This window comes from Escherichia sp. F1 (assembly GCF_046764225.1).
Classification (GTDB): Bacteria; Pseudomonadota; Gammaproteobacteria; order Enterobacterales; family Enterobacteriaceae; genus Escherichia; species Escherichia coli.
Window position 1 is genome coordinate 57672 of record NZ_CP177202.1, and the last position, 57671, is coordinate 115342.

The 57671-nt window shown below is 47.4% G+C and carries 52 protein-coding genes, 1 tRNA gene and 1 pseudogene (2 of these 54 cut by a window edge); 24 read left to right on the plus strand and 30 right to left on the minus strand.

Going from position 1 to position 57671, the window contains the following annotated elements; genetic code table 11:
• Window positions 1-1620: the 3' portion of an inverse autotransporter adhesin IatC gene (gene iatC / locus ACK8NJ_RS00235; RefSeq protein ID WP_411962023.1), read on the plus strand. It extends 9513 nt beyond the left edge of the window; only the last 1620 of its 11133 coding nucleotides appear in the window; its start codon lies off the left edge, out of view; the stop codon is at window positions 1618-1620.
• A 51-nt stretch (window positions 1621-1671) separates the two neighbouring features.
• Here iatC and eilA read toward each other — a convergent pair whose 3' ends face one another.
• The 7 genes from eilA to yicS form a co-directional block, all read right to left on the minus strand.
• A complete protein-coding gene (gene eilA, locus ACK8NJ_RS00240) occupies window positions 1672-3369 on the minus strand; it encodes a HilA family transcriptional regulator EilA (RefSeq protein WP_001176826.1) in 1698 nt (565 codons plus the stop codon).
• 202 nt (window positions 3370-3571) lie between these two features.
• On the minus strand, window positions 3572-4921 hold the full coding sequence (locus ACK8NJ_RS00245; RefSeq protein ID WP_411962024.1) for an IpaD/SipD/SspD family type III secretion system needle tip protein: 1350 nt from the start codon (window positions 4919-4921) through the stop codon (window positions 3572-3574).
• Window positions 4922-4964: 43 nt separating this feature from the next.
• Window positions 4965-6116 carry a hypothetical protein gene (locus tag ACK8NJ_RS00250; RefSeq protein WP_024044714.1) on the minus strand — a complete coding sequence of 384 codons (1152 nt, stop codon included), beginning with the start codon at window positions 6114-6116 and terminating at the stop codon, window positions 4965-4967.
• 12 nt (window positions 6117-6128) lie between these two features.
• Window positions 6129-7910: a type III cell invasion protein SipB gene (locus tag ACK8NJ_RS00255; RefSeq protein ID WP_411962025.1), complete on the minus strand. Its 1782-nt coding sequence runs from the start codon at window positions 7908-7910 to the stop codon at window positions 6129-6131.
• Window positions 7911-7965: 55 nt separating this feature from the next.
• Window positions 7966-8148, minus strand: coding sequence for a hypothetical protein (locus tag ACK8NJ_RS00260; RefSeq protein ID WP_001024517.1), 183 nt, complete (start codon window positions 8146-8148; stop codon window positions 7966-7968).
• Window positions 8149-8157: 9 nt separating this feature from the next.
• Window positions 8158-8655 carry a SycD/LcrH family type III secretion system chaperone gene (locus ACK8NJ_RS00265; protein WP_411962026.1) on the minus strand — a complete coding sequence of 166 codons (498 nt, stop codon included), beginning with the start codon at window positions 8653-8655 and terminating at the stop codon, window positions 8158-8160.
• Window positions 8656-8956: 301 nt separating this feature from the next.
• Window positions 8957-9250 carry a protein YicS gene (gene yicS, locus ACK8NJ_RS00270; RefSeq protein WP_411962027.1) on the minus strand — a complete coding sequence of 98 codons (294 nt, stop codon included), beginning with the start codon at window positions 9248-9250 and terminating at the stop codon, window positions 8957-8959.
• Window positions 9251-9459: 209 nt separating this feature from the next.
• Here yicS and nlpA point away from each other — a divergent pair, with 209 nt between their 5' ends.
• The gene (gene nlpA / locus ACK8NJ_RS00275) at window positions 9460-10278 is read left to right on the plus strand and encodes a lipoprotein NlpA (protein WP_411962028.1); all 819 of its coding nucleotides are present in this window, start codon (window positions 9460-9462) and stop codon (window positions 10276-10278) included.
• Window positions 10279-10281: 3 nt separating this feature from the next.
• On the opposite strand, the gene ACK8NJ_RS00280 is transcribed toward nlpA, so the two are convergent.
• The 4 genes and pseudogenes from ACK8NJ_RS00280 to ACK8NJ_RS00295 form a co-directional block, all read right to left on the minus strand.
• A complete protein-coding gene (locus ACK8NJ_RS00280) occupies window positions 10282-11205 on the minus strand; it encodes a carboxylate/amino acid/amine transporter (protein WP_411962029.1) in 924 nt (307 codons plus the stop codon).
• A gap of 110 nt (window positions 11206-11315) precedes the next feature.
• Window positions 11316-12500, minus strand: coding sequence for a sugar efflux transporter (locus ACK8NJ_RS00285; protein WP_411962030.1), 1185 nt, complete (start codon window positions 12498-12500; stop codon window positions 11316-11318).
• A gap of 441 nt (window positions 12501-12941) precedes the next feature.
• Window positions 12942-13058: pseudogene (gene rhuM / locus ACK8NJ_RS00290) on the minus strand (RhuM family protein); the annotation flags it as partial.
• Window positions 13059-13136: 78 nt separating this feature from the next.
• Window positions 13137-13231 (minus strand) — tRNA-Sec (locus ACK8NJ_RS00295).
• Between the two features lie 292 nt (window positions 13232-13523).
• Here ACK8NJ_RS00295 and ACK8NJ_RS00300 point away from each other — a divergent pair.
• Window positions 13524-14906: a glycoside-pentoside-hexuronide family transporter gene (locus ACK8NJ_RS00300; protein WP_000834439.1), complete on the plus strand. Its 1383-nt coding sequence runs from the start codon at window positions 13524-13526 to the stop codon at window positions 14904-14906.
• A gap of 9 nt (window positions 14907-14915) precedes the next feature.
• Window positions 14916-17234 (plus strand): alpha-xylosidase, encoded by a 2319-nt coding sequence (gene yicI, locus ACK8NJ_RS00305; protein WP_411962031.1) that lies wholly within the window; start codon window positions 14916-14918, stop codon window positions 17232-17234.
• 52 nt (window positions 17235-17286) lie between these two features.
• Here yicI and ACK8NJ_RS00310 read toward each other — a convergent pair whose 3' ends face one another.
• Complete coding sequence (locus tag ACK8NJ_RS00310) at window positions 17287-18996, minus strand: AsmA family protein (RefSeq protein WP_001309056.1); 1710 nt, start codon at window positions 18994-18996, stop codon at window positions 17287-17289.
• A gap of 120 nt (window positions 18997-19116) precedes the next feature.
• Complete coding sequence (gene xanP / locus ACK8NJ_RS00315; RefSeq protein ID WP_001295238.1) at window positions 19117-20508, minus strand: xanthine/proton symporter XanP; 1392 nt, start codon at window positions 20506-20508, stop codon at window positions 19117-19119.
• 278 nt (window positions 20509-20786) lie between these two features.
• On the opposite strand from xanP, the gene gltS reads away from it, so the two are divergent.
• Window positions 20787-21992: a sodium/glutamate symporter gene (gltS, locus tag ACK8NJ_RS00320; protein ID WP_000468836.1), complete on the plus strand. Its 1206-nt coding sequence runs from the start codon at window positions 20787-20789 to the stop codon at window positions 21990-21992.
• A 175-nt stretch (window positions 21993-22167) separates the two neighbouring features.
• Here gltS and recG read toward each other — a convergent pair whose 3' ends face one another.
• The 5 genes from recG to gmk are packed head-to-tail and all read right to left on the minus strand — an operon-like array spanning window position 22168 to window position 28031.
• Window positions 22168-24249, minus strand: a complete 2082-nt coding sequence (recG, locus tag ACK8NJ_RS00325) for an ATP-dependent DNA helicase RecG (RefSeq protein WP_411962032.1) — start codon at window positions 24247-24249, stop codon at window positions 22168-22170.
• A 5-nt stretch (window positions 24250-24254) separates the two neighbouring features.
• Window positions 24255-24944 carry a tRNA (guanosine(18)-2'-O)-methyltransferase TrmH gene (trmH, locus tag ACK8NJ_RS00330; RefSeq protein WP_001070187.1) on the minus strand — a complete coding sequence of 230 codons (690 nt, stop codon included), beginning with the start codon at window positions 24942-24944 and terminating at the stop codon, window positions 24255-24257.
• Window positions 24945-24950: 6 nt separating this feature from the next.
• Window positions 24951-27059, minus strand: coding sequence for a bifunctional GTP diphosphokinase/guanosine-3',5'-bis pyrophosphate 3'-pyrophosphohydrolase (spoT, locus tag ACK8NJ_RS00335; protein WP_000280488.1), 2109 nt, complete (start codon window positions 27057-27059; stop codon window positions 24951-24953).
• 18 nt (window positions 27060-27077) lie between these two features.
• Complete coding sequence (rpoZ, locus tag ACK8NJ_RS00340; protein ID WP_000135058.1) at window positions 27078-27353, minus strand: DNA-directed RNA polymerase subunit omega; 276 nt, start codon at window positions 27351-27353, stop codon at window positions 27078-27080.
• 54 nt (window positions 27354-27407) lie between these two features.
• Window positions 27408-28031 (minus strand): guanylate kinase, encoded by a 624-nt coding sequence (gene gmk / locus ACK8NJ_RS00345; protein ID WP_001295237.1) that lies wholly within the window; start codon window positions 28029-28031, stop codon window positions 27408-27410.
• A 257-nt stretch (window positions 28032-28288) separates the two neighbouring features.
• On the opposite strand from gmk, the gene ligB reads away from it, so the two are divergent.
• Window positions 28289-29971, plus strand: a complete 1683-nt coding sequence (ligB, locus tag ACK8NJ_RS00350) for an NAD-dependent DNA ligase LigB (RefSeq protein ID WP_411962566.1) — start codon at window positions 28289-28291, stop codon at window positions 29969-29971.
• Here ligB and ACK8NJ_RS00355 read toward each other — a convergent pair.
• The 3 genes from ACK8NJ_RS00355 to ACK8NJ_RS00365 all read right to left on the minus strand — a co-directional run bounded on the left by ACK8NJ_RS00355 (window position 29968) and on the right by ACK8NJ_RS00365 (window position 32787).
• Window positions 29968-30585 carry a trimeric intracellular cation channel family protein gene (locus ACK8NJ_RS00355; protein WP_000924289.1) on the minus strand — a complete coding sequence of 206 codons (618 nt, stop codon included), beginning with the start codon at window positions 30583-30585 and terminating at the stop codon, window positions 29968-29970. The genes ligB and ACK8NJ_RS00355 overlap by 4 nt on opposite strands.
• A gap of 292 nt (window positions 30586-30877) precedes the next feature.
• Window positions 30878-31702, minus strand: a complete 825-nt coding sequence (gene dinD, locus ACK8NJ_RS00360; RefSeq protein WP_001315077.1) for a DNA damage-inducible protein D — start codon at window positions 31700-31702, stop codon at window positions 30878-30880.
• 221 nt (window positions 31703-31923) lie between these two features.
• On the minus strand, window positions 31924-32787 hold the full coding sequence (locus tag ACK8NJ_RS00365; protein WP_000621336.1) for a YicC/YloC family endoribonuclease: 864 nt from the start codon (window positions 32785-32787) through the stop codon (window positions 31924-31926).
• Between the two features lie 126 nt (window positions 32788-32913).
• On the opposite strand from ACK8NJ_RS00365, the gene rph reads away from it, so the two are divergent.
• On the plus strand, window positions 32914-33630 hold the full coding sequence (rph, locus tag ACK8NJ_RS00370; protein ID WP_001247093.1) for a ribonuclease PH: 717 nt from the start codon (window positions 32914-32916) through the stop codon (window positions 33628-33630).
• Window positions 33631-33695: 65 nt separating this feature from the next.
• Window positions 33696-34337, plus strand: a complete 642-nt coding sequence (gene pyrE, locus ACK8NJ_RS00375) for an orotate phosphoribosyltransferase (RefSeq protein WP_000806177.1) — start codon at window positions 33696-33698, stop codon at window positions 34335-34337.
• A gap of 36 nt (window positions 34338-34373) precedes the next feature.
• Here pyrE and slmA read toward each other — a convergent pair whose 3' ends face one another.
• From slmA to coaBC, 3 genes are all read right to left on the minus strand, one after another.
• A complete protein-coding gene (gene slmA, locus ACK8NJ_RS00380; RefSeq protein WP_000818604.1) occupies window positions 34374-34970 on the minus strand; it encodes a nucleoid occlusion factor SlmA in 597 nt (198 codons plus the stop codon).
• Window positions 34971-35076: 106 nt separating this feature from the next.
• The gene (gene dut, locus ACK8NJ_RS00385) at window positions 35077-35535 is read right to left on the minus strand and encodes a dUTP diphosphatase (protein ID WP_000976070.1); all 459 of its coding nucleotides are present in this window, start codon (window positions 35533-35535) and stop codon (window positions 35077-35079) included.
• Window positions 35513-36733: a bifunctional phosphopantothenoylcysteine decarboxylase/phosphopantothenate--cysteine ligase CoaBC gene (coaBC, locus tag ACK8NJ_RS00390; protein WP_411962033.1), complete on the minus strand. Its 1221-nt coding sequence runs from the start codon at window positions 36731-36733 to the stop codon at window positions 35513-35515. The genes dut and coaBC overlap by 23 nt, the downstream gene beginning before the upstream one ends.
• A 171-nt stretch (window positions 36734-36904) precedes the next feature.
• On the opposite strand from coaBC, the gene radC reads away from it, so the two are divergent.
• From radC to mutM, 4 genes are all read left to right on the plus strand, one after another.
• A complete protein-coding gene (gene radC / locus ACK8NJ_RS00395; protein WP_001560123.1) occupies window positions 36905-37573 on the plus strand; it encodes a RadC family protein in 669 nt (222 codons plus the stop codon).
• Between the two features lie 216 nt (window positions 37574-37789).
• Window positions 37790-38026, plus strand: a complete 237-nt coding sequence (gene rpmB, locus ACK8NJ_RS00400; protein WP_000091955.1) for a 50S ribosomal protein L28 — start codon at window positions 37790-37792, stop codon at window positions 38024-38026.
• A 20-nt stretch (window positions 38027-38046) separates the two neighbouring features.
• Window positions 38047-38214 (plus strand): 50S ribosomal protein L33, encoded by a 168-nt coding sequence (rpmG, locus tag ACK8NJ_RS00405; RefSeq protein ID WP_001051798.1) that lies wholly within the window; start codon window positions 38047-38049, stop codon window positions 38212-38214.
• Between the two features lie 97 nt (window positions 38215-38311).
• Entirely contained in the window at window positions 38312-39121 is an 810-nt protein-coding gene (gene mutM / locus ACK8NJ_RS00410; protein ID WP_411962034.1) for a bifunctional DNA-formamidopyrimidine glycosylase/DNA-(apurinic or apyrimidinic site) lyase, read from the plus strand.
• Window positions 39122-39159: 38 nt separating this feature from the next.
• Here the strand turns inward: mutM and coaD are convergent, their stop codons facing one another.
• Together coaD and waaA are read right to left on the minus strand one after the other, a co-directional pair.
• The gene (gene coaD, locus ACK8NJ_RS00415) at window positions 39160-39639 is read right to left on the minus strand and encodes a pantetheine-phosphate adenylyltransferase (RefSeq protein ID WP_001171866.1); all 480 of its coding nucleotides are present in this window, start codon (window positions 39637-39639) and stop codon (window positions 39160-39162) included.
• A gap of 7 nt (window positions 39640-39646) precedes the next feature.
• Window positions 39647-40924 carry a lipid IV(A) 3-deoxy-D-manno-octulosonic acid transferase gene (gene waaA / locus ACK8NJ_RS00420; protein ID WP_000891564.1) on the minus strand — a complete coding sequence of 426 codons (1278 nt, stop codon included), beginning with the start codon at window positions 40922-40924 and terminating at the stop codon, window positions 39647-39649.
• Window positions 40925-41336: 412 nt separating this feature from the next.
• Here waaA and rfaQ point away from each other — a divergent pair, with 412 nt between their 5' ends.
• The 9 genes from rfaQ to ACK8NJ_RS00465 all read left to right on the plus strand — a co-directional run bounded on the left by rfaQ (window position 41337) and on the right by ACK8NJ_RS00465 (window position 50468).
• On the plus strand, window positions 41337-42395 hold the full coding sequence (gene rfaQ, locus ACK8NJ_RS00425) for a lipopolysaccharide core heptosyltransferase RfaQ (RefSeq protein WP_411962035.1): 1059 nt from the start codon (window positions 41337-41339) through the stop codon (window positions 42393-42395).
• Window positions 42392-43516, plus strand: a complete 1125-nt coding sequence (locus ACK8NJ_RS00430) for a glycosyltransferase family 4 protein (RefSeq protein WP_000634261.1) — start codon at window positions 42392-42394, stop codon at window positions 43514-43516. The genes rfaQ and ACK8NJ_RS00430 overlap by 4 nt, the downstream gene beginning before the upstream one ends.
• Window positions 43509-44306 (plus strand): lipopolysaccharide core heptose(I) kinase RfaP, encoded by a 798-nt coding sequence (gene rfaP, locus ACK8NJ_RS00435; RefSeq protein ID WP_001366774.1) that lies wholly within the window; start codon window positions 43509-43511, stop codon window positions 44304-44306. Before ACK8NJ_RS00430 ends, rfaP begins: the two co-directional genes overlap by 8 nt.
• Before the next feature lie 15 nt (window positions 44307-44321).
• Window positions 44322-45338: a lipopolysaccharide 3-alpha-galactosyltransferase gene (waaO, locus tag ACK8NJ_RS00440; protein WP_001272734.1), complete on the plus strand. Its 1017-nt coding sequence runs from the start codon at window positions 44322-44324 to the stop codon at window positions 45336-45338.
• A gap of 16 nt (window positions 45339-45354) precedes the next feature.
• Complete coding sequence (locus ACK8NJ_RS00445) at window positions 45355-46350, plus strand: glycosyltransferase family 8 protein (protein WP_001001722.1); 996 nt, start codon at window positions 45355-45357, stop codon at window positions 46348-46350.
• A gap of 9 nt (window positions 46351-46359) precedes the next feature.
• Window positions 46360-47052: a lipopolysaccharide core heptose(II) kinase RfaY gene (rfaY, locus tag ACK8NJ_RS00450; protein ID WP_000633083.1), complete on the plus strand. Its 693-nt coding sequence runs from the start codon at window positions 46360-46362 to the stop codon at window positions 47050-47052.
• A gap of 25 nt (window positions 47053-47077) precedes the next feature.
• Window positions 47078-48106, plus strand: coding sequence for a UDP-galactose--(galactosyl) LPS alpha1,2-galactosyltransferase (locus ACK8NJ_RS00455; protein ID WP_000364779.1), 1029 nt, complete (start codon window positions 47078-47080; stop codon window positions 48104-48106).
• Between the two features lie 79 nt (window positions 48107-48185).
• Window positions 48186-49169: a glycosyltransferase family 2 protein gene (locus ACK8NJ_RS00460; RefSeq protein WP_000063995.1), complete on the plus strand. Its 984-nt coding sequence runs from the start codon at window positions 48186-48188 to the stop codon at window positions 49167-49169.
• A gap of 45 nt (window positions 49170-49214) precedes the next feature.
• On the plus strand, window positions 49215-50468 hold the full coding sequence (locus ACK8NJ_RS00465; protein WP_001316727.1) for an O-antigen ligase family protein: 1254 nt from the start codon (window positions 49215-49217) through the stop codon (window positions 50466-50468).
• A 69-nt stretch (window positions 50469-50537) separates the two neighbouring features.
• Here the strand turns inward: ACK8NJ_RS00465 and rfaC are convergent, their stop codons facing one another.
• Genes rfaC through rfaD form a run of 3 tightly spaced genes read right to left on the minus strand, consistent with a single transcriptional unit; the run spans window position 50538 to window position 53501 of the window.
• The gene (rfaC, locus tag ACK8NJ_RS00470) at window positions 50538-51509 is read right to left on the minus strand and encodes a lipopolysaccharide heptosyltransferase RfaC (protein ID WP_001264580.1); all 972 of its coding nucleotides are present in this window, start codon (window positions 51507-51509) and stop codon (window positions 50538-50540) included.
• A gap of 3 nt (window positions 51510-51512) precedes the next feature.
• The gene (rfaF, locus tag ACK8NJ_RS00475) at window positions 51513-52559 is read right to left on the minus strand and encodes an ADP-heptose--LPS heptosyltransferase RfaF (RefSeq protein ID WP_000699243.1); all 1047 of its coding nucleotides are present in this window, start codon (window positions 52557-52559) and stop codon (window positions 51513-51515) included.
• Window positions 52560-52568: 9 nt separating this feature from the next.
• Window positions 52569-53501: an ADP-glyceromanno-heptose 6-epimerase gene (rfaD, locus tag ACK8NJ_RS00480; protein ID WP_000587750.1), complete on the minus strand. Its 933-nt coding sequence runs from the start codon at window positions 53499-53501 to the stop codon at window positions 52569-52571.
• A 213-nt stretch (window positions 53502-53714) separates the two neighbouring features.
• Between rfaD and kbl the strand changes: the two genes are divergently transcribed.
• The 3 genes from kbl to waaH all read left to right on the plus strand — a co-directional run bounded on the left by kbl (window position 53715) and on the right by waaH (window position 57219).
• On the plus strand, window positions 53715-54911 hold the full coding sequence (kbl, locus tag ACK8NJ_RS00485) for a glycine C-acetyltransferase (RefSeq protein WP_001213834.1): 1197 nt from the start codon (window positions 53715-53717) through the stop codon (window positions 54909-54911).
• Between the two features lie 9 nt (window positions 54912-54920).
• On the plus strand, window positions 54921-55946 hold the full coding sequence (tdh, locus tag ACK8NJ_RS00490; protein ID WP_000646014.1) for an L-threonine 3-dehydrogenase: 1026 nt from the start codon (window positions 54921-54923) through the stop codon (window positions 55944-55946).
• Window positions 55947-56184: 238 nt separating this feature from the next.
• A complete protein-coding gene (gene waaH, locus ACK8NJ_RS00495) occupies window positions 56185-57219 on the plus strand; it encodes a UDP-glucuronate:LPS(HepIII) glycosyltransferase (RefSeq protein WP_089705679.1) in 1035 nt (344 codons plus the stop codon).
• Here the strand turns inward: waaH and ACK8NJ_RS00500 are convergent.
• A protein-coding gene (locus tag ACK8NJ_RS00500; protein ID WP_032281840.1) for a divergent polysaccharide deacetylase family protein crosses the window boundary here: on the minus strand, window positions 57206-57671 show its 3' end. Its footprint extends 494 nt past the window's final position; 466 of the gene's 960 nt are visible here — the last part of the coding sequence; its start codon lies off the right edge, out of view; its stop codon occupies window positions 57206-57208. The two genes, waaH and ACK8NJ_RS00500, sit on opposite strands and share 14 nt — an antisense overlap.

The following is a 57671-nucleotide window of genomic DNA, read 5'->3' on the forward strand; positions in this document are numbered from 1 at the left end:
GCGCAAATGGCGGGAGACTCTCACCACGCGACGCTGAAGTTGTCTGAATGGGGCAGCAGTAAACAATCAGAGAGTTATTCCATCCACAGCGGTGCTCCGGTGCAGGCAAATTCTGCTATTAGGACAGATAAATCGGCATATATCGCCGGGGAGCCATTAACCGTCACAGTAACGTTACGGGATGAGTTTGGTAACCCTGCTTTCGGGCTGACATCAGAAGTCATCGAGTCTTATATCGATAATTTCGCGGTAGGCGGCGCAACTCCCGATTCTATGCAGTGGGTCGAGCAGAATAATGGTGAATATACCATTGTTTGGACAGCATGGGTTGCCGAGGAAAATCTGGTTGCCAGTCTGAAATTAAAAACATGGGCAGCGGAGATTAAGTCCTCTCTATACGGGATACAACCAGGTGCAGCGGCAAAAACTCAATCAACGATTGTCGCGGACAAAACTATATATATCGCTGGGGATAGCATAACGGTGACCGTTGTTCTTAAAGATGCCCAGGATAACTTTATTACTGATGGCGTTGTTCAGCTTAATGAGGAAAACGTACAAGTCAGGAATGCGGATCCTATCCAGGGCAATAATTGGGTTTACAATGGCAATGGTATATATCAAAGACAGTATATGGCGCATTTTGCGGAAGCGAACTTGAATGCGCAATTGAAGATGACTGGTTGGAGCGATGCCAATTATTCAAATAGCTACATGATTAAACCAGGTGAAGTAAGTATGCTTCGTTCACAGCTTCGTATACGCGAAGTTTTAGTGGTAGCTGGGGCGGATATACCTGTTAGTGTTCTATTATCTGATGAATTTGGTAATCCGGTTGATAACGGTCTGGAATTGCTGACAGAGGATGCGGTGTTCTTACAAAATGTGGAAAAGAAAGAGGGGACTAAATGGGTGTCAGTGGGTGAAGGCAGATATGAGCGTACCTATAGGGCCTACAAAGAAGGAGAAAACTTAAACTCATATCTACATATTAATGGTTGGTATGTAAACGGGCAACCGTCTTATACCATCCTACCTTTTGTCGAAGTCGAGTCGCTGAGTGTTAATGGTGTAAGATTCAGGGCGACAGATGGTTTTCCAGAAACAGGGTTTGATGGTGCAAAATTCACGCTGTTACTAACCCATAATATGAGAAATACGGATTATAATTGGACGGCTGGGATTTATGGAATTAATGTTGACAGTAATGGAGAAGTAACATTATCTCTGCTAATAAGAAGTGAAGTTACTATTACCGGGAAACCCAAGAATGGTAAAGGGAATGATGTTGTATTTAAATTCAAGATTAAAAAATGGTTTACTAGTTTAGGTGCTGCCAGTAGTAATACCTGGGATATCATAAATGCTTCATGCAGCTATGGTCAAATGCCGTCATCTTTAGAATTAGCGCAGCGGCCAAGCGGTGGGGTAGTACCGCGAAAAGTAGGTACGTTGTGGGGCGAATATGGTAATTTGAAAACTTATGGGAACGCTTTTAGCGGTACGGATTATTGGACAACCACTCAGCTCTTAGGGGTACACGAGAAATTTAATCCTGAAACTGGTATATCAGAGCTTGGGACAGGAAAGTCTTCTGGCTTGTGTGTAGAGTATTATTAACGAAGTAATCACTAAATTGCCCTGCATCAGCAGGGCAATTTATATTAGTTCTTACGCAGAAGTACGCATCACACCGATAGTATTAAATTCATTTTTTACACTGAGCAAACGGGGGTCATGAAGCAAAACATTTGACCATAAATCATTGTCTTTAATTAATTGTTGCCAGCGCTTTTCATATTCTTTTTTACCATACACAGTGTAAATCAACGGCAAAATAACACCATTGATTTTGTTGGTGTTAATATTTGCCAGTAACTTCATAATGTCATTTTTTATAGATGCGCCATAGATCAGAAATTTCGTATAAAGCGAGTTAACACAGGTGTAATCAAGACCATGTTCAGGCTCAAGTTTAAGCAATAAACTTTTGGCTTTGTCATTATGTCCTTTCAGTGCCATGAACATAGCCAGAATAGAGGTAATAATTGGATTATTACAGGTGTTTTGACTGTTAAGATTTAATGCAAAAGATATCGCGTTATCGAGGGGGGATGTGTAATAAAGTATAATTAATTTAAGAATGCTTATACCCATTTTATTGGGTTCAAGAGCAATACTTTTTTCTATTAGATTAAATGCTCTTGCAAGGTCACCGTTCAAAAAACATAGCAGAGACTGATAATAATAAACGTCTGGCGAATTAGGTTTGAGTAAATGTGCTTGCTTAAATAGCACATTAGACACTGAATGTTCATCTTTTAGCCCACTGATTAAACCCAGTAAACCCAATGCCTGAGAATTTGAAGGGTTAATTTCAAGAGCCTTTTCAATGGAGGTTACTGCCGTAGTTATTGCTTGTTTTTGTTCACTGAGTCCAAGGAGGGCTAATGATATATGGCATTCCGCCAGGCAACAGTAGGGCAAGGTATTTTGCGGTTGCGTACTCACACAATCTCTAAATATTACTAATGCTCGTTTCAAACTCTCTGGTGTATAACGATACATTTCCATTCTGCCATTCATATACATAACAGCAGAATCCAGAGATGGCATTTGTTGTGTATTAATAGATTTAAAATTAATGTTGGGTATTTTTTCAATAAGAATATTAATTACTTGTGATAATAATACGGAAAGAGGATTATCGGGGTGGAAATCAATACTTTGATGATCAATCAATTTATGTGTTCTGGCATGAATTAACTCAATAAATAAACGCCAGTTTTTACCATAGTGAACGACCTGACCCATAATATAATATTCTGGACCTGTTTTATTGATAAACTGATGGATAGTGGAAAAATCACTGGCCTCATTTGTTACCGAAGCGGGTAAAATATCTAAACCACAAAAAGCATATTTAGAAAGGCCTTGGACAAGTTCGTAATGGAGTTTTAGAACATTGATCGAACCTTCAGTACGAAAGGGAAAAACGGCAAGAGTGGTGGTCGACTTTACCGGTTCATTATCGGTCACAATCACAATAGGTACAGTAAAACGGTATCCACGACCATAGACCGTTTCGATATACTTACACTGTTTATTCTCATGCAAAAGTTTGCGCAATGCATAAATACATCGTGTTAGAGATTCATCACTGGCAACACTCGCGCTCCAGACCTTATCGATAATCTCTTCTTTGCTAACAATTTCACCGTCAGCATTAAGCAATAGAATAATAACGCCAAGTTCTTTAGGGGGAATATGATATTCTTTGTTTTTGAATAATAATATTCCATTGTTTTTTAATACAAAGTCGCCAAATATATATTGTTGTGTATTATTTTTTCCATGTTGCAGTTGCATAGAACGCTCCTTCCGTTTTCTCTATTCATAGTATTAATTTGATTAATATAAAATAAAGTATTGGCAGAATTGCTCTATCAAAAAACGCTCATTTTGTAAGATTGTGATGAAGAAATGAATGAAAGTTGATGCTTAATAATATGAAACGCTGGTCCCATTTTTCGGGACCAGATAGTGGGCGATAATTGTGGGTGTTACTTAATCAGAAACGTAAATAATCTTTCGCTGAATCAAACAACGCAGTAATGGTTGAAGATAATAATTTGATAATTGTATCGTAGGTGGAGTTGGCTGTACTGTATTTAGTCGTGATAACCTGCACGTCGGTTTTCATGTTTTCTGCCTGGCCGTTATAACCCGCCAGCCATGCCTGGTATTCAGCTGTGCTTATTTCGTAGCCGGTGAATTCTTTAGATATATTTTTTTCCTTCCCTTTATCGTCCCTATGCACCATTGAGTCTGAAGACTGACTCATACTGTCAATAATCTGGGGGTTGGGAATAATAACATACAGACCGCTACCTTGCGGTTCAACTTCGACAATCGGAGAAGGTGTGCGGTGTTTGGGATCGGGTGGAATTACCGGAAGTCCTAAAGCGGCGCACCATTTTTCTGCTTCTTCCAGTGGAACACCAATTTTGTCAGCAGGTGCCGGAGGGTATAAAACATAGTCTGGATTGTAGTGATAATGAAAGTCACCATTAGGATATTTATCGATATAATAAAAATGCATCAAGGCTTTTTGGAATGCATTGACGTCAAAAACTATCGCATCGCCTTTTTTATTAGAGTGAGTCCATTTTCCCATATTGCTTTGGATATGTTCACTGAAGTCCTGCCAGTATGCGCTCATTATCTCAACGCTATTCGCATAAATTTCGAGGTAGTCGCTACCGAGCACACTCATCAAATCAGCAATATCACTGCATATATATTTATCACTTTTAAATTCGTTTGAACTACTGGCCGTTAAAGTACTGCTGGTTGCTGAACTTCTTACTTCAGGTGCAGAACTATCTAAAGAAGCGATAGCGTGATTTAAGGTATCTTTGGTCGATGCCATTGCACTTGACCCGGTTGTGTTGTGAGCAACGTTAGCTAGGGTTTTTCTCACAGAGTTATGCAAGGTCAATATTTTAGCGGGATCCTTTAATTTTCCGTCAATAGTATTAACATTTTCTGTAAGCTGCAGAACTTTTTTTATCAGCGAATAACTTTCGTGTAAGAGCGCAGATCCTTTCTCTGACAGGTTTTCAGCAGGGAAATTTCTGAGCATGTTTTTAACGAAGTTAAGTTGTATATCATGCTGGCATTTCCAGTCTTCATTTCGCGGGCTACGTTCACTGACTAAAGTTGATAGTTTTTCAACATCTTTCTTGAGCATAGCGCCAATATTATTATCCTTACTGGCGCTGTTATACAAATTACCCTCGCTTTTGCTGTTTTCCAGTTGATGAGGCTCCTCACTTTGTGAGGATGCCTCTTTAAGAGGAATGTTTGCATTCTGCTGACGTAAAATATCTATATTTAAATTATTATCTTTATTAATCATGTGCCATTCCTCCTTAAATATAATTAACTATTATTGCAATAATTTATGAGCGAATGCCTTGAACGATAGCGCTATCAGTATCAATAATGGTTTGTATTATTTGCTGTAATAAATTAAGTGCCTGATCTCTTCCTTGAACATCACGATTAATTTGATCCAGATAGCTACTCATAACTGAATGCATAACATTTTTAGCTTGCTCAACAATGTCTTTTTCTGCATGAGTAGTACTTTCTAGAATTCTAAGTGATGCTTGAGTTGATTGATTAACAAGCTGTGAAAGTACATCTGCTTTACCTATAGTAAAATATTTATTATATCTTTTGTTATGTTTTATACTAATACGCTCGTTTTTATCTCTAATCTTTTCTTCCGTAGTTTCTTTTTCTTTATCGTAATATTTCAGGGTCTCTTCTTTTTGTTCTTCATCAAGTGTTGTATCTTTCGTTGTTGTTTTTATTTCTTCATCTATTTGCTTGAGATAAGCTTGTTGATCTTGAACTTCCCTTTTTAATCCTCGCTGTGTTTTATCATCAGTTCCACTGATAGTGTGCTTCTGATCAGGTGTAAGGGTTTGCATCTTTTCGGGAGGGCTTCTAAAATTTGCTACAACAGATGCTGCAGCTCCGGCTGCGCCAACTGTTGACCCGGCAAGAACACCAGCCGAACTTGCCATTGTAGCGTGTACGGTTTCTGTTTTCTGATACTGGACAAGTTGTTCAAAAACGTTGCTCATAATAGCCTCAGACATAGCAGAGGCTTTATACATTGATGTGAATACCCTTAAAAATTCCTCCATAACAGCCTGTTGTCGCATGGTCAAATTATCTAGCATATCAAGGATATTATATTTAGATATTTTAATAGAACTCTGTTCTGCAGAACTGCTTGATTGACTGGATGAAATTGTAGCTTGGTCAAGGTCACCCCTCAAATTATCTAGCGTACTCCTTGAGTAATTAAGATTATCCAATAGTTTTATTCTTAGTTCCGGACAGACTTCTCTGTCTGTATTTTTTAATATTATAAACTGAGAGCTTATGTCATGATTAATATCTTTAAGGTTATAGTATCGCACAATTTTATTATCATTTGGTATGTTGTTTTTTTTACTATAATCTCTATCAAAGATTGTTTTATCAAGACTGTTAATATTAGATGTGCTGGACGCATTTTTAATTTCATAGGTGGCCATGTTAAAACCCTCTTATACGATAGAATGGGAAGCAAATTTTAAGGCTTCAGTTCGGTGTTGTAATACTCGTACCATCTGGCTTACCTCTTGTTCGACGGTTTTATCCACCCTTTGCAATACTGAAAGCATTTGTTCACGCGTTTTTGATAGATTACTCATGTCCTGTTGTAAAATTGCCATGTCGGCAGAGTTACCAGCAACAAAACAATTCATCGTCGATGTTGCTATTGCACAGATAAGTAAGCCTATTTTCTCCAGGCCATTACTTATTTTGGCAATCAACTTCAACACTACGGCTGATGTTTGTAGCACGCTGCATACGCTGTCTAATACCTTTATAATATTTTTTGAAACTGAATTAATAATTGATTCAATGGTTGATTTTATAGTGCTTGTTATTTCTTTGGTGACTTCTTCGGCGGCTGTTTTTGATAATGCAGAAACAACGGCCCCTATTGCTACAGAACATATTACAGCTGCACCAATCATTACTGTCGCCATGACAATAGAAGCGGCTGCACTTGCGTAAATACTTTTAACCAGTTCAATCGTATCTTGATCGACACCAATAACGTCCAGAAGCGTGGTGATTGCGAGCAGAGTGGGATCAACTGTTTTAATCGCAGCCGAAAGACCTTCTACAACTTTCCCTAAAATCCAGCCGGTAGCCGTGGTGCCCAGAGCGATTTGACAAGTGATATCTACACCTAATACTACTGCGCCCGCTATTCCTCCAATAAGTGCCAATGCACCCGCAATACTTGAACCACCACTTGGAACTGCAGCAAGAAGACCAACAACAATTAAGATTGCGCTCATGGCAATGGTAGCTACTGTTACACAGTCATTAATGATTTTTAAAACTTTAGTCGTGGTAGTATATTTACGCGCTGTTTCATTGAGTTTATTTTCCCTGACATGGTTGATTTCTTTCATTACCTCAGATTGATTTTTGATCGATTCGCAATTGGTATCACCAATAACTTCCATTACTGAGGTAATCAAAAGGATAAATGTGGCTGTTGCGTTTCTGTTTTTCTGGTTTTCCTGGGTCAGGCAAATATTGGTGGTGAAGTTATTAATCTGTTCTTGCTGTTGAATTTCGTCAAAAATTTCCATACTTTGGCCGATCGCAGCATCAGCATCCATAATGGCTGTATTTAACGATTTCTCAGCTAACGATTTTTTTTGTAATGACAGCGTGAGTGTTTTTTCAGCCGCATTTTTTTGCGTCAGTACTTTATTATATTGCGGATCGCCAGGTTGCAGTTGCGACAGCTCTTGATTCAATGTGTTGACTTTTTTCTCCAGCGATTGCACCTTTTTATCGACCGCATTATAATTATTGTTGGCCTGATGCATGATATCGTCAGCTTTTTGCGCAGAATCTAATGAGGATGCATAGGCGTCGCTTAATTCACGAAACTTATTATGTACCATTTCGTGTCGAAGCAGGGTGCTGTCAAGGTTATTATGCAATCGTGTTGTAATATCCTGATCGGCAATGCCTGTTAAATTACCCAAAATCATTGTCAGGCGGGCATCGTTCGTCTTTGCTGTAGTGGCGTTGTCGGAATCTGAAACCTGCATTTCAGGCGGAGCAAGCATAGGTTTGTTTTCAAGACGAGCGCGAATATCGTTATCAAGGGACTTCGGGTTTTTATTAAGCCGCATGGGATCAACTTGCGTTTTGTTGCTGTCCTGCAGTCTTTTTTCCGCATCGCTATACTGTGTGCGCAATGTTTCGCTGATTTGTTCAAACGTGATCGTTTGTCCCGTAATCGGTGCCGACATAATTCACCTCCTTTTTAAGCTATCATCGGGTGTAATTAATTCTTTTTTATTTAACTCATGGCAGATGTTTATTCCCATCTAAAATGGCATCAACGGGAAAGTAAGTAATGTGTTTATTGTTATTCTTCTCATTTATTTTATCGCCATGGTTATTTTTTAAATCAACCGGGGCTTCCTCATGATATTTCCTGATTAACTCTTCAGGCGTAAAAGAAGACTTTTTTCCGTTTATGTTCATTTTGCCGACTCACTCTGTTTGAACTTCTTCTTCGGTATTGGCTGTCAAGAGTTCAAGATAAGCAGTAGCCATCTCTTTAACTTTTTCATTTTGGCTGTAGGTTACGACTGTATTAAATAACTCCGTGGCCATTTTAGTGTTTTTTAAGCCCATCTGGCATTGGCCCATATAATAAACTAAAGAGAAATCGTTATCGGGAGATAGCATTAAACAGATATGATACATGTCGAATGCCTTTTGATAATCTTTCTTCAACTGACAGACGGCGGCATATCCTTTTAAATAGTTATAATTTTGGAAATCATAAATACAGAGAAATTTAAAAAAGAGCTCAGCTTCGTCAAGTCTTCCTTTTTCATAAAAGTTATAAGCGTAAGCATAAACGCCTTCAAGGGTATCCGGAGTAATGCCATGCAGCTCTGCAAGTGTTGCTCCCATACCTAATGCACGTTCGAACTTACTGGCAATTTCTTTATTTTCTTCTAAATCCTGATTTGCGCTTTCCATCTCTACTCTCTCCTTTCGAACATTCTTTGTTCAGACTTCACCATTTTTTAGAGGGGGGTGATATCAAAATTCGCTCATTTTTATGCCCATCCGTTGGGCTTCCTTTTCTGCATTAAAAACAAGTATTGTTTCAATGAGATAAGATTTTCTATGTGATGAAATGAAAACAATGTAGAGGGAAATTTATCCACAATCCTGATGAACGGGTTCAATTTTGATTGGAATTTGAAAAAGCAGGTGATTTACTGATGTGCGAGCGTACGTCAGCGGCTGCTGGCCTGAGCGCGGAGGTGTGCGAAATTCACATATCCGGGCATTCCACCTTACCCAGCGCTTCCCAGTAGTTATTCTGATTATTACGCTCCATCGCCACAATAGCTTCGCGGATATGTTGTTTGTTACTCTCATCAGACAACATTAATTTTTCCCACGCGTCGTCTGATAATGACGCCTGTGGCGTGCAAATTTTACGTAAATCTTGCAATACCGTGGTTTTCTCTTTTGCCGACTGTAGCGAGCTGAATGGCGACTCGGCCTGAGAAATGGCTGGAAAAGTCAGGAATACGGTAATCATGAGTAGCATCGTTGGCTTCATAGCTGCAACCTTCTGCAAATGTGCATCGAATGAAGCATAAGTGTAGTTTGCTTTTACCGCTCTCATCATGCTGTACGAAAGGTGTTTGCGTGGTCAGTAAGAAGTGCCAGTTTTTTATACCTTTTTCTTCTATTCGATAGCTTTTCGTTTTTTAAATCGTAGTGATCTTGCCATTATAGTCAGTTAACGATTAAAAAAAGGATAAAAAAGTGAAACTGACAACACATCATCTACGGGCGGGGGCCGCATTATTACTGGCAGGAATTCTGCTGGCAGGTTGCGACCAGAGCAGCAGCGATGAAAAGCACATTAAAGTGGGCGTTATTAATGGCGCAGAACAAGATGTCGCGGAAGTCGCTAAAAAGGTGGCAAAAGAGAAATATGGCCTCGATGTTGAACTGGTAGGATTTAGCGGTTCGTTGCTACCGAACGATGCGACAAATCATGGCGAGCTTGATGCGAACGTCTTCCAGCATCGACCCTTTCTTGAACAAGATAATCAGGCGCATGGTTATAAACTGGTAGCGGTGGGAAATACGTTTGTCTTCCCTATGGCGGGTTATTCCAAAAAAATCAAAACCGTGGCGCAAATAAAAGAAGGCGCGACAGTGGCGATCCCCAACGACCCGACCAACCTTGGTCGCGCGCTTTTACTGTTGCAAAAAGAGAAGCTAATTACTCTGAAAGAGGGAAAAGGGTTATTACCTACCGCGCTGGATATAACCGATAATCCTCGTCATTTGCAGATTATGGAACTCGAGGGGGCGCAGCTCCCGCGCATACTGGATGATCCCAAAGTTGATGTGGCGATTATCAGCACCACTTACATTCAGCAGACCGGACTTTCTCCGGTGCACGACAGCGTATTTATTGAAGATAAAAATTCGCCGTATGTGAACATTCTGGTAGCAAGGGAAGATAATAAGAATGCAGAAAACGTGAAGGAATTTCTGCAATCTTATCAATCATCCGAAGTCGCTAAAGCGGCAGAAACCCTCTTTAACGGTGGCGCGGTGCCTGGCTGGTAATTCTCATTCATCCCGCGCCGGACGATTTATTTTTCTGGCGCGGCGACGGGAATCCATTGAAATCAAAATCACTGATGACAGAATCAGAAGCGTTCCCAGCCAGTCCGGTAATGTGAATGTGATCCCCAGCAACAGCAAAGAGAGCAGCGCGCTACTTAATGGTTCTGCACAGCTCAAAATGCTGGCTTTTGGACCGCCAATGAGCTGTGCGCCTTTCAGATATAGACTAAAGGTTAGCGAAGTTCCGATTACCACCAGATAGAAAAACGCCAGAATCAGGCTGCCATTAACCACGAAGTTTGTTCCTTGCCCGGCATAGAAGGGCAGCAGGATCAGACCGCCGATCAGCATACTCCAGCCGACGACAGGCAACGTGCCATAGCGGGCAATCAGCGTTGAGGGATAGGTGGTATAGAATGCCGCAGCAAATGCCAAGGCAATGCCCCAGAATAACGCGGCAGGAGAGATCGATAATGACGTCGGATTACCGTGTGTCACCAGTAAAAAAGTCCCGACCAGCGATGTCAAAATAGCGCAAAAAACCAGAATGCCCGGGCGGGATTTACGCACCAGTGAGAACCAGGCGACGATAATCGTCGGTGAGAGGAATTGCAGCACCGTTGCCGTGGCTGCGTTCGATTTTTCGATGGTTAGCAAAAAAGTGAGCTGTACGGTTAGCGCGCCAACCACGGAAAAAATCAGCAGACTAATGGCATCTTTGTGATTGTTAATAATAGAAAAGATTTTATCGCCATGAACAAATGACAGCGTCAGCAGAATCAAACCGGCGAATATCAAACGCGTCATAGTCAAAAACTGCGACGACATCTGGCTTTGCTCCATGATGTATTGCGCGCAGACCCCTGAACTTCCCCACAACACGGCGGCAATCAGAACGTTCAGCATCCCCTTTCTGGTGGAACCCATTTTTCCCTCTGCATACTGTTTTGTCGTTTATGTATGCAGGCATGATAGCAAAAATGGCGAGGATGGCTCTGTTTGCGCCACGCCGATTTTTCTTAGCCCAGACTGGTGAGCTAAATATCTTTAATAAACAGCAGGCAAATCATCGCAATACCCAACATCCCTATCGCCAGCCAGAACAACGCGTGGTAGCTCCAGATTTCAACCATAATTCCGTCAACAGAGCCGGCGATAATCCAGCCGACGCGTGAGGTATTTGCATATAACGTTGTCGCAGAGCCTATTTTTTCAGGCATCAGGTCCTGAAAATAAAGCATGCCGATACCACAGAGAATACCAAGGAAGATGGCATTTAGAATTTGCAATTCCAGCTCAACTGCCGGAGTCGTCGCCATGAGTACGCTGGCGTAAAAACACATTCCACTCACGATAGCAATGAGCATTAATAGTCGCTTGCCAATACGTTTCATGTAATAGCCTGCGATTAACATCATCGGAATTTCCAGACCGGCAGCGATACCAATCATTTCTCCAGCCAGTTTATCGGTTAAATGTAGTTCATCAATAATAAATAGCGGCATATTTATCATGTAGAGATTATTCGCCGCCCACATCATTGAACAGACCACAAAAAGTAGCCGCGTATCCCGCTTCCTATGGGTGGAGAGTAAAATTTCTACGGGTTGGGTAACGACAGGAATATTTCTTTGTATTGATGGCAAAAACAACCAGACTATCAGCCCGCAAACAACAAATGCGATGGCAGCGGTGAGATACATCACTTTAAAACTAAATCCCATTGCCAGTTCATAAGCGAGCGGTGGCCCGATAACCCAGGCAAGCGAGATCTGAGCACGTAAAAATGTACTGAACATTACCGTCTCACGGCCTGTTCTGTCGGCGTGTTCACGGGCGAGGGCGAACATTTGCGGGTTTGCGGTGGAAGCAAAACTACTCAGAAGTACGCCCGTTGAGAGCAGAATGAAGTAGTTGCGATTCCACGCAAAAAGCGTGCAGGCCAGCACTCCAAATAAGCAACATAGCAGAATCAGTAATTTACGGTCGCCTTGTTTATCGGAGTGCCTTGCCAGAAATTGACTGACCAGAATCCCCATAATAGCGCTACCGGTGAAGAAAAAACCTACCATTATAGGACGGGCTTTCAGTTCATCTGCAAGGAATATACTTAGGGTGGGAGTCTGGAGAGCGCCCGCAATACCAGTCAGAAAGGCGACAAGTAAAAATGCCGCGGCGGTGAGATCAAGTATTTTTGATGGAGTGGTAGCCGTTTTTTGCATTCTTCTGAATCACCGGGCGACAAAATATAACTGAGTTACAAATAAGTACCAGTCGAATGAGTATTGTATTAAGAATTTTTGAGTATCGCTGATACAACCAGAAAACAATGCTAGCGCAATATTATAGGGCCAGCAATTGAGATTATTAGCAAAAGCATGTTAAGAATTAATCACCGAATTTATATATTAATTATAGTAAGGCAATGAGCTTTTTTTGATAGTAAAAATAAAACAAGTTGATTTGATATATTAAATGAACAAATTAATCTTGATGGCAGTCTGATTATTGGTGAAGTTTATAGGTCAGTTTTTTTTGCCAGCGGTTAAAGGAATAGAATAGTCGTATAAAAAAGGGTGTTCTGGAGCGTGTAAAACAACATCTGCACCTTAATGGCGATACAGTTGGCTGAGAGTCAGCAGGGGGCAAATCACCTGCAATTAAACACGGCGCATGCTGGTGCGAATATCGCGGATGCGTTCGAGGACAGAAGAACCGACAGGCGGATTCTTCAGTCGCTCATCGTCCATCATAAAACCTTTGATCAGGTATTCCTGAAGCCGATTGAATATTGAGCAGTAGAAAATATCTGGATTGACAGTATTACAAGGGGTTGGAGAATGTCAGAAGAGGCATTTTGGCGGAAGATCACAGGAGTCGAACCTGCCCGGGACCGCTGGCGGCCCCAACTGGATTTGAAGTCCAGCCGCCTCACCGGAGACGACGATCTTCCGCGCCTCGATTGCTACATGGAGGCGGGGCGCATTATAGCTACTTCCTTGAGTTTCTACATCCCCCAGATCAGTTTTTTCCGCCTAATACACGCAGCGTATTATCACGAAAGCATTATAATTCATATAAAACCCATATTTTACAATGATATATGAGCGGAATTAACGCTACCACGATCACATAAAACAAGAATCATAAATTAATAACCAGATATCGGAATATTCGCTCTCACAGGGATGGTTTACAAAATGCGTTATCGGTCTCAGCACCCCTATAGCATCAAGGAAAAGCAGATGAAGAGTGAAGTGTTGTCCGTTAAAGAGAAAATTGGTTATGGCATGGGAGACGCCGCCAGCCACATTATTTTCGATAACGTAATGTTATATATGATGTTCTTTTATACCGATATTTTTGGCATACCTGCCGGATTTGTCGGAACCATGTTTTTGGTCGCTCGTGCACTGGATGCGATTTCCGATCCTTGCATGGGGTTGTTGGCCGATCGAACGCGCTCTCGCTGGGGTAAATTTCGTCCGTGGGTACTGTTTGGCGCACTGCCATTTGGGATCGTCTGTGTACTGGCCTATAGCACGCCAGATCTCAGTATGAACGGAAAAATGATTTATGCAGCAATTACTTACACCCTACTTACCTTACTTTATACCGTCGTCAATATCCCTTACTGCGCATTGGGTGGTGTAATCACCAATGACCCGACTCAGCGTATCTCGCTGCAATCCTGGCGTTTTGTGCTGGCGACCGCGGGAGGCATGCTCTCTACTGTTCTGATGATGCCACTGGTTAATTTAATTGGCGGTGATAATAAACCACTCGGTTTCCAGGGCGGTATCGCGGTCCTTTCCGTGGTGGCATTCATGATGCTGGCATTCTGTTTCTTCACCACTAAAGAACGCGTTGAAGCACCACCTACAACGACGTCTATGCGGGAAGATTTACGTGATATCTGGCAAAACGACCAGTGGCGGATTGTCGGTTTACTAACCATTTTCAATATCCTGGCGGTGTGCGTCCGCGGTGGAGCGATGATGTATTACGTCACATGGATTTTGGGCACGCCGGAAGTGTTTGTCGCTTTTCTCACCACTTATTGCGTAGGTAACCTGATTGGTTCCGCACTGGCGAAACCGCTGACCGACTGGAAATGTAAAGTCACTATCTTCTGGTGGACTAACGCCCTGCTGGCAGTGATTAGCCTCGCGATGTTCTTTGTTCCTATGCAGGCCAGCATCACCATGTTTGTCTTCATCTTCGTGATTGGTGTGTTGCATCAACTGGTGACACCTATCCAGTGGGTAATGATGTCCGATACCGTCGACTACGGCGAGTGGTGCAATGGTAAACGCCTGACCGGGATCAGTTTTGCTGGCACGTTGTTTGTGCTCAAACTGGGGTTGGCCTTCGGCGGCGCTCTTATCGGCTGGATGCTGGCTTATGGCGGATATGATGCGGCAGAAAAAGCGCAGAACAGCGCCACGATTAGCATCATTATCGCGCTATTCACGATTGTTCCGGCGATCTGTTACTTGCTGAGCGCGATTATCGCTAAACGCTACTACTCACTCACGACGCACAATCTGAAAACCGTTATGGAACAGCTGGCCCAGGGCAAACGCCGTTGCCAGCAACAATTCACCTCTCAAGAAGTGCAGAACTAAGGAACGGCAATGAAAATTAGCGATGGAAACTGGTTGATTCAACCTGGCCTCAATTTGATTCACCCGCTTCAGGTGTTCGAGGTTGAACAGCAGGGTAATGAAATGGTGGTCTATGCTGCCCCCCGTGATGTACGTGAACGTACCTGGCAGCTTGACACGCCTTTATTTACGCTGCGCTTTTTCTCCCCACAGGAAGGTATTGTCGGTGTACGGATTGAGCATTTTCAGGGGGCGCTGAATAACGGTCCTCATTACCCGCTCAATATTTTGCAGGACGTGAAGGTCACAATCGAAAACACAGAACGTTACGCTGAGTTTAAAAGTGGCAACTTAAGTGCGCGTGTCAGCAAAGGTGAGTTCTGGTCACTGGATTTTCTGCGTAACGGCGAACGTATTACCGGTAGTCAGGTGAAAAATAATGGCTACGTGCAGGACACGAATAATCAACGAAATTATATGTTTGAGCGGCTGGATCTTGGCGTTGGCGAAACAGTTTACGGTCTGGGAGAGCGCTTTACTGCGCTGGTGCGCAATGGCCAGACGGTAGAGACCTGGAACCGGGACGGCGGCACAAGTACTGAACAGGCGTATAAAAATATTCCGTTCTATATGACTAACCGTGGTTATGGGGTACTGGTCAATCATCCTCAATGCGTCTCTTTTGAAGTGGGATCGGAGAAAGTCTCCAAAGTGCAGTTCAGCGTTGAGAGTGAATATCTCGAATACTTTGTTATCGACGGCCCGACGCCGAAAGCGGTACTTGATCGTTATACCCGTTTTACTGGTCGTCCGGCGCTGCCGCCCGCGTGGTCCTTCGGCCTGTGGCTAACCACTTCATTTACCACCAACTACGACGAGGCGACGGTAAACAGCTTTATCGATGGTATGGCGGAACGCAATCTGCCACTGCATGTTTTCCACTTTGACTGTTTCTGGATGAAAGCCTTCCAGTGGTGCGATTTTGAGTGGGACCCGCTGACTTTCCCGGACCCGGAAGGGATGATCCGCCGCCTGAAAGCGAAAGGGCTAAAAATCTGTGTCTGGATTAACCCCTATATCGGGCAAAAATCCCCTGTCTTTAAAGAGTTACAAGAGAAAGGCTATTTACTCAAACGCCCGGACGGTTCGTTATGGCAGTGGGATAAATGGCAGCCAGGTCTGGCGATTTATGACTTTACCAATCCGGATGCCTGCAAATGGTACGCCGACAAACTGAAAGGTCTGGTCGCGATGGGCGTTGATTGCTTTAAGACCGACTTTGGCGAACGTATTCCAACCGATGTTCAGTGGTTTGACGGTTCCGATCCGCAGAAAATGCATAACCATTATGCGTACATCTACAACGAACTGGTGTGGAACGTGCTCAAGGAAACCGTTGGCGAGGAAGAAGCCGTCTTGTTTGCTCGCTCGGCCTCCGTTGGTGCGCAGAAATTCCCGGTACACTGGGGTGGTGACTGTTACGCTAACTACGAATCAATGGCGGAAAGCCTGCGCGGTGGTTTGTCTATTGGCCTTTCAGGTTTTGGCTTCTGGAGCCACGATATCGGCGGCTTTGAGAATACCGCTCCGGCGCACGTTTACAAACGCTGGTGCGCGTTTGGTTTGCTCTCCAGCCATAGCCGTTTACATGGCAGCAAATCTTATCGTGTGCCGTGGGCCTACGATGATGAGTCCTGTGATGTGGTGCGCTTCTTCACGCAACTGAAATGCCGCATGATGCCGTATCTGTATCGTGAAGCTGCTCGTGCGAACGCGCAGGGTACGCCGATGATGCGGGCCATGATGATGGAGTTCCCGGACGATCCGGCTTGTGATTACCTTGACCGTCAATACATGTTAGGCGACAACGTGATGGTTGCGCCGGTGTTCACTGAAGCGGGCGATGTGCAGTTCTACTTGCCGGAAGGTCGCTGGACACATCTGTGGCACAACGATGAACTCGATGGTAGTCGCTGGCATAAACAGCAGCACAGCTTCCTGAGTCTGCCCGTTTATGTGCGTGATAACACCCTACTGGCGCTGGGCAACAACGAGCAACGTCCCGATTACGCGTGGCACGAAGGCACGGCATTCCAGCTCTTTAATCTGCAAGACGGGCATGAAGCTCTTTGTGAAGTGCCCGCTGCTGACGGTTCGGTGATCTTTACTCTAAAAGCAACACGTACTGGTAACACGATTACTGTGACTGGTGCGGGCGAGGCGAAGAACTGGACACTGTGCTTGCGCAATGTTGTGAAAGTAAATGGTCTGCAAGGTGGTTCGCAGGCTGAAAGTGAGCAGGGGCTGGTGGTGACGCCTCAAGGGAATGCGCTGACAATTACGTTGTAATCAATTTAAGAAATGCCGGGTACGTCTCAATCGTACCCGGCGAGATTGATTTTTACTGCACCGGCTCCGTCGACGTAACTTCACCACTGGAAACGACGCCTGCATTCATGGTTTGAGTCACTTGCTGCTTTGTGGCGTTCACGGCATGCAATTGCCCGCTAACCGTAGGTTTCAGCGGGACATTGGCCTGAATATCGCCACTGGCAGTAAGTTGAATATTGCCGTCGCCAGTCAACGGTAATTCAGGCCATCCCCACTGTTGCAAAATATTCACCGGCACACCGCGTCCATTCAGGCTGATATGGGTCTGACGTTGTGGCGTTTGTGAAACACTGGCGGTGGCTTCCAGAATGCCTTTTTCAGTAAATGCACTCAGTTCGCTGATATTCACCGTGCTGCTGTTGGCGGTCAGCGCCAGCGATGGGCGACGAACATCAACACGATTGAATGTCGCGGCGGCGGCATTCAGATTCGCCGAACCACTCCAGACGCCCCATTTATGATCGGTAACCAGCGTCAGGTTGGCACCGTAACCATCGAGCGCGGTGAGCTGCCACGGGAAGTCAGGGTCGATATCAATGATCAGATTGCGGCTGGCGCTAAATCTCTTCAGTTGCAGGCTGTTTAACCAGCCGGGTGTCGTTTCCATCCACAACTGTTGCCAGTTTTTCGGCAAGGTATATTCCAGCCCGGCAATTGCCGCATCATCAAGGATCAACGTTTTCCCGTTGCGCAGCCAGTTCCCGGACGTTCTGACCATGCCCCCTTCCCAGCGGCTGGTGAACTGGCGCAGCGCTACGCCCTGCGGGGAAAATTCCGCGTTTATAATCGGGTCAAATAAATGCAGCGAACTATAAATGAACTCGCTGGCGTTCATCGACAGTTTGCCTTCCTGTGTCTGCCAGTCATCTTTACTGAAGGTCATGTTGCGCAAGCTGAGATCGAGGTCGGTCACCGCCCAGTCCGGACCTTGCAGGCGAGCGTCGATGACTTCCAGGCGACCAATCTGCAACGACGGGACAGGGCGTAATGGCGCAAAGAAGTCGGTTAGCGATTTTTCGCTTTGTAGACGGATATCCGCCATGCGCAGATTTTCCACTTGCCAGCTGCCGTCGGCGTTACGCTGCGCGTTTCCGGTTAATGTCCCGCGGGCGATGTCGGCACCCAGGTTAGTCAGCGTAACGCGATCGTTATCAATACTGCCTTCAATCAGTACATTGGTGGCAGGAACATCATTGAGCGAAAGCGATCCGGCACTAAACTGAATCTGCGCCTTCGTACCCAGCACTTTACCGGCTTCTGGTGACCACGGAACCACGCCGCCATTTACCCGCTGCGCGCTCAGTTTCCATTCGCTATTCGGGCTATTAAACGCCATATCACGCAGTTGCAGACGATCGGCTTTGAACGGTAGCGGCGCGGTCTGGTCGGTGAGATTCAGCGTCCCGTTTTCCAGCAGGATGGTATCGACATGGCGTGGTTCGGTCAGTTGGCGACTGCTTAGCGCAATGTCGACACTTTTGGCCACCAGGGTCGCGGGCTGACCATCACGACCAAACGTGACGTTCTCCAGCACGATATGAGATGGCGCGGAAAAACGGTGATCCATCGCCCCGAAGGCCAGATGATAGTCACTATTTTCGGAAACCCATGCGCTGATATGTTCTGCTCCCCAGCGGGTTTGCAGAAGAAAATAGAGGCCAGCGATCACCACTAACAGAGCGATGAGAATGTAGAGAAGCAGCTTCCCAATAAATTTCATGGTCTTCCATCCCGTGAAAAGCACATAAGGGAGTTATGCACGATTTACGCGCAATCCTCAAGGCGGGAATGGTGAAAGAGGTGAGACTGCGGCGGTAATTATCTTACCGCCGCCAGTGAATTACTGTTTTTCTGGTGGGAAAATCAGATTCAGCACGATGGCAGTAATACCGCCCGCGGCGATCCCGGAGGAGAGCAGGTTTTTCAGCCATTCAGGGGCAAACTGCAAAATCAGCGGCTGCTGAGACACGCCCAGACCGACCGCCAGCGACAGCGCGATAATCAGAATCGCCCGACGGTTCAGCGGCTCACGAGAAACGATACGCACACCGGAGGCGGCGATGGTGCCAAACATTACAAGCGTTGCGCCGCCCAGAACCGGTTCAGGAATGTGTTGTACAAAACCGCTCACTGCCGGGAACAGACCCAGCACGATCAACATCAGCGCGACGACAAAACCGACATAGCGGCTGGCAACACCGGTCAACTGGATCACACCGTTGTTCTGCCCGAAGCAGGAGTTCGGGAAAGTGTTAAACACCGCCGAAACAAACGAGTTCAGGCCGTTTGCCAGCACGCCGCCTTTCAGGCGTTTCATGTACAGCGGACCGGACACTGGCTGTTCGGAAACGTCAGAGGTCGCCGTGATATCGCCAATGGTTTCCAGTGAAGTGATCATAAAGACCAGCATCAGCGGTAGCAGCAGACTCCATTCAATGCCAAGACCGTAATAGAGCGGCGTTGGCACCATAATCAGTTCTTGCGTCATCGGTTCGTTGCTTTCTGGCAACATGCCCATAAACCACGCCAGCGCATATCCGGCCGCCATCGCAATCACCAGTGAGGCCACGCGCAAATATGGGTTACGCTGACGGTTAAGCAGGATAATTAAGGCTAAGACCACGCCCGCCAGCAGCAGATTTTTCGGTGCGCCGAAGGTGTTATCGCTCATGGCTGCGTAACCGCCGCCAATGGAGGTCAGCCCCACCTGAATTAGCGACAGGCCGATAATCATCACCACAACGCCAGAAACCAGCGGCGTAATAATGCGGCGCGCCAGATGCAGAACGCGGGAGATCACCATCTCGGTGCAACTTGCCAGCATCAACGTGCCGAACAAAGCCGCCATCATGGTAGGAACATCAGCACCACCGGTTTTCAGCGCGGTACCGCCCATAATCAGCGGGGCAACAAAGTTGAAGCTGGTGCCCTGAATAGACAACAACCCGGAGCCAACCGGACCCCAGGCCTTAATTTGAATAATCGACGCCACACCGGAGGCAAACAGCGACATACTAATAATGTGTTGCGTGTCTTGTGCCGGTAAACCCAGCGCCTGGCAGATTAATAGCGCTGGCGTGATCACCGCAACGAACATCGCCAGCAGATGCTGACAGGCGGCAAACAGGGTTTGAGGAAGCGGCGGACGATCTTCAAGACGGTAAATCAGTTCGCTGTTTTGAGTCTGCGCAACCGGTTGCGCATTTTCTGACTCGAGGGTGGAAACAGACATCGAAAACAATCCCGTGGTAGCAAAGCGGGCATTTTAGCTGACCGAAAGAGAAAAGCAAACGTTTGCCACATCCTCATCTAAATATTTAAATGAGATAAATGCACTTTTTTATATAACTTTTGGTATTTTTCTGCTTAAAATCCATGCCATTTGTTCATTAACAGCTGAGAATTTGACCCAGGAAAGCATAACTCGATACCCGTCATAGTTCATAAGTTGCCACTGCGCGATGAAGTATGACGAGTATGAAAGAGTGATGCGGATACAAAGGAGTAACTATGTTTCATCTCGATACTTTAGCAACGCTTGTTGCCGCAACGCTGACGTTGCTGCTCGGGCGTAAGTTGGTCCATTCCGTCTCCTTTTTGAAGAAATACACCATACCGGAACCTGTTGCGGGTGGTTTGTTGGTGGCGTTAGCGCTACTGGTACTGAAAAAAAGCATGGGCTGGGAAGTCAACTTTGATATGTCCCTGCGCGATCCGTTAATGCTGGCTTTCTTCGCCACCATTGGCCTGAACGCCAACATTGCCAGTTTGCGTGCTGGTGGGCGTGTGGTTGGCATCTTCTTGATTGTGGTTGTTGGTCTGTTGGTGATGCAAAATGCCATTGGCATTGGTATGGCTAGCCTGTTAGGGCTTGATCCGCTGATGGGGCTGTTGGCCGGTTCTATTACGCTTTCCGGCGGTCACGGTACGGGCGCTGCGTGGAGTAAATTGTTCATTGAACGCTATGGCTTCACCAATGCGACGGAAGTGGCGATGGCCTGTGCGACGTTTGGTCTGGTGCTGGGCGGCTTGATTGGCGGTCCGGTAGCGCGCTATCTGGTGAAACACTCCACCACGCCGAACGGTATTCCGGATGACCAGGAAGTCCCGACGGCGTTCGAAAAGCCGGATGTGGGCCGCATGATCACCTCGCTGGTGCTGATTGAAACTATCGCGCTGATTGCTATCTGCCTGACGGTGGGGAAAATTGTTGCGCAACTTTTGGCTGGCACTGCTTTTGAACTGCCGACCTTCGTCTGTGTACTGTTTGTTGGCGTGATTCTGAGCAACGGTCTGTCAATGATGGGCTTTTACCGCGTCTTTGAGCGTGCGGTATCCGTGCTGGGTAACGTAAGCCTGTCGTTGTTCCTGGCGATGGCGCTGATGGGGCTGAAACTATGGGAGCTGGCTTCGCTGGCGCTGCCGATGCTGGCGATTCTGGTGGTACAGACCATCTTCATGGCGTTGTATGCCATCTTCGTTACCTGGCGCATGATGGGCAAAAACTACGATGCGGCGGTGCTGGCTGCGGGTCATTGTGGTTTTGGCCTCGGTGCAACGCCAACGGCAATCGCCAACATGCAGGCGATCACTGAACGTTTTGGCCCGTCGCACATGGCCTTCCTGGTAGTGCCGATGGTCGGTGCGTTCTTTATTGATATCGTTAACGCGCTGGTGATTAAGCTGTATTTAATGTTGCCGATTTTTGCCGGTTAACCGATGAAGCGGCGGTAGAAGTGCCGCCGCAACAAAGACAAATGCCTGATACGCTTCGCTTATCAAGGCTGCGCATTGATTCACAATTTATTGAATTTATAAGTTTTTGTAGGACGAAGCACATCCGGCAGGAAGGTAGGGTAACCTGAAATGGCGGTCTTCTCACCGCCGCCTTTTACGCATTCGAGTAACGTTCCGTCTCCGGCATCCAGCGTTCTATCAGGGCTTTTGCTTGTTGTGGGTAACGTTCGTGAATATGTCGCGCCAGGCGCTGAACTTCCGGGATCATCGCCTGGTCGCGCAGTAAATCCGCCACTTTAAACTCAGCATTACCCGTCTGACGCGTACCTAACAGTTCACCCGGTCCGCGAATCTCTAAGTCTTTCTGTGCAATCACAAAACCGTCGTTGCTGTCGCGCAGCACTTGCAGCCGAATTTGCGCGGTTTTGGAGAGCGGCGTTTTGTAGAGCAGCACGCAGTGAGAAGCCACCGCACCACGACCTACACGCCCGCGAAGCTGGTGTAACTGCGCCAGACCCAGACGCTCCGGGTTTTCGATAATCATCAGGCTGGCGTTAGGCACATCAACGCCGACTTCAATAACGGTAGTGGCAACCAGCAGGTGTAACTCGCCTTGTTTAAATGATGCCATGACGGCCTGCTTCTCGGCTGGTTTCATCCGTCCGTGTACCAGACCAACATTCAACTCTGGTAGCGCCAGTTTCAACTCTTCCCAGGTAGCTTCCGCCGCCTGCGCTTCCAGTAACTCTGACTCTTCAATGAGTGTGCACACCCAGTACGCCTGACGACCTTCAGTCATGCAGGCGTGGCGCACGCGGTCAATGATGTCGGTACGGCGAGTATCAGGAATAGCGACCGTAGTCACTGGCGTGCGGCCTGGCGGCAGTTCATCAATGACCGAGGTGTCGAGATCAGCATACGCGGTCATCGCCAGCGTGCGGGGGATCGGCGTCGCGGTCATGATCAACTGATGCGGATGGAAGCCCTGCTGCTGGCCTTTCTCCCATAACGCCAGACGCTGATGCACGCCAAAACGATGCTGTTCGTCGATAATCACCAGCGCCAGACCGTTAAACTGCACCTGTTCCTGGAAGATGGCGTGTGTTCCGACAATCATCTGCACCTGACCGCTGGCGATGGCTTCCTGCTGTGCCAGCCGCGCTTTACCTTTCTGCTTACCGGCGAGCCAGCCCACTTCGATACCGAGCGGTGCAAACCAGTTACGGAAGTTATTGGCGTGCTGTTCGGCGAGTAATTCGGTTGGTGCCATCAATGCCACCTGTTTGCCGTGGGCAATCGCACGCAGCGCGGCGAGGGCGGCGACCAGCGTTTTACCGGAACCTACATCGCCCTGTACCAGGCGCATCATCGGCACATCCAGCGCCATATCGCGCTCGATCTCCGCCGCTACGCGTGCCTGTGCGCCCGTTGGCTTGAACGGTAAGGCTGCGAGGAGTTTATTTTTCAGCGCGTCATTGGCGCTCAGTGGCTGGGCATGAAAACGCTGTGCTCCGGCACGTAAGGCTAACATGCTGAGGTTGTGCGCCAGCAGTTCTTCCAGAATCAGACGGCGTTGTGCTGGATGCTGCCCGGTTTCGAGATCGCTAAGCTGTAGCGTCGGCGGCGGGCGGTGCAAAGTGCGCAACGCTTCCGGTAGCGTCATCATTCCTTGTGACAGTTCCGGCGGCAGGAGTTCTTCAATGGCGCAGGTGTCGAGCAGATCCAGCGCCTGGTCGGTTAATTTACGCAGCGTGGCCTGCTTTACGCCTTCCGTTGTTGGGTAAACCGGCGTTAGCGTTTCCTGCAACTCTGGCGTACTGAGATCGCCCTGCACGCGGTATTCCGGGTGGATCATCTCCGCGCCATATTTACCGCGCTTTGCTTCTCCATAGGCCAGCACGCGGCGGCCCGTCGTCAGGCTATTTTTCATTGCCGCGTTGAAGTTGAAAAAGCGCATGGTGAGAATGCCGGAACCGTCGCTGATCTGGCAGGTCATCATCCGCCGACCGCCGAAGGAGATATTGCAATTCAGTACTTCGCCTTCTACCGTGGCATAAACGCCCGGTAGTAGTTCTCCGATGGGGTAGAGATGGGTGCGATCTTCGTAGCGCAGGGGAAGGTGTAAGAGTAGATCCTGCACGGTATGCAGGTTGATTTTCGCCAGCTTGTTACTAAGCGCTGCACCAACGCCCGTTAGGGAACTGAGCGGGACAGCATCTAACAGGCGACCTTTCATGGTACTTACCCTGCAGCTTGCATAGTGGCCCACCAGTCGGCATCGGCTTCAATTTCGCCCTGCTGATTGACGTGGGGGTAAGGCAGGCCTTTGCGTTTTGCGACTTTCGCCAGCACCGGATAGCCGCCTTCAAACAGCAGGCGTTGTTGCTCTGCTTCCGGCAACATGCTGTTTTCACGCAGGTACATGCCCGCATTTTGCCGCTGGCGCTGGGCTTCGTAAAGAATGAGGGCTGAGGCAACGGAAACATTCAGCGATTGCACCATGCCAATCATCGGAATGATGATGTCCCGATCCGCCAGGGCCAACGCTTCCTGCGTGATGCCTGTTTTCTCCTGTCCCATCAAAATACAGGTTGGGCGAGTGTAATCAATTTCGCGGAAATCGACAGCGTTATCAGAAAGATGGGTTGCCAGAATCTGCATGCCCTGGCCTTTCAGATGAGCGACGGCATCGCCAATGGTGCGGTGCGTTTTCACCTGTACCCAGCTGTTACTACCCGCAGCTGCCGAAGCCATGGTGCGCATCCGGCTACCAGGCCAGACGGCATGAACTTCATGTACACCAACGGCATCTGCGGTACGAATAATCGCAGAAACGTTATGAGGTTTGTGGACCTGCTCCATGCAGACGGTCAGATCAGGCTGCCGCCTGGCGAGCATTTCGCAGATACGTGCATAACGTGTTGGGTTCATAAAACATTAATTTCGGTTTCGGGTGACTTTAATCACGTCTGGCATCACGCGGATTTTGCGCATGATATTCGCCAGATGCACACGGTCACGGGCGGTCAGACGAATAAAGGCGCTGTAGACGCGACCATCTTTCTCTTCCGTATTCAAACTTTGAATATTCGAGGTGGTGGTGTTAATTGCCGCTGTCAGGTTTGCCAGCGCGCCCTGATGATTGAACATCTCCACCTTGATTTCGGTGATGAACTCCTGCGCCGTCTCTTTATCCCATTCCACAGCCATAAACTTCTCTGGCTCTTTCTGGTAGCCACGGATGTTACGGCAGGATTCATGGTGGATCACCAGACCTTTACCGGGGCTGACGTGAGCGATAATCGGGTCGCCAGGAATAGGGCGGCAGCATTTCGCAAAGGTGATCAGCACGCCATCGGCACCTTTAATGGGCAGATGTCCGTGACTTTGGGTTGCCGGTGGAATGGAGGCGTCCCCATGTTGCAGATTTTTCGCGACCACCACGCTCATTGCGTTACCAAGGCCGATTTCAGCCAGCAGATCGTCAAGCGTTGCCAGCTTCATGCGATCCAGCTCGCGCTGAATATTTTCCTGCGGGATTTCATTGAGCTTACGGCTACCACCCAACGCATGGTTGAGCAGACGACGTCCCAGGCTTACAGAATCATCACGCTTGAGGTTTTTCAGCAATTGACGAATTTTGGCGCGCGCTTTCGAGCTAACGACAAAGTTCAGCCACGCGGCATTCGGGCGAGCGCCCGGTGCGGTAATAATTTCAACGGTTTGACCGCTGGTAAGCGGCTGCGACAGCGGGTAAGGCTGGCGGTCGACGCGTGCGCCCACGCAGGCATGACCGATATCGGTATGCACCGCATAAGCGAAGTCGACGGGCGTTGCACCGGCAGGCAGCTCTACAATGCGCCCTTCCGGTGTGAAAACGTAAATTTCATCCGGGAAGAGATCGGATTTAACGCTCTCGATAAATTCAAACGAGCTACCGGCACTCTGTTGCAGCTCCAGCAGGCTTTGCATCCAGCGCTGGGCGCGGATTTGTGCGGTAGTACTGGTTTCGCCGTGCTCTTTATAAGCCCAGTGCGCGGCAACACCCATCTCTGCCATCTGATCCATATCTTCGGTACGGATCTGGACCTCAACCGGCACGCCGTGCGGGCCAATCATCGAGGTGTGCAAAGACTGATAGCCGTTCGCTTTTGGAATGGCGATGTAGTCTTTCACGCGACCCGGACGCGGCTTGTACAGGCTATGCATTTGCCCGAGCACGCGATAACAGGTGTCGGAATCATTGACGATCACGCGGAAGGCGTAGATGTCCATGATTGAGTGAAAACGCTGCTCTTTGAGCACCATTTTGCAGTAGATCGAATAAAGATGCTTTTCGCGACCACTGACGCGGCACGGTATTCCCGCTTCCTGCAAACGCCCTTCGATTTCAGAAAGAATCTTCTGGATCATCTCTTTACGGTTGCCGCGCGCGGCTTTCACCACTTCTTTGATTACGCGATAACGGTTGGGATACAGCGCCTCAAAACCCAGCTCTTCGAGTTCGGTTTTAATGTGGTGGATACCTAAACGGTGCGCCAGCGGGCTGTAAATTTCGAGTGTTTCACGGGCGATGCGGCGACGTTTGTCCGGGCGAAGTGAGCCCAGCGTGCGCATGTTGTGGGTACGGTCGGCAAGTTTGATGAGAATGACGCGGATATCCTGCACCATCGCCATAATCATCTTGCGAAAGTTTTCGGCCTGCGCCTCTTTCTTATCGCGGAACTTGAGCTTATCAAGTTTCGACACCCCCTCTACCAGCTCGGCGACGCTTTTACCAAAAAGCTGTTCCATGTCCTGGTAGGTGGCGGGAGTATCTTCAATCACGTCATGCAGCAGTGCCGCCATTAGCGTTTCATAGTCGAGTTTCATCTCGGCCAGAATGCAGGCAACCGCCACCGGGTGCGTGATATAGGGTTCACCGCTTGAACGTGTTTGCCCCTCGTGAGCATCACGTGCAACGAGATACGCCTGCCGCAGACGCTTGATTTGGTCTTCCGGCAGGTAGGTTTGAATCAGTTGATTCAGGCTTTCAAACAGATACAAGGGCGACCCGCTTTGTGATTAACGACGACCTTCAGCAATAGCGGTAACGGCTTGTAATTCAGCGGCTTCCTGCTCTTGCTGTTCCTGGCGTTCGCGAACGTCGAGGATCTGGTTGTTGATCAGACCTTCTTCGATTTCGCGCAGCGCGATTACAGTGGTTTTATCGTTTTCTTCCGGTACCAGCGGATCCTTTCCGCCTACCTGCATCTGACGAGCGCGACGCGCGGCGACCAGTACCAGGTCAAAACGGTTACCAATTTTCTCTACAGCGTCCTGAACAGTTACGCGTGCCATACTTAAAAAGCTCCACAGGTGAAGAAATGACTGGGCATGATACTGAAATCAGGTTCAGTCTGCCAACAATTTGCTGATTAAAGCGTCATGACGCTGCTTTTGGCGGCTCATGCGCAGACGTTCGGCGCGAATAATGGTCTTCAAATCGGTCAACGCGGTATCGAAGTCATCATTCACAATCAGGTAATCATATTCGGCGTAATGGCTCATTTCTGCAACAGCTTGCGCCATACGCTTTGCAATGACCTCTTCGCTGTCCTGACCGCGACCGCGTAGACGGCGGTCCAGTTCAATTTTGGACGGCGGTAAAATAAAGATACTCCGCGCGTGCGGCATCTTCTGGCGAATTTGCTGCGCACCCTGCCAGTCGATATCGAGAAAAACATCGACACCGGTCGCCAGGACTTGCTCAATGGCCTCACGCGAAGTGCCATAGTAATTACCAAAAACTTCTGCGTGTTCGAGGAACGCATCTCTGCTAATCATTTCTTTAAATTCATCATGATTAACAAAGAAATAATGTTCACCGTGGACTTCACCAGGACGCGGTTGGCGTGTGGTGTGTGAAACAGAAACCTGGGTGTCATACAACGGTTGGGTTTTTAATAAAGCCTGAATCAGGCTGGATTTACCCGCGCCACTGGGGGCAGAAACAATATAAAGCGTGCCTTGAGCCATGAGTATCTTTCGTATGTGATTAGCGAAATAAAGCCTACATACGAGCTTATTATACACGGCGCGGCCATGTGACGTAGCCCTTGCTCACACTTTTTGCGCAAAGTTGTTGCGTTTTGCGTAGCTGCTTCCGCATTTGCCTGTGATTCACTGCAATAAAGACGATTCTCAGGAAGCGTCCTCGCAGACTCCGTTTTTGCCACTCGGCTTTGCTTTCATCACGTTGTATATCTGACTGACTATCTACAGCGGAGGTGATGATGAAAGTATGGATGGCGATATTAATAAGTATCTTGTGCTGGCAATCATCTGTGTGGGCGGTCTGTCCGGCCTGGTTGCCAGCCAGAGCACAGGAAGAAATTTCCCGCCTGCAACAGCAAATAAAACAGTGGGACGATGACTACTGGAAAGAAGGGAAAAGTGAGGTGGAAGACGGTATTTACGATCAGTTAAGCGCCCGTCTTACGCAGTGGCAACGCTGTTTTGGGAACGAGACCCGCGATGTGATGATGCCGCCTTTAAACGGTGCGGTTATACATCCGGTTGCCCATACGGGTGTACGCAAAATGGCGGATAAAAACGCATTAAGTCTGTGGATGCGCGAACGTAGCGATCTTTGGGTGCAGCCAAAAGTTGATGGCGTTGCGGTAACCCTGGTTTATCGGGACGGGAAACTGAATAAAGCAATCAGTCGCGGCAATGGCCTGAAAGGCGAGGACTGGACGCAGAAAGTTCGCTTAATTTCCGCTGTGCCGCAAACCGTTAGCGGGCCTTTAGCCAACAGTACGCTTCAGGGGGAAATATTTCTCAAACGCGAGGTGCATATCCAACAACAAATGGGGGGAATAAATGCCCGCGCAAAAGTTGCTGGTCTGATGATGCGCCAGGACGATAGCGACACGCTGAATTCTCTGGGCGTTTTTGTCTGGGCATGGCCGGATGGACCGCAGTTAATGACCGATCGTTTAAAGGAGCTGGCTACCGCAGGTTTTACTCTAACGCAGACGTATACCCGTGCGGTGAAAAATGCTGATGAGGTTGCGCGCGTACGCAATGAGTGGTGGAAAGCGAAATTACCCTTCGTCACCGATGGCGTGGTTGTGCGAGCGGCTAAGGAACCCGAATCCCGTCATTGGCTACCGGGCCAGGCGGAGTGGCTGGTGGGCTGGAAATATCAACCGGTAGCTCAGGTTGTCGAAGTGAAGGCGATTCAGTTTGCGGTGGGTAAGAGCGGTAAAATATCGGTGGTTGCGTCACTCGCACCTGTCATGCTGGATGATAAAAAAGTCCAGCGGGTGAATATTGGTTCCGTCAGGCGCTGGCAGGAGTGGGATATTGCGCCTGGTGATCAGATCCTCGTCAGCCTTGCCGGTCAGGGTATTCCTCGCATTGATGATGTGGTGTGGCGCGGTGCAGAACGTACAAAACCGACACCACCAGAAAACCGCTTTAACTCGTTGACCTGCTACTTTGCTTCTGATGTTTGTCAGGAACAGTTCATTTCACGCTTAGTCTGGCTGGGGTCAAAACAGGTTTTTGGGCTGGATGGCATTGGTGAGGCCGGCTGGCGCGCGCTGCATCAGACTCATCGCTTTGAGCATATCTTTTCCTGGCTTTTATTAACGCCAGAGCAATTACAGAACACGCCGGGGATCGCGAAAAGTAAAAGTGCGCAGTTATGGCATCAGTTTAATCTGGCTCGTAAGCAGCCTTTTACTCGCTGGGTGATGGCAATGGGAATACCGCTAACCCGGGCGGCGCTTAATGCCAGTGATGAACGGTCCTGGTCGCAACTTTTATTTAGCACGGAACAGTTCTGGCAGCAGCTGCCGGGGACTGGATCGGGGCGAGCCAGACAGGTTATTGAATGGAAGGAAAATGCGCAAATCAAGAAGCTGGGCAGTTGGCTGGCTGCCCAGCAGATCACAGGTTTTGAACCTTAGTGACCTTCGTGGCTGTAGTAAAAGACCGGTAATCCCAGCTTAAGACGTAGCGCCAGTAAACGGGCAAAAAAGCCGAAAACCAGGGTGGAGATAATCACCACATCATGGTTAGAAACATAGTGTTGCAGCGCGATGTACAGCACGGCGGAGGCAAATGAGACACCGGCATACAACTCTTTCTGGAATACCAGTGGGATGCGTTTACAGAACATATCGCGCAAAACGCCGCCAAATACGCCGGTCGTCACAGCTGCGACAACGGCAATGATCGGGCCGTGTCCCATATCCAGCGCAACCTGTGCGCCAATGATAGAAAAGACTACCAGTCCGAGCGCATCGAGCACCAGAAACACTTTGCGCAGGTAAGGCATTACAGGAGCAACAATAGTGGTGAGTACTGCGGCGGTAGCGACGATAATCACATATTCCGGGTGTTTGACCCAGCCGAGCGGATAGTGGCCCAGCAGAATATCGCGCACTGACCCTCCGCCAATTGCGGTGGCGGTCGCAATAATAATTACGCCAAATGTATCCATGCGCCGTCGTCCGGCCGCCAGCGCCCCCGTCATGGCTTCGGCAGTAATGCCAACCAAATACAAAATGTGTAACAGCATGGTTCTCTCCCTAAAAAATCTGTCTGGCAGGGTAGCGATTTGTGCGTATTGTCACGATTGAGATTTTTTAAGGTGAGAGGAAATTGATAACTTGTAGTTATGTGAAATCGCTATTTTCTGTAGCGTAGATGCATTCTTCTGACTTCTTGTCTGAGAAAATGCATAAGAAAAAATAGGTTAAAATTGAGGGGTGGAAAAGAAAGGTGCAATGTTTAGCCATTGTGTTCACCGCACCTGGACTTTGGCTTACGCATCGGGTATCTCAATCAACAAAAAGAGTTTTTAGTTTCTGCTATTTCTTCTCTGTAATTTTTACACTGTTTTCCAACTGCTTGATGCTGACCTGCGGGGTCGGCAACTCCTCAGGCATGGTTCCGCCAAGTTCCTGAATGGTTTGCCTCACCTTGCTACCCACGTCAAAGTGTGTGGTATTAGCTTGCTGTTTTGAATTCACGCCATCCCGCTTGAGTTTTTCTTCTGTTTGGGTAGCTCGAAAGAGATTAGCCGCCAGTTCTGTTGAACCCATATGATCCAGGATCTTCTGACTCTTTTTCAGCCCCTTCCGCTGATGGATAGCTTTCTGATCTAATCCACCATACAGTCCCCGGTAACCATGATTCTGAAATATGGCGAAATCGATAGCTGTCGCTACCCCAGCTTGCTGCGCTGCCTCAACTAATTGTTTGTTATGTTCTTTCAACTCATTTCTCAGAAAAAGACGCTTTTCGTCTTCACGAAGTTGCCTGAAAGCTTCATCGTCAGCCAGCTCCTGCCGTCGGGTCTGGATAGCAAAATAAGTTTGCCCTGCCGCAATAACCGGTTTCGCAGGGTCGCCGTTTTGTACTACCAGGTAACAGGCATAGCGGGAGAGTACGATGTCTTTTAATGCTCTTTTGGCATTTGAGCCAATTTTGACCATATCGAGGATCTCCTCGAAATGGTCATCAATTGTGTGACCACTATTCAGACAAGCTTCTTTGGCGCGCGTTAATACAGGTATAAAGTGACGATACTCTGAATAACCCAGTAGTTTTCCAAGTTGTCTTGCTGACCATTGTTCTGCTCCGTTTGCATTAATCAGCTTTATCTCTTCAAAAGGTTGATGATGTTCGTTCATTGCCCACTCCATGTGATATCGATTGCAAGGAAAGTAAGTCTACAACTGTGTTTATATACAGTTGTAAGTATCTCACGTTCTCACTGCGCTGGGCAAAAAAACATCGCAAAATCTGGAGCAGGCACGCAAAACAGAATTGAATGTTGCGGGGAGGAAAAATGCCGCTCTGTTTGAGTGGGCGGCATTTGTGAAGGCTGAAAAGGAAGAATTGGCGTTACGAGTTATTCAATGTTCTGGATCTGCTCGCGCATCTGCTCAATCAACACTTTCAGCTCGATGGCAGAATTCGTCACTTCGGCATTGATAGATTTCGACGCAAGAGTGTTCGACTCGCGGTTGAACTCCTGCATCATAAAGTCCAGACGACGACCAACCGCTTCTTTTTTCTTCAGAATGTTGTAGGTCTCTTTGACATGCGCTTCGAGGCGGTCCAGTTCTTCGGCAACGTCAATTCGTTGTGCCAGCAGAACCAACTCCTGCTCCAGACGGTTGTTTTCCAGTTGCACCTGAGCATCTTCCAGCTTCGCGACCAGACGCTCACGTTGCCATTGCAGGATTTCCGGCATATGGGCGCGGACTTTGACCACTTCGGCGGTGACGCCTTCCAGACGCTGCTCGATCAATGCTTTCAGCGCCTGACCTTCGGTTTCGCGTGCGACGATAAAGTCGTCCAGCGTACCATCCAGCGCCGCGAGAATTTCAGCGGCAATCGCGTCGAGATCCTGCTCCTGGGCTGCCATTACGCCCGGCCAGCGCAGAATATCAACCGGGTTTATTTCCCCTTCGTCGCTCTGCATTTTTACCCAGTTCGCGGCGGTTACCAGCTGTTTAGCCAGTTTTTCGTTGAGGATCAGCTCACCTTGTGCGCTAACATCTGGTTCATAGCGCAGGGTACATTCCACTTTACCGCGCGTCAGGCGAGAACGAATACGCTCGCGAACGACAGGTTCAAGGCTACGGAACTGCTCCGGCAGACGAAAGTAAGTTTCCAGATAACGCTGGTTTACCGAGCGCATTTCCCAGGTTGCGCTCCCCCATTCACCCTTGATTTCACGCCGGGCGTAGGCGGTCATACTGCGGATCATAGACGTTCCTGTTTATAAAAGGAGAGGTGGAAGGATTATAGCCATCGATGCCTTGTCAGGATAGGAATAACCGCCGGAAGTCCGTATAATGCGCAGCCACATTTGTTTCAAGCCGGAGATTTCAATATGCGTCCAGCAGGCCGTAGCAATAATCAGGTGCGTCCCGTTACCCTGACTCGTAACTATACAAAACATGCAGAAGGCTCGGTGCTGGTCGAATTTGGCGATACCAAAGTATTGTGTACCGCCTCTATTGAAGAAGGCGTGCCGCGCTTCCTGAAAGGTCAGGGCCAGGGCTGGATCACCGCAGAGTACGGCATGCTGCCACGTTCTACCCACACCCGTAACGCGCGTGAAGCGGCGAAAGGTAAGCAGGGTGGACGCACCATGGAAATCCAGCGTCTGATCGCCCGTGCTCTTCGTGCGGCAGTAGATTTGAAAGCGCTGGGTGAGTTCACTATTACGCTGGACTGCGACGTGCTTCAGGCTGATGGTGGCACGCGTACCGCGTCGATTACGGGTGCCTGCGTGGCGCTGGCAGATGCGCTACAGAAGCTGGTGGAAAACGGCAAGCTGAAAACCAACCCGATGAAAGGGATGGTAGCCGCAGTTTCTGTCGGGATTGTGAACGGCGAAGCGGTTTGCGATCTGGAATACGTTGAAGACTCTGCCGCTGAAACGGACATGAACGTGGTGATGACCGAAGACGGGCGCATCATTGAAGTGCAGGGGACGGCAGAAGGCGAGCCGTTCACCCATGAAGAGTTACTCACCTTGTTGGCGCTGGCCCGAGGGGGAATCGAATCCATTGTAGCGACGCAGAAGGCGGCGCTGGCAAACTGATTTTTAAGGCGACTGATGAGTCGCCTTTTTTTTGTCTGTAGAAAAGTAAGATGAGGAGCGAAGGCATGAAACCATATCAGCGCCAGTTTATTGAATTTGCGCTTAGCAAGCAGGTGTTAAAGTTTGGCGAGTTTACGCTGAAATCCGGGCGCAAAAGCCCCTATTTCTTCAACGCCGGGCTGTTTAATACCGGGCGCGATCTGGCACTGTTAGGCCGTTTTTACGCTGAAGCATTGGTGGATTCCGGCATTGAGTTCGATCTGCTGTTTGGCCCTGCTTACAAAGGGATCCCGATTGCCACCACAACTGCCGTGGCGCTGGCGGAGCATCATGACCTGGACCTGCCGTACTGCTTTAACCGCAAAGAAGCAAAAGACCACGGTGAAGGCGGCAATCTGGTCGGTAGCGCGTTACAAGGACGCGTAATGCTGGTGGATGATGTGATCACCGCCGGAACGGCGATTCGCGAGTCGATGGAAATTATTCAGGCCAATGGCGCGACGCTTGCTGGCGTATTGATTTCGCTCGATCGTCAGGAACGGGGGCGCGGCGAGATTTCGGCAATTCAGGAAGTTGAGCGTGATTACAACTGCAAAGTGATCTCTATCATCACCCTGAAAGACCTGATTGCTTACCTGGAAGAGAAGCCGGAAATGGCGGAACATCTGGCGGCGGTTAAGGCCTATCGCGAAGAGTTCGGCGTTTAAAGAAACTCGCCGGATGAAAAGTCATCCGGCGTCATATTACTGCAACTGTGCGGCAATTAGCGGCCAGCGGGCGTCAAAATCATCCGTCGGGCGGTATTTAAACTCGCTGCGGACAAAGCGTGACAGCATACCTTCACAGAAGGCCAGAATCTGGCTTGCCAGCAGGGTTTCATCAGTGGTGTAACCTTCACCCTCACGCATTCTCTTTTCGCGCAATACCTGACGCAACTGCACTTCAATACGCTCGAACAGCTGGTTGATGCGCCCTTGCAGGCGATCCTGTTCAAACATTAGTGCATGACCAGTGAGGATGCGGGTCAGGCCAGGATTACGCTCACCAAAACCGAGAAGCAGCAACACAATCAGACGCAGGCGCGCTGTGGTGTCCTTCTCATCTTTCAGAATCAGATTGATGCGAGTAATCAGGCTATCTTCGATAAACTCAATCAGGCTATCGAACATGCGGGTCTTACTGGGGAAGTGGCGATACAGTGCCGCTTCGGAAACGCCGACAGAGGCGGCCAGTTTTGCCGTCGTGATACGTTGGCTTCCATCGCTGGATTCCAGCATCAGCGCCAGAGACTGAAGTATTTCCTCGCGACGGTTCCTTTTCGCAGTTTGTTTTTCTGCCATGTTACAAAATACCCCTGAAAATAAGCACTTGCCAGGCGGCACCCACGCTATGACCGCAAACGAAATGTTTGCGGCTATGTTATGACGTTATTCGGATGCGTATGTGTTACTGACGACCAGAGTGACCAAAGCCGCCTTCACCGCGGTCGGTGGCGTCGAAATCTTCCACCAGATTAAATTCAGCCTGTACTACCGGAACAAAAATCATCTGGGCGATGCGTTCGCCAGGTTGAATGGTGAAGCTGTCCTGACCACGGTTCCACACGGAAATCATCAACTGGCCCTGATAGTCAGAATCGATCAATCCTACCAGGTTACCAAGCACGATACCGTGCTTATGTCCCAATCCGGAGCGCGGCAGCATCATTGCCGCCAGTGAAGGATCGGCAATATGAATCGCCAGCCCGGTCGGAACCAGCGTAGTGTCACCCGGAGCCAGTTCTACGGCGTCGTCGAGACAGGCACGCAGGTCAAGTCCGGCAGAGCCAGAGGTGGCATAAGTCGGGAGCGGAAATTCCTTCCCAACGCGCGGGTCCAGAATCTTAACGTCGATTTTTTTCATCATAACGGGTCACGATCTCGTCGAGTAATAATTGGCCAAGGAGCTCTTTGCGCTCAAGCGGTAAGACTTTATCTCCGTCCTGCCAGAAAAGGTGTAATGCGTTGTTGTCGCTGTTAAATCCTTGAGTTGGCTGGGAAACATCGTTCGCGCAGATCAGATCAAGGTTTTTACGGATACGTTTTTGCCGGGCGTATTCTTCCACATTATTTGTTTCGGCGGCAAATCCAACGACGTAGGGTCGATGGTCTTTTAGTGCGGCAACGCCTGCGACGATATCGGGGTTTTTAACCATTTTTATTGTTAATTCATCACCCTGCGTGGCCTGCTTTTTGATTTTTTCTGGGGCCACGGTAGCTGCGCGATAATCCGCCACGGCGGCACAGCCGATAAAAATATTTTGCTGCTGTACAGATGCATTCACGGCGGCTTCCATTTCCAGCGCGGTCATCACATCAACACGTTTAACAAACGGTGGCGTCGGTAGTGAAACCGGACCTGATACCAGCGTGACGTTCGCGCCACGACGGGCAGCGGCGGCGGCGATAGCAAAACCCATCTTGCCTGAGCTGTGATTAGAGATATAACGCACTGGATCGAGCGGTTCACGCGTCGGGCCGGCGGTAATCATAATGTTCAGATGTTTCAGGTCGTTGACGGGCGAAAAATGCGCTACCGCCATATCAACAATGGTTAACGGATCGAGCATTCGCCCAGGGCCGATATCACCACAAGCCTGACTGCCACTGTCTGGCCCCCAGATGAGCAAACCACGGGAAGCAAGCACCTCTAAATTATGCTGCGTGGCAGCGGCACGGTACATCTGCTGGTTCATGGCGGGGAGCACGGCTACAGGCGCAGGTGTGGCCAGACAAATCGTCGATACCAGATCATTCGCCATTCCGGCAGCAACACGGGCAATCAAATCTGCCGTGGCAGGGGCGAGAATCACTAAATCAGCCCATTTACCCAGCTCAATATGGCCCATAGCGGCTTCGGCTGCCGGGTCCAGCAGACTGTCGGAAACGGGATAACCAGAAACCGCCTGCAAGCTAAGTGGGGTGATAAAGGCTTTTGCCGCTTCGGTCATGGCTACGCGGACGTCGGCCCCGCGATCGCGCAAACGACGCACCAGTTCAGGGGCTTTATAGGCAGCAATACCGCCGCTGACGCCGAGAACGATTTTTTTACCGGCCAGGCTCATGATGATTTTTCCTGTTGGGTGACACCAGAAGTTGGCGATTTTATCACAATACTTTTGTTGTCGTGCCTTCACCTGAGAATCACTTTGCGAGGCGCTTTCCAGGATTGAAAACTGGCCGTCGATTTAACGGAACGGCTATGACAGGATGCGAGCACCACAAAGGAGGTGAAGGTGAAAAACAATTCACAGCTGTTGATGCCGCGCGAAAAAATGCTGAAGTTTGGTATTAGCGCCTTAACGGATGTCGAGCTGCTGGCGCTATTTCTGCGTACCGGAACGCGCGGTAAAGATGTATTAACCCTGGCAAAAGAGATGCTGGAGAATTTCGGCTCTCTTTATGGCTTGTTAACCTCTGAATATGAACAATTTAATGGTGTTCATGGAATTGGCGTGGCGAAATTTGCCCAGCTAAAGGGGATTGCTGAACTGGCGCGGCGTTACTACAACGTGCGGATGCGTGAAGAAAGCCCTTTACTCAGCCCGGAGATGACGCGGGAATTTTTACAAAGCCAGCTCACGGGTGAGGAGCGGGAGATCTTTATGGTGATCTTTCTCGACTCACAACACCGGGTTATAACGCATAGCCGTCTTTTTTCCGGCACGCTAAACCATGTTGAAGTCCATCCTCGGGAAATTATCCGCGAAGCGATAAAAATAAATGCCTCGGCGCTGATCCTTGCACATAATCACCCTTCGGGTTGTGCTGAACCCAGTAAAGCGGATAAACTCATTACTGAACGGATAATAAAGAGTTGTCAGTTCATGGATTTACGCGTGCTCGACCATATCGTGATTGGGCGTGGAGAGTATGTTTCTTTTGCCGAACGCGGCTGGATTTAACCCGCTATGCGCGATCCTTCGGGATCTTTGTCTGTTCGGGACTTGAGCACATCGCTGAGTCAGCGTATACTACGCCACCTTTGAGAATCTCGGGTTTGGCATTTGGGCCTGGCAATCGAGAGTTCACATAGAACTGCGATGACCGGGCTGTAAAGCCTGACGAGGCGCCAATACCCCATACGAAGCTCGAGCTAATTTGATTTTTGGAGAATAGACATGTCCCGAGTCTGCCAAGTTACTGGCAAGCGTCCGGTGACCGGTAACAACCGTTCCCACGCACTGAACGCGACTAAACGCCGTTTCCTGCCGAACCTGCACTCTCACCGTTTCTGGGTTGAGAGCGAGAAGCGTTTTGTCACCCTGCGCGTATCTGCTAAAGGTATGCGTGTAATCGATAAAAAAGGCATCGATACAGTTCTGGCTGAACTGCGTGCCCGTGGCGAAAAGTACTAAGTACTTAGAGGAAATAAATCATGGCTAAAGGTATTCGTGAGAAAATCAAGCTGGTTTCTTCTGCTGGTACTGGTCACTTCTATACCACTACGAAGAACAAACGTACTAAGCCGGAAAAACTGGAACTGAAAAAATTCGATCCAGTTGTTCGCCAGCACGTGATCTACAAAGAAGCGAAAATCAAATAATTTTTGCTTTGATGTAACGAAAAACCTCGCCCCGGCGGGGTTTTTTGTTATCTGCCTGCCCCCATATTGACTGCATCTGTTCATTCCTGGAGATGCTATGCCTGAATTACCCGAAGTTGAAACCAGCCGTCGCGGCATAGAACCGCATCTCGTTGGTGCAACCATTCTTCATGCGGTGGTGCGCAACGGACGCTTGCGCTGGCCGGTTTCAGAAGAGATCTACCGTTTAAGCGACCAACCAGTGCTTAGCGTGCAGCGGCGGGCTAAATATCTGCTGCTGGAGCTGCCGGAGGGCTGGATTATCATTCATTTGGGGATGTCTGGCAGCCTGCGCATCCTTCCAGAAGAATTTCCCCCTGAAAAGCATGACCATGTTGATTTGGTGATGAGCAACGGTAAAGTGCTGCGCTACACCGATCCGCGCCGCTTTGGTGCCTGGCTGTGGACCAAAGAGCTGGAAGGGCATAATGTGCTGGCCCATCTTGGACCGGAGCCGCTTAGCGACGATTTCAACGGTGAGTACCTGCATCAGAAGTGCGCGAAGAAAAAAACGGCGATTAAACCGTGGCTGATGGATAATAAGCTGGTGGTAGGCGTAGGGAATATCTATGCCAGCGAATCTCTGTTTGCGGCGGGGATCCATCCGGATCGGCTGGCGTCATCACTGTCGCTGGCAGAGTGTGAATTGTTAGCTCAGGTGATTAAAGCGGTGTTGCTGCGTTCGATTGAGCAGGGTGGTACAACGCTGAAAGATTTTCTGCAAAGTGATGGTAAACCGGGCTATTTCGCGCAGGAATTGCAGGTTTACGGGCGAAAAGGCGAGCCCTGTCGGGTGTGCGGTACGCCGATTGTGGCGACTAAACATGCGCAGCGGGCAACGTTTTATTGTCGGCAGTGCCAGAAGTAATTGATGCGCGCCGGATGGCATACCATCCGGCATAAACGCTACGCTAACTTCGCCATCAGCGCCTGATGGACATTCTCCGGCAGGAAATGGGTGACATCGCCCTGATGGCGCGCCACCTCTTTCACCAGGGATGAAGAGATAAACGACCACTCTTTCGACGGCATCAGAAACACACTTTCCAGTTCCGGCATTAAGTGGCGATTCATATGCGCCAGCTGCATTTCATATTCAAAATCCGCCACCGCACGCAGGCCACGAATCAGCACCGTAGCGTGTTGATTACGGGCGAAGTTCGCCATCAAATCACTAAACCCGACCACTTCCACGTTCCCCAGATGCGCGGTTGCCTGCTGTGCCAGCGCCACACGCTCTTCCAGAGTAAACATCGGTTTTTTACTGGGGCTGGCGGCAATCGCCAGAATAACGTGATCGAACATTTGCGTGGCGCGCGTCACGATATCGATATGACCATTGGTAATGGGATCGAAAGTACCCGGATAAATCGCCCGTTTTTGCATAACAACCTCAATGCGTTTTCGGTGGCAGGTAAGGTTCCAGCAGTTGAAGCAGACGCTGTAGCGCGCCCTGGTTTTGATACAGTACTTCAACGGCATGACGGCCATAGAAACTACGGTAATCGGCGTCGGTGAGTAAAGAGGAAACCTCTTTTGCAAGCGTAGTGGCATCGGTAACGGTAATCAGCCCGCTTGCCTGTTCCAGCCGCGCGCAAATGTCTTTAAAGTTAAAAGTATGCGGCCCCATCAATACCGGAATAGCGTGTGCGGCAGCTTCCAGCGGATTATGCCCACCACGTTCAACCAGTGAACCGCCAACAAAGGCGAGATCGGCAATACCGTACAGTAACATCAGCTCGCCCATCGTATCGCCAACCACAACCTGCGTGCTGGTGGAAGGGACTTCCCCTGAAGAGCGTGTGATATAGCTTAGTCCAGCCTGGCGGACAAGGTTAATCGCATCCGGGAAGCGTTCTGGATGACGGGGTACCAGGATGAGCAATAAATTCGGGAATTGCTGTAACAATGCCTGATGTGCGGCGATCACCACACTCTCTTCGCCTTCGTGAGTGCTGGTGGCAATCCATACCGGGCGATGAGGTGCCCACTGGCGGCGCAGCGTCACGGCTTTAGCAGCCAACTGCGGCGTTACAGAAATATCGAATTTAAGGCTACCGGTAACGGTCACCTGATTATTTTTTGCGCCCAGCGCCACAAAACGCGCACCATCTTCTTCATTTTGGGCGGCAATCAGCGTAATACGACGCAGCAAGCGACGGACGAATTTACCCAGTTTGGCGTAACCTGCGGCCGAGCGGGCAGAGAGTCGCGCGTTAGCGATCACCAGCGGAATTTTACGTTTATGTAGCGCCGCAATCAGGTTAGGCCATAGTTCGGTTTCCATAATCAACACCAGTTTGGGGTCGACTTTATTCAGGAAACGGTTGAGCGCATCGGGCAGGTCATACGGCAGATAAACGTGCTGAACATCCTTCCCAAAAGCCGATTGTACGCGCTCCGAACCGGTTGGCGTCATGGTTGTAACGGTGATCGGTAAATCAGGATAACGATGACGCAGCGCGCGCACCAACGGGATCGCCGCCAGAGTTTCACCGACGGAGACGGAGTGCAGCATGATGCCGCCTGGTTTTAGCGGATGGCGGTAAAAACCGTAACGTTCACCCCAGCGTTTTCGATAGGCCGGAGCCTTACGTCCGCGCACCCAGAGCCGTATCCAGATCAGCGGCTGAATAAGGTAGAGAAGGGCGGTGTAAAGCAATTCGAGCATAGTAAATAGCTGACTTATGGATGTGCTGGGGATTCTATGTATTTAGCTGTGGCTTTACCATTACTTTTCCCGTTTTTGACTTAAATAGCAATTTACCCGCCAATTCTTGCTGAACATCTATACTTTTTTTGTATTTTTATGCGATTCATTGATTTCTGCTGTACGTGCAGGAAGGAATCGCAGAGCAACAGTGAAAGAATATGGTTGCTAATGATTTTATTTGATTGATTTCTTTATTGAAAATTAACAATGTGCTTAAAAATCATTCGGGTCGGATTGCCGCGAAAGAAGTGATACACTAGCGCGTCAATATCAGTGCGGTATCAGTATTCAGGTAGCTGTTGAGCCTGGGGCGGTAGCGTGCTTTTTCTGCTTCACCTTAATCGGATAATCTCAACAAAAAGAGTTACTTGTGGATAAGCCATTTCGAAGAATTTTGCTCATTAAGATGCGTTTTCATGGGGATATGTTATTAACTACTCCCGTCATTAGTTCGCTGAAAAAAAATTACCCTGACGCAAAAATCGATGTGCTGCTTTATCAGGACACCATCCCGATCCTGTCTGAAAATCCAGAGATTAACGCGCTCTACGGCATAAAAAATAAAAAAGCAAAAGCCGCAGAAAAAATTGCCAACTTTTTTCATCTCATCAAGGTATTACGTGCCAATAAGTATGACCTTATCGTCAATCTTACCGATCAATGGATGGTTGCTATACTGGTTCGCTTATTAAATGCCCGTGTGAAAATTTCCCAGGATTATCATCATCGGCAGTCTGCTTTTTGGCGTAAAAGTTTCACTCATTTGGTGCCGTTGCAGGGTGGAAATGTGGTGGAAAGTAACTTATCCGTGCTGTCGCCATTGGGACTTGAATCGTTGGTGAAGCAGACAACCATGAGTTACCCGCCTGCAAGCTGGAAACGTATACGTCGCGAACTTGATCATGCAGGTGTTGGACAAAATTATGTGGTTATCCAACCTACGGCGCGGCAAATCTTCAAATGTTGGGACAACGCCAAGTTTTCCGCTGTGATTGATGCCTTACATGCTCGTGGTTATGAAGTCGTTCTGACGTCCGGCCCAGATAAAGACGATCTGGCCTGCGTCAATGAAATTGCGCAGGGATGCCAGACGCCACCAGTAACGGCGCTGGCTGGAAAGGTGACCTTCCCGGAACTTGGTGCGTTAATCGATCATGCCCAGCTGTTTATTGGCGTTGATTCCGCACCGGCGCATATTGCCGCTGCAGTTAATACGCCGCTGATATCGCTGTTTGGTGCGACAGACCATATTTTCTGGCGTCCCTGGTCAAATAACATGATTCAATTCTGGGCGGGAGATTACCGGGAAATGCCAACGCGCGATCAGCGTGACCGAAATGAGATGTATCTTTCGGTTATTCCGGCGGCAGATGTCATTGCTGCTGTCGATAAATTACTGCCCTCCTCCACGACAGGTACGTCGTTATGATCGTTGCTTTTTGTTTATATAAATATTTTCCCTTTGGCGGTTTGCAGCGCGATTTCATGCGTATTGCTCAGACAGTCGCCGCTCGAGGTCATCATGTTCGGGTTTATACCCAGTCGTGGGAAGGCGAATGCCCTGATGTATTTGAACTGATCAAAGTGCCGGTTAAATCGCATACCAATCACGGGCGCAATGCGGAGTATTTTGCCTGGGTGCAAAAACATTTACGCGAACATCCCGTCGATAGAGTCGTTGGATTCAACAAAATGCCGGGGCTGGACGTTTATTATGCCGCTGATGTTTGTTATGCCGAGAAAGTAGCGCAGGAGAAAGGCTTTTTCTATCGCCTGACGTCACGTTATCGCCATTATGCCGCCTTTGAGCGGGCAACCTTCGAACAGGGTAAGCCGACACAGCTGCTGATGCTGACAGATAAGCAAATCGCCGATTTCCAGAAACATTATCAGACTGAAGCGGAGCGTTTTCATATTCTGCCACCGGGGATTTACCCTGATCGTAAATATAGCCAGCAGCCAGCCAATAGCCGTGAAATCTTCCGTAAGAAGAATGGAATAACCGAACAGCAATATTTATTGTTGCAGGTCGGTTCAGACTTCACGCGTAAAGGTGTCGATCGCTCCATTGAAGCACTTGCTTCGTTACCGGATTCGCTGCGCCACAACACATTGCTATATGTTGTTGGGCAGGATAAACCGCGAAAATTTGAGGCGCTGGCAGAAAAACGCGGCGTGCGCAGTAATGTTCACTTCTTCTCGGGGCGCAACGATGTCTCGGAATTAATGGCGGCGGCGGATTTATTACTGCATCCTGCCTACCAGGAAGCGGCGGGAATTGTGCTGCTGGAAGCGATTACTGCAGGATTACCGGTACTAACAACAGCCGTTTGTGGCTATGCGCCTTATATTGTCGAGGCCAATTGTGGCGAGGCTATTGCTGAGCCATTCCGCCAGGAAACATTGAATGAGATTTTACGCAAAGCGTTAACGCAATTTTCATTGCGCCAGGCCTGGGCGGAAAATGCGCGACATTATGCTGATACACAAGATTTATACAGTCTGCCAGAGAAAGCGGCGGATATCATAACGGGTGGTCTGGATGGTTGAACTTAAAGAGCCGTTTGCCACGTTATGGCGCGGAAAAGATCCTTTTGAGGAAGTTAAAACTTTGCAGGGTGAGGTATTTCGTGAACTGGAAACTCGCCGTACTCTGCGCTTTGAAATGGCGGGCAAAAGCTATTTTCTCAAATGGCATCGCGGCACGACCCTGAAAGAGATAATCAAAAATTTACTCTCATTGCGGATGCCAGTATTAGGCGCAGACCGCGAATGGAATGCGATTCATCGACTGCGGGATGTCGGCGTTGATACTATGTATGGGGTGGCATTCGGCGAAAAAGGCATTAATCCGCTGACCAGAACCTCGTTTATTATTACCGAAGATCTGACACCAACCATCAGTCTGGAAGATTACTGTGCTGACTGGGCGACCAACCCTCCAGATGTTCGCGTAAAGCGTATGCTTATTAAGCGTGTCGCGACGATGGTGCGCGATATGCATGCTGCGGGCATTAACCACCGTGACTGTTATATCTGTCATTTCCTGCTGCACTTGCCTTTTTCCGGTAAGGAAGAGGAGTTAAAAATTTCAGTAATTGACCTGCACCGGGCGCAGCTTCGCACGCGCGTTCCACGTCGTTGGCGCGATAAAGATCTTATTGGACTTTATTTTTCTTCGATGAATATTGGCCTGACTCAGCGGGATATCTGGCGGTTTATGAAAGTGTATTTTGTCGCCCCGCTTAAAGACATTATCAAGCAGGAACAAGGGCTGCTGTCGCAAGCAGAAGCAAAAGCCACAAAAATCAGGGAAAGAACGATTCGAAAATCGTTGTAATTTCCGGAGAGAAATATGAGTGCCCACTATTTTAATCCACAAGAGATGATCAATAAGACAATCATCTTCGATGAAAGGCCAGCGGCGTCAGTGGCATCATCATTCCATGTTGCTTATGGCATTGATAAAAACTTTCTTTTTGGTTGTGGTGTTTCAATCACGTCAGTTTTGTTACATAACAACGACGTGAGTTTTGTTTTCCACGTTTTTATTGATGATATCCCTGAAGCCGATATCCAGCGTTTAGCCCAATTGGCGAAAAGCTATCGTACCTGTATCCAGATCCATCTAGTAAATTGTGAACGGCTTAAGGCATTACCGACGACCAAAAATTGGTCTATTGCCATGTATTTCCGTTTTGTAATTGCAGATTACTTTATTGATCAACAAGATAAGATCCTTTACCTGGATGCTGATATCGCCTGTCAGGGAAACTTAAAGCCGCTGATAACAATGGATCTTGCCAATAACGTTGCTGCTGTTGTTACTGAACGCGATGCTAACTGGTGGTCGTTACGGGGTCAAAGTCTGCAGTGTAATGAACTTGAAAAGGGTTACTTTAATTCAGGTGTCCTGTTAATTAATACACTAGCGTGGGCGCAGGAGTCCGTTTCTGCTAAAGCGATGTCGATGCTTGCTGATAAAGCCATCGTTTCCCGTTTAACCTATATGGATCAAGATATCCTTAATCTTATCCTGTTAGGGAAAGTTAAATTCATTGATGCTAAATACAATACGCAATTTAGTTTAAATTATGAATTAAAAAAATCATTTGTTTGTCCAATTAATGATGAAACCGTATTAATTCATTATGTCGGCCCGACAAAACCCTGGCATTACTGGGCCGGTTATCCAAGTGCGCAACCTTTTATCAAAGCCAAAGAAGCATCGCCCTGGAAAAATGAACCGTTAATGCGGCCAGTTAACTCAAACTATGCTCGTTATTGCGCTAAGCATAATTTTAAACAAAATAAACCAATTAACGGGATAATGAATTATATTTATTATTTTTATTTAAAGATAATAAAATGAAATTGAGAAAAGTTAAATGAATGAATTTATAAAAGAACGGTTTTCGTATTTAGCCGATAATAAAAAAGAAAACGCCCCAGAGCTAAATGTTTCCTACGGTATCGATAAGAATTTTTTGTATGGTGCTGGCGTTTCAATTTCTTCCGTTTTAATTAATAATTCAGATATTAATTTTGTTTTTCATGTTTTCACTGATTATGTAGATGACGATTATTTAAAGTCATTTAATGAAACGGCAAAACAATTTAATACTTCAATTATTGTATATTTAATCGACCCAAAATACTTTGCTGATCTGCCGACGTCACAGTTTTGGTCGTACGCAACATACTTCAGGGTATTGTCCTTTGAATATCTGAGTGAAAGTATTTCTACACTGCTGTATCTGGATGCCGATGTCGTTTGTAAAGGAAGTCTGAAGCCTCTCACAGAAATTATATTTAAAGATGAGTTTGCTGCGGTCATTCCTGACAATGATAGTACTCAGGCAGCATGTGCAAAACGCCTCAACATTCCCGAAATGAATGGACGTTATTTCAATGCAGGCGTTATCTATGTCAATCTTAAAAAATGGCATGAAGCAAATTTGACACCGTATTTGCTAACGCTTTTACGAGGGGAAACTAAATATGGCTCTCTTAAATATTTAGATCAGGATGCGTTGAATATCGCATTTAATATGAATAATATCTACCTCGCGAAGGATTTTGATACTATTTATACCCTGAAAAACGAACTTCATGATCGTAGTCATCGAAAGTATCAGCAAACCATTACCGATAAAACAGTATTGATTCACTATACAGGGATAACTAAACCATGGCATAGCTGGGCTGGATATCCGTCTGCATCATACTTTAATATCGCGCGTGAACAATCTCCCTGGAAGAAATATCCTCTTAAAGAGGCGCGGACTGTTGCAGAAATGCAGAAACAATATAAGCATCTATTTGCCCATGGTGAGTATATTAAAGGCATAACTTCATTAATTAAGTACAAGCTTAAGAAATAAATTACTATTATGATTACAAGTATACGCTATCGCGGCTTCTCATTTTATTACAAAGATAATGATAATAAATATAAAGAAATCTTTGATGAGATACTGGCCTATAATTTTAAAACAGTAAAAGTATTACGTAATATTGATGATACCAAAGTATCGTTGATTGATACGAAATATGGTCGCTATGTTTTTAAAGTCTTTGCCCCGAAAACGAAAAGGAATGAACGTTTTTTAAAATCTTTTGTAAAAGGTGACTACTATCAGAATTTGATCGTTGAAACCGATCGTGTCAGAAGTGCAGGTCTTACTTTTCCTAATGATTTTTATTTTCTGGCTGAGCGTAAAATTTTCAACTATGCCAGTGTTTTTATCATGCTTATCGAGTATGTCGAGGGCGTAGAGCTCAATGATATGCCGATCATTCCAGAGGATGTTAAAGCAGAAATTAAGGCTTCAATGGAAAAGTTGCATGCATTAAATATGCTATCGGGCGACCCACACCGGGGTAACTTTATCGTTAGTAAAGATGGTGTCAGGATAATTGACCTATCCGGTAAAAGCTGTACGGCAGAGCGTAAAGCTCGTGATCGTCTGGCCATGGAACGTCACCTGGGTATTGCCAACGAAATAAAAGATTATGGCTACTATTCAGTAACCTACAGAACCAAACTACGCAAATTTATTAAAAAAATAAAAGGCAAAGCGTAAACCACACAGTCAAAACGGAACCAACATGGATTTATTAGCTGAGAGTATTACTGAAGTCGCTGTCTCTGGGGAAATTGCTAACACCGATCGTGTGTTAAATATCGCTTACGGTATTGACCGCAACTTTTTATTTGGTGCGGCAGTATCTATGCAATCAGTTGTTATGCATAACCCGGACTTTGCGGTTAAGTTTCATCTCTTTACCGACTACATTGATGAAGATTATCTACAACGTGTTAATGCTTTTACCAGCAAAAATGCTAACGTTGAAGTAAAAATTTATAAAGTCTCCAGTGCCTTTATTGATATCTTCCCCAGCCTGAAACAGTGGTCTTATGCAACATTCTTCCGTTTAGTTGCGTTCCAGTATCTGAGTGAGACTATTGAAAATCTGTTATATATCGATGCTGATGTCATCTGTAAAGGCTCATTAGCTGGATTGCTTGATATTAATTTTGATGGCGATAAGTTCGCAGCTGTTATTAAAGATGTGCCTTTTATGCAGGAAAAACCAGCGAAGCGTCTGGCTATAGAGGGACTGCCAGGGAATTATTTCAACGCTGGTGTAGTATATCTGCAGCTTGAAGCATGGTCGAAAAATGATTTTATGAATAAAGCCATTGCTATGCTGGCAAGTGACCCGCAGCACACGAAATATAAATGCCTTGATCAGGATATTTTAAATATTCTGTTCTTTGGTCATTGTATTTTTATTAGCGGCGATTATGATTGCTTTTATGGCATTGACTATGAGTTAAAAAATAAAAGCGATGAAGATTATAAAAAGACCATTACCGATGATACTAAGCTGATTCATTATGTTGGCGTAACGAAGCCCTGGAACGACTGGACGAATTATCCCTGCCAGAAGTATTTTAATGAGGCTTATCAGGCTTCTTGCTGGAATGATGTGGCGTTTATTCCAGCCACGAATGAAAAGCAGTATCAAGTGAAATATCAACATGCAAAGAAAAATGGTGATAAGTTTAACGCTTTTATTTACTTCATTAAATTCAAATTAAATAAGTATAAAAGAAAACTATTTGGGCAATAAAAAATCATGGATGTCTGAGTTACAATAATAATTAAGGATGAGTACTATCATATTTTATTAGTTCAGGTAAGAGAACACGATGAGCAATGATTACCCTTTAGTGTCCATAATAATACCGACGTATAATTCATCTGATTACATTACTGAAACTCTAACGAAATTAGAAAAACAAACTTACCCAAATTTTGAAATTGTTATTGTTAATGATGGTTCTAAAGATAACACATCAAACGTTTTGAGAGAGTATGGGTTAACCCACTCTCAATTAATTATTATCAATAAAGAAAATGGCGGTGTTTCGTCTGCCAGGAATACAGGTATCCGCAAGGCGCAAGGACAGTTTATATGTTTTATGGATGATGATGATGAGATAGATCCTAACTATCTGCTGAATATGTATTCCAGACAACATGAGACGGGAGGGGATGCGATTTATTGTGGGCTTTATGGCCATCATATAAAAAATGGTGTTACTTACTCACCTATAAATACAGAGTTTAATGAAGGATCTTTACTTTTCGACTTTTTTTATAAAAAGGTCAGATTCCATATAGGGTGCCTGTTTATAAGAAAACAACTTCTGGAAGATAATAATCTTTTTTTTGATGAAGATTTACGACTAGGAGAAGATCTGGATTTTATCTATCGACTGCTAATTACATGCGATATGTATGCGGTTCCATATTATATGTATAAGCATAACTATAGAGAAAATTCCTTAATGAACTCATGTAGAACCATCACTCATTATCGACATGAGTCATTTGCGCACGAAAGAATCTACTCTTCTGTGATGCAGTTATACAAAGGTAACCGGAAAGAAGAAATTCATACATTATTGAGTCAAAATAGAACTTATCATAAAACTCGTTATTTATGGAATGTTCTACTTAATGGTGATTTTGAACTATTAAATCAATTAGTTGAAAGCAATGAAAAAGAATTGAAAGATTGTAATATTTCTGGCAAGAGAGATAAGAGGCGAGCAAAAATATTAGTATCAAAAAATTATATTCTCTGGAGGGTGGTCAGACTGGTAAATAGAAAAAAGAATCAATATTAGATCTTGCATTAAATAATCCATCCTCGTAGCATAGGTTGAAACTATATGTCATTTTGTTGGAATGAAATTAATTCTGGTGTAAAGTCTTTAATTCTCATATTATGTATTTTTTCTTTGATGACTTTGTCTTTATGGGATGATGTTGCAACTAAGTTTCTTCATGCAGCTGGAATTATATCTGCATTGTATTTTCTTGTGACACCCAAAAAAACAATAACTAATAATCCTACTTTGTTAATTTTCATCTCATTATGTTTTTTGGGTATCATAAATATCATCTGGTATTCACATTATAAAGTTTCAGGCTCTGTTTATACCAATGCATATCGTGGCCCAATGGAAACTGGGAAAATTGCCTTGTGTAGTGCTTTTATTTTCTTGGTTCTTTTTGCTAAAAATGAGTTGAGAACAAAAATAAAATTTGGGAAACTAATTCTGTTCGCATCCCTGGCAACGCAGTTACTTTTTTTTTCGCATGCCATGTGGCAACATTTCTATTTAAAAGTCGACCGTGTTGCATTATCAGCTTCCCACGCTACAACAGCAGGCTACATCATCCTTTTCCCTTCTTTACTGGCATCAATTCTCATTTTAAAATGCGACTTTAGACATAAAACAACATTATATACAATTAACTTCATGCTTAGCTTATGTGCTGTCATAGTAACTGAAACGCGTGCAGCCATATTAGTGTTTCCATTCTTTGCGTTAATATTAATCGTAATGGATAGTTATATTAATAAGCGAATTAATTATAAGTTATATTGTTTTATTGCGATTGCATTATTAGCAGGTGTATTTTCTTTTAAAGATACATTGCTTATGAGAATGAATGACTTAAATAACGATTTAGTTAATTATTCGCATGATAACACCAGAACTTCAGTCGGTGCCCGTCTGGCAATGTATGAAGTTGGCTTAAAAACATATTCTCCAATAGGACAATCACTGGAAAAACGTGCGGGAAAAATACATGAACTAGAAGAAAAAGAGCCTAGATTAAGTGGCGCTTTACCCTTTGTAGATTCTCATTTGCATAACGATCTCATAGATACGTTATCAACGCGTGGTATTCCTGGAGTTGTATTAACAATTTTAGCATTTTCAGCAATACTCATATATGCCTTAAGAACTGCTAAGGAACCTTATATTTTAATCTTGCTTTTTTCACTACTGGTAGTAGGCCTAAGTGATGTAATACTTTTTTCTAAACCAGTTCCGACAGCTGTGTTTGTCACCATAATATTGCTTTGTGCTTATTTTAAAGCACAATCGGACCAATGTTTATTAGAGAAGTAATGAATATGTGAAATAAAATCAGCAAGGAGGCTGATTTTATTTCAAAATTATCTATTAAGGAGTTGTAATTTAAATCATAGCAGCGTTTTCTTCAATGAATCGCTTAACAGCATTTGCTGTCAATTGAGACAACTCATTCCCTGGAGCCCTACAAACCATCTGATTCTTCCCATACCCACCAATTAATCCAGGATCGGTTGGTCCATAAACCGTGATATTGGGTCTATCCAGTGCCGCCGTTAAATGGCTTAACCCCGTATCCACCGACACTACAAATTTAGCCCCGGCCAGCACGCGGGCAACGCCTTCCAGACTCATCTTCGGCAATACTTCAACATAAGCAAATCCTTCCGCCAGTCGTTTCGCCCGTTCTTCCTCATGTGGCGCGCCCCACGGAAGTTTAATCCGTATTCCTGAATCAGCCAGTAAACCAATCAATTCTCGCCAGTGTTCTTCCGGCCAGTGTTTATCATCTCGGGTTGTTGCATGAAGAAATACGGCATATTCGCCAGCATCTGTAGGCAGGTTCGTCAGGAAATGCTGTGCGATAGCATAATCGCCCTGGGTTTGCGGTTTGCTATAGCCCAGACTTTTGGCAAACAGTTCGCGGGTGCGTTCTACGGCGTGCTGCTGTTTTGCAATATGATGCTTACGATTGTAAAACAGGCTGGCTAAAGGTTCGCGAGCGGTTTGCCAGTCCATTCCATGCTTTACGCCATGTGCCAGACGCGTCACCAGCGCCGCGCTTTTTACCAGCCCCTGAGCGTCGATAACTGCGTCATAGTTCTCTGCTTGTAGCGCTTCACGAAACGCTTTCCGTTCAGCTTTTATGGGGGCCGAGAACCAGGCTTTACGCCAGCGACGTATTGCGACAGGAATAACTCGCTCAACGGCGGCGTGCCAGGAAGGAATCTGTGCGAACCCTTCTTCCACCACCCAGTCAAACTTAATTCCTGGGATTGCCTGCTGGGCATCAGTGAGTGCGGGCAGCGTGTGGAGAACATCGCCCATCGACGATGTTTTAACGATCAAAACCCGCATCCGTCAGGCTTCCTCTTGTAACAATAGTGCGTTGAGTTCTTCCAGTACGCGCTGGGGAGTAATGTCGATCAGACTCTGGTGATATCCTTCTGCGGCATCGCCTTTACGCACTTTGTGATAGCCGGTAATCAGACGGATCACGCGCGCTTTATGGGATAGCGGCGGTGTGAAGTCCGGGCTACTCGGACCATACAGGGCAACCAGCGGACGATTGAGCGCCGCCGCAACGTGCATCAGGCCAGAATCGTTAGTGACAATGGCTTTACAGGCTGCAATCAGGATAACCGCTTGATCAAGCTGTGTTTCCCCCGCCAGGTTACGACACCATGCCTGCTGCTCGGTATTCAAAGCGGCAAGAATCTCATTGCCCGCTTCATGATCTTTCGCCGAGCCAAACAGAACCACCTGATAACCTTCATCAATCAGCTGCTTTGCCAGCTCCGCATAGTGGTAGTGTGGCCAGCGTTTTGCTGGACCAAACTCCGCTCCGGGGCAAAAGCCAATCATCGGACGTTCTGATGAAAGCGAAAATTGATTACAGGTATATGATTTTTCACCTTCGCTCACCTGCAACTGCGGCCATAACAATGGTTGCGGCAGATCTTGTGCTGTGCGCATAACGCCTTTGTCATAGGCCAGCGCGACATAGCGTTCCACCATTAGCGGCCAGGCTTCTTTATCGAGCACGCGTACATCGTTGAGTAAACCGTAGCGCATCTCGCCGCGCCAGCCGGTGCGATGAGGAATACCTGCGAAGAAAGGCACTAATGCGGATTTGAAGGAGTTAGGTAAGACGTAGGCGCGGTCGTAGCGCTTTTCACGCAGGCTATGACCCAGTTTGCGGCGTTCGCCGATTTCCAGCGCTCCGTGACCGAGAGGCATAGGGATAGCTTCGTTAACTTCCGGCATCCGCGATAATAATGGACGGCACCATGCCGGTGCCATCACGTCGATTATCGCCTGGGGATAGCGCGCCTGGAGCGTGCGATAGAGACTTTGCGACATCATCATGTCGCCAACCCAAGACGGGCCGATCACCAGTATTTTCATGCAGAGCTCTTATGCGTCGCGATTCAGCCAAGCCATGTATTCCGTTACACCTTCGGCAACGGTTTTGAACGGTTTGTCGTAACCCGCCGCGCGCAGATTTGTCAGATCTGCCTGCGTGAACGCCTGGTAGCGGCCTTTCAGTTTATCCGGGAACGGAATGTATTCGATTTGGCCTTTCTTGTGATAAGCAAGCGTAGCATCTGCTACCGCCTGGAAGGATTCCGCACGACCAGTACCGAGGTTGAAGATGCCGGAAACGCCATTTTCCAGGAACCACAGGTTTACATCTGCCACGTCGCCTACGTAAACGAAGTCGCGTTTGAAGTTCTCGCTACCTTCGAACAGCTTCGGCGATTCACCGTTGTTAAGCTGAGTGTTGAGATGGAAAGCGACGCTCGCCATGCTGCCTTTATGGCCTTCACGCGGTCCATAAACGTTGAAATAGCGGAAGCCAACAATCTGCGAGTTCGCTTCTGGCAGGATTTGACGAACATATTCATCAAACAGGAATTTTGAGTAACCGTAGACATTCAACGGTTTTTCGTACTCGCGGGATTCAATAAAGTCGGAGGTGCGTCCGCCGTAGGTGGCTGCGGAAGAGGCATACAGGAACGGGATTTCGCGCTCCAGACAGTAGTGCAGCAGCTCTTTGGAGTATTGATAGTTGTTATCCATCATATACTTGCCGTCCCACTCGGTGGTGGAAGAGCACGCACCTTCGTGGAAAATCGCTTCGACATCGCCGAACTCTTCGCCAGCCATAATCTGGATCAGGAAGTCTTCCTTATCCATATAGTCCGCGATATCCAGATCCACCAGGTTCACAAACTTGGTGCCGTCTTTCAGGTTGTCCACCACCAGAATATCGGTGATGCCTTTATCATTCAGGGCTTTAACGATGTTGCTGCCGATAAAGCCCGCGCCGCCGGTAACGATGATCATAACTGTAACCTTCGAATTATGGAGTCAGAGACAATCTCAGACACGAATACTTCTATCATATCACTACACGGCGTTGGCTTCAGCCATTCGCCAAAAGTGAGATTGATGGACGTTATTTATCCTGAATTTTGCAGAAGTGTTAACGCGTCATCTCGTCGCGACCTATAAGTTTGGGTAATATGTGCTGGAATTTGCCCTGTCTGGAGAATCGCAATGCGTGGAGAATTTTATCAGCAGTTAACCAACGATCTGGAAACCGCACGGGCGGAAGGGTTGTTTAAAGAAGAGCGCATTATTACGTCTGCGCAGCAAGCAGATATCACTGTGGCTGATGGAAGCCACGTCATTAACTTTTGTGCCAATAACTATCTCGGACTGGCGAATCATCCGGATCTGATTGCGGCGGCAAAGGCGGGAATGGATTCTCACGGTTTCGGCATGGCTTCGGTGCGTTTTATTTGCGGCACTCAGGACAGCCATAAAGAGCTTGAACAAAAACTGGCGGCCTTCCTGGGAATGGAAGATGCGATTCTCTACTCTTCCTGCTTTGATGCTAACGGTGGCCTGTTCGAAACGCTGTTAGGCGCGGAAGACGCCATTATCTCCGACGCACTGAACCACGCGTCTATTATTGATGGTGTGCGTCTGTGCAAAGCTAAACGCTATCGTTATGCCAACAACGATATGCAGGAGCTGGAAGCACGTCTGAAAGAAGCGCGTGAAGCCGGTGCGCGTCATGTGCTGATTGCCACCGATGGTGTGTTCTCGATGGACGGCGTGATTGCCAACCTGAAAGGTGTTTGCGATCTCGCAGATAAATACGATGCCCTGGTGATGGTAGACGACTCCCACGCGGTCGGTTTTGTCGGTGAAAACGGTCGTGGTTCCCATGAATACTGCGATGTGATGGGCCGGGTCGATATTATCACCGGCACGCTCGGTAAAGCGCTGGGTGGCGCTTCTGGCGGCTACACGGCGGCGCGCAAAGAAGTGGTTGAGTGGCTGCGCCAGCGTTCTCGTCCGTACCTGTTCTCCAACTCGCTGGCACCGGCCATTGTTGCCGCTTCCATCAAAGTGCTGGAGATGGTTGAAGCGGGTAGCGAGCTGCGTGACCGTCTGTGGGCGAACGCGCGTCAGTTCCGTGAGCAAATGTCGGCGGCGGGCTTTACCCTGGCGGGAGCCGATCACGCCATTATTCCGGTCATGCTTGGCGATGCGGTAGTAGCGCAGAAATTTGCTCGTGAGCTGCAAAAAGAGGGGATTTACGTCACCGGTTTCTTCTATCCGGTCGTTCCGAAAGGTCAGGCGCGTATTCGTACCCAGATGTCTGCGGCGCATACCCCTGAGCAAATTACGCGTGCAGTAGAAGCATTCACGCGTATTGGTAAACAACTGGGCGTTATCGCCTGAGGATGTGAGATGAAAGCGTTATCCAAACTGAAAGCGGAAGAGGGCATCTGGATGACCGACGTTCCTGTACCGGAACTCGGGCATAACGATCTGCTGATTAAAATCCGTAAAACAGCCATCTGCGGGACTGACGTTCACATCTATAACTGGGATGAGTGGTCGCAAAAAACCATCCCGGTGCCGATGGTCGTGGGCCATGAATATGTCGGTGAAGTGGTAGGTATTGGTCAGGAAGTGAAAGGCTTCAAGATTGGCGATCGCGTTTCTGGCGAAGGCCATATCACCTGCGGTCACTGTCGCAACTGTCGTGGCGGTCGTACCCATCTGTGCCGCAACACGATCGGCGTCGGCGTTAACCGTCCGGGCTGCTTCGCCGAGTATCTGGTGATTCCGGCGTTCAACGCTTTCAAAATCCCCGACAATATCTCCGATGATCTGGCTTCCATTTTTGATCCCTTCGGTAACGCCGTGCATACCGCGCTGTCGTTCGATCTGGTGGGCGAGGATGTGCTGGTCTCTGGTGCAGGCCCGATTGGTATTATGGCGGCGGCGGTGGCGAAACACGTTGGTGCACGTAACGTGGTGATTACTGATGTTAACGAATACCGCCTTGAGTTGGCGCGTAAAATGGGTATCACCCGTGCGGTTAACGTCGCTAAAGAGAACCTCAATGATGTGATGGCAGAACTGGGCATGACCGAAGGCTTTGATGTCGGTCTGGAAATGTCCGGTGCGCCGCCAGCGTTTCGTACCATGCTCGACACCATGAACCACGGCGGTCGTATTGCGATGCTGGGTATTCCACCGTCTGATATGTCTATCGACTGGACCAAAGTGATCTTTAAAGGCTTGTTCATTAAAGGTATTTACGGTCGTGAGATGTTTGAAACCTGGTACAAGATGGCGGCGCTGATTCAGTCTGGCCTCGATCTTTCGCCGATCATTACCCATCGTTTCTCTATCGATGATTTCCAGAAGGGCTTTGACGCCATGCGTTCGGGCCAGTCCGGGAAAGTTATCCTGAGCTGGGATTAACACAAACAAGGGCTGGTATTCCAGCCCTTTTTCCTGAGGATAATCTGTTAAATATGTAAAATGCTGTCAGTAAAATAAAGAATGGGTAATTGCGCTGATCTCTTATATAGCTGTTCTCATTATCTCTCTACCCTGAAGTGACTCTCTCACCTGTAAAAATAATATCTCACAGGCTTAATAGTTTCTTAATACAAAGCCTGTAAAACGTCAGGATAACTTCAGAGGTCGTCGGTAATTTATGATGAACAGCACCAATAAACTTAGTGTTATTATTCCGTTATATAATGCGGGTGATGATTTCCGCACTTGTATGGAATCTTTAATTACGCAAACCTGGACTGCTCTGGAAATCATTATTATTAACGATGGTTCAACGGATAATTCTGTTGAAATAGCAAAGCATTACGCAGAAAACTATCAGCACGTTCGTTTGTTGCATCAGGTGAATGCTGGCGCATCGGTGGCGCGTAATCGTGGGATCGAGGTGGCGACGGGCAAATATGTCGCTTTTGTCGATGCTGACGATGAGGTGTATCCCACCATGTACGAAACGCTGATGACCATGGCGTTAGAGGACGACCTCGACGTGGCGCAGTGCAACGCTGACTGGTGTTTTCGTGAAACGGGAGAAACCTGGCAATCCATCCCCACCGATCGCCTTCGCTCAACCGGCGTATTAACCGGCCCGGATTGGTTGCGGATGGGGCTTTCTTCCCGCCGTTGGACTCACGTTGTCTGGATGGGGGTTTATCGCCGCGATGTTATTGTTAAAAATAACATTAAATTTATTGCCGGATTACATCATCAGGATATTGTCTGGACAACAGAATTTATGTTTAATGCGCTGCGTGCGCGATATACCGAGCAATCGTTATATAAATATTATCTGCATAATACGTCAGTGAGTCGGTTGAATAGACAAGGGAATAAAAACCTTAATTATCAACGTCACTATATTAAAATTACCCGCCTGCTAGAGAAATTAAATCGAAATTATGCCGACAAAATTACGATTTACCCGGAATTTCATCAGCAAATAACTTACGAAGCATTGCGTGTTTGCCATGCGGTGCGCAAAGAGCCGGATATTATTACCCGCCAACGGATGATTGCCGAGATATTTACTTCCGGTATGTATAAGCGCCTGATTACCAATGTGCGCAGCGTGAAGGTGGGTTATCAGGCGTTACTGTGGTCTTTCCGCTTATGGCAATGGCGCGACAAAACGCGGTCGCACCATCGCATTACGCGTAGCGCCTTTAATTTGCACTAGCGTTAAGTTTTGCCGCTTCGGGCTGTTTGCCCCAGCCTTGCCACTGATGCTGGAAGTAAACGATCAGCGTGCTCTGGCTGATGCTTTCGCTTAATACTTCAAAGAAGCGATTAGCATAAACAGGTTCTATCGGTTTCTTCGGTTTGCAGAGCTTCACGCCACGGAACGGATTACGCGGTGTGTCGGGCACAGTGTTTTTCGGCGGTGTAGACGTATCAACCTGCGGTTCATTCAGCAAGCTGCTGGCTTTCACCAGCGTAATGTCTGGCGGCAGGTTATAAACCATCTGTTGTAACACGCGTACCGTGGAAGGGTGAGGATGCCCAATGGCAATGGTCGAACCGTTGCGACGCGCGAGGTCAATTGCGCGATTGAACTGCACACGGATGTCCGCTTCATTTTGCGAATCGTCGAGGAACACTTTCCGTTTGATCACCTTCACGCCAGTGCCT

Excerpts from the sequence above, each read along its gene's own strand:
- eilA (WP_001176826.1), bottom strand. The coding sequence starts at position 3,369 with ATGCAACTGCAACATGGAAAAAATAATACACAACAATATATATTTGGC.
- ACK8NJ_RS00245 (WP_411962024.1), bottom strand. The coding sequence starts at position 4,921 with ATGATTAATAAAGATAATAATTTAAATATAGATATTTTACGTCAGCAG.
- ACK8NJ_RS00250 (WP_024044714.1), bottom strand. The coding sequence starts at position 6,116 with ATGGCCACCTATGAAATTAAAAATGCGTCCAGCACATCTAATATTAAC.
- ACK8NJ_RS00255 (WP_411962025.1), bottom strand. The coding sequence starts at position 7,910 with ATGTCGGCACCGATTACGGGACAAACGATCACGTTTGAACAAATCAGC.
- ACK8NJ_RS00260 (WP_001024517.1), bottom strand. The coding sequence starts at position 8,148 with ATGAACATAAACGGAAAAAAGTCTTCTTTTACGCCTGAAGAGTTAATC.
- ACK8NJ_RS00265 (WP_411962026.1), bottom strand. The coding sequence starts at position 8,655 with ATGGAAAGCGCAAATCAGGATTTAGAAGAAAATAAAGAAATTGCCAGT.
- yicS (WP_411962027.1), bottom strand. The coding sequence starts at position 9,250 with ATGAAGCCAACGATGCTACTCATGATTACCGTATTCCTGACTTTTCCA.
- ACK8NJ_RS00280 (WP_411962029.1), bottom strand. The coding sequence starts at position 11,205 with ATGGGTTCCACCAGAAAGGGGATGCTGAACGTTCTGATTGCCGCCGTG.
- ACK8NJ_RS00285 (WP_411962030.1), bottom strand. The coding sequence starts at position 12,500 with ATGCAAAAAACGGCTACCACTCCATCAAAAATACTTGATCTCACCGCC.
- ACK8NJ_RS00300 (WP_000834439.1), top strand. The coding sequence starts at position 13,524 with ATGAAGAGTGAAGTGTTGTCCGTTAAAGAGAAAATTGGTTATGGCATG.
- yicI (WP_411962031.1), top strand. The coding sequence starts at position 14,916 with ATGAAAATTAGCGATGGAAACTGGTTGATTCAACCTGGCCTCAATTTG.
- ACK8NJ_RS00310 (WP_001309056.1), bottom strand. The coding sequence starts at position 18,996 with ATGAAATTTATTGGGAAGCTGCTTCTCTACATTCTCATCGCTCTGTTA.
- xanP (WP_001295238.1), bottom strand. The coding sequence starts at position 20,508 with ATGTCTGTTTCCACCCTCGAGTCAGAAAATGCGCAACCGGTTGCGCAG.
- gltS (WP_000468836.1), top strand. The coding sequence starts at position 20,787 with ATGTTTCATCTCGATACTTTAGCAACGCTTGTTGCCGCAACGCTGACG.
- recG (WP_411962032.1), bottom strand. The coding sequence starts at position 24,249 with ATGAAAGGTCGCCTGTTAGATGCTGTCCCGCTCAGTTCCCTAACGGGC.
- trmH (WP_001070187.1), bottom strand. The coding sequence starts at position 24,944 with ATGAACCCAACACGTTATGCACGTATCTGCGAAATGCTCGCCAGGCGG.
- rpoZ (WP_000135058.1), bottom strand. The coding sequence starts at position 27,353 with ATGGCACGCGTAACTGTTCAGGACGCTGTAGAGAAAATTGGTAACCGT.
- gmk (WP_001295237.1), bottom strand. The coding sequence starts at position 28,031 with ATGGCTCAAGGCACGCTTTATATTGTTTCTGCCCCCAGTGGCGCGGGT.
- ligB (WP_411962566.1), top strand. The coding sequence starts at position 28,289 with ATGAAAGTATGGATGGCGATATTAATAAGTATCTTGTGCTGGCAATCA.
- ACK8NJ_RS00355 (WP_000924289.1), bottom strand. The coding sequence starts at position 30,585 with ATGCTGTTACACATTTTGTATTTGGTTGGCATTACTGCCGAAGCCATG.
- dinD (WP_001315077.1), bottom strand. The coding sequence starts at position 31,702 with ATGAACGAACATCATCAACCTTTTGAAGAGATAAAGCTGATTAATGCA.
- ACK8NJ_RS00365 (WP_000621336.1), bottom strand. The coding sequence starts at position 32,787 with ATGATCCGCAGTATGACCGCCTACGCCCGGCGTGAAATCAAGGGTGAA.
- rph (WP_001247093.1), top strand. The coding sequence starts at position 32,914 with ATGCGTCCAGCAGGCCGTAGCAATAATCAGGTGCGTCCCGTTACCCTG.
- pyrE (WP_000806177.1), top strand. The coding sequence starts at position 33,696 with ATGAAACCATATCAGCGCCAGTTTATTGAATTTGCGCTTAGCAAGCAG.
- slmA (WP_000818604.1), bottom strand. The coding sequence starts at position 34,970 with ATGGCAGAAAAACAAACTGCGAAAAGGAACCGTCGCGAGGAAATACTT.
- dut (WP_000976070.1), bottom strand. The coding sequence starts at position 35,535 with ATGATGAAAAAAATCGACGTTAAGATTCTGGACCCGCGCGTTGGGAAG.
- coaBC (WP_411962033.1), bottom strand. The coding sequence starts at position 36,733 with ATGAGCCTGGCCGGTAAAAAAATCGTTCTCGGCGTCAGCGGCGGTATT.
- rpmB (WP_000091955.1), top strand. The coding sequence starts at position 37,790 with ATGTCCCGAGTCTGCCAAGTTACTGGCAAGCGTCCGGTGACCGGTAAC.
- rpmG (WP_001051798.1), top strand. The coding sequence starts at position 38,047 with ATGGCTAAAGGTATTCGTGAGAAAATCAAGCTGGTTTCTTCTGCTGGT.
- mutM (WP_411962034.1), top strand. The coding sequence starts at position 38,312 with ATGCCTGAATTACCCGAAGTTGAAACCAGCCGTCGCGGCATAGAACCG.
- coaD (WP_001171866.1), bottom strand. The coding sequence starts at position 39,639 with ATGCAAAAACGGGCGATTTATCCGGGTACTTTCGATCCCATTACCAAT.
- waaA (WP_000891564.1), bottom strand. The coding sequence starts at position 40,924 with ATGCTCGAATTGCTTTACACCGCCCTTCTCTACCTTATTCAGCCGCTG.
- ACK8NJ_RS00430 (WP_000634261.1), top strand. The coding sequence starts at position 42,392 with ATGATCGTTGCTTTTTGTTTATATAAATATTTTCCCTTTGGCGGTTTG.
- rfaP (WP_001366774.1), top strand. The coding sequence starts at position 43,509 with ATGGTTGAACTTAAAGAGCCGTTTGCCACGTTATGGCGCGGAAAAGAT.
- waaO (WP_001272734.1), top strand. The coding sequence starts at position 44,322 with ATGAGTGCCCACTATTTTAATCCACAAGAGATGATCAATAAGACAATC.
- ACK8NJ_RS00445 (WP_001001722.1), top strand. The coding sequence starts at position 45,355 with ATGAATGAATTTATAAAAGAACGGTTTTCGTATTTAGCCGATAATAAA.
- rfaY (WP_000633083.1), top strand. The coding sequence starts at position 46,360 with ATGATTACAAGTATACGCTATCGCGGCTTCTCATTTTATTACAAAGAT.
- ACK8NJ_RS00455 (WP_000364779.1), top strand. The coding sequence starts at position 47,078 with ATGGATTTATTAGCTGAGAGTATTACTGAAGTCGCTGTCTCTGGGGAA.
- ACK8NJ_RS00460 (WP_000063995.1), top strand. The coding sequence starts at position 48,186 with ATGAGCAATGATTACCCTTTAGTGTCCATAATAATACCGACGTATAAT.
- ACK8NJ_RS00465 (WP_001316727.1), top strand. The coding sequence starts at position 49,215 with ATGTCATTTTGTTGGAATGAAATTAATTCTGGTGTAAAGTCTTTAATT.
- rfaC (WP_001264580.1), bottom strand. The coding sequence starts at position 51,509 with ATGCGGGTTTTGATCGTTAAAACATCGTCGATGGGCGATGTTCTCCAC.
- rfaF (WP_000699243.1), bottom strand. The coding sequence starts at position 52,559 with ATGAAAATACTGGTGATCGGCCCGTCTTGGGTTGGCGACATGATGATG.
- rfaD (WP_000587750.1), bottom strand. The coding sequence starts at position 53,501 with ATGATCATCGTTACCGGCGGCGCGGGCTTTATCGGCAGCAACATCGTT.
- kbl (WP_001213834.1), top strand. The coding sequence starts at position 53,715 with ATGCGTGGAGAATTTTATCAGCAGTTAACCAACGATCTGGAAACCGCA.
- tdh (WP_000646014.1), top strand. The coding sequence starts at position 54,921 with ATGAAAGCGTTATCCAAACTGAAAGCGGAAGAGGGCATCTGGATGACC.
- waaH (WP_089705679.1), top strand. The coding sequence starts at position 56,185 with ATGATGAACAGCACCAATAAACTTAGTGTTATTATTCCGTTATATAAT.